The organism is Fictibacillus enclensis (assembly GCF_001457035.1).
Taxonomy (GTDB): domain Bacteria; phylum Bacillota; class Bacilli; order Bacillales; family Fictibacillaceae; genus Fictibacillus_C; species Fictibacillus_C enclensis.
In genome coordinates, this window is sequence record NZ_KQ758617.1 from 1,940,652 (window position 1) to 1,998,322 (window position 57,671).

Below are 57,671 nucleotides of genomic sequence, written 5' to 3' on the forward strand. Positions count from 1 at the left end.
TTTTGAGCTTCATCAAGAATGACAAAACATTCATCGAGCGTTCTTCCCCTCATATAGGCGAGCGGTGCAATTTCGATGGTGCCTCTTTCAATCAGTCGTTCTGTATGTTCCATTCCCAACAAATCATGAAGAGCATCATACAGCGGACGCAAATAGGGGTCGACCTTTTCTTTCAGGTCGCCAGGGAGGAAGCCAAGGCTTTCACCAGCTTCAACTGCCGGCCTTGTCAAAACAATCTTTTTGATTTTTCCTTCTTTCAAGGCAGCTACTGCCATAACCACAGCCAAGTAGGTTTTCCCTGTACCTGCAGGGCCAATCCCAAAGACCAGGTCGCCTTTTTTCATCGCTGTTACATAATGACGCTGACCGAGTGTTTTTACTCTGATTGGTTTGCCTTTTACGTTAGTTGTAATCTCCTGCTGATACAATTCAGTGATTTCATCGAGCATTTCCCGTTCCGCCAGCTGAACAGCATAAACAATGTCTCGTTCGGAAATATGAATTCCTTTTCGGATCAATCCCAGTAGCACGATCAGCACATCTTCCACCTTTTGAACGGCATCATCCGTTCCCGTAACCGATATGTCTTCGCCTCTTGTGACAATGGTGACTGAAAGCTTATCTTCGATAATATTCAGAAAAGCATCGTTCGGTCCGAAAAGCGCCAGGGCTTCTCCCTGATCTTCTAGTTGTAATCGCTGTAATTTAGTGGTTTCTGACAAACTACTCAGTCTCCTTGTTGGATAAGTATAGGTTGTTCAGATGCAATATTTTCAATTACCTGGTAGTGCATCGATAAATTTACTTTACCATTTGAAACGGACTGGCGCAAAATTTTTTCTCCCTTAATTTTCGCATCGTGGGACAGCAGTTTCCTTACTTCTTTTCTGGCCATTGCTTTCCCTGCCTGGATGGCTTGGGAACTTGTATACACACGGTGCACGCCATCCGTTTCCCTGATTTCCTTCTTTATATAAGAAATCGGCAGTGTCCATTTCCAAAATTTCAGCGGAGTTTCATTCTTGCTGACCTCTTGTGTTTTATATTCCTCGTCTTTCCAGCCCCAAATCGGAATTTTGAGACCAAACAGATTTATTTTATGCTGCGTTACCATGTTTCCCGTAAAGGTTTGAAATTCCGTTTTTAGCGGAACGGTCACGCTTGTCGTATACCATGTTTCCCCCCAGACTACTCCCTTGGCCGGGACAAGCTTGGTTTTCCCTTCCTTTCCAATATATCCGGATACGAGGAGACTGCCCTTATAGACAAACTGATGCGGGGAAACCACGGGTTGTCCTTTTTCAACGAACATATCATAGATCACCGCATCCTTTTTTGCCACCAGATGCTTTGGTGATGACGTTTCCTTTCGTTTAGGGATTTCCTTTTCTACAACCTGAAAATTATAGGTTGTCCCATTCAGACTGACTCCGATCCAGGTTACATTGTCCATGGCGTTGGTCAGCTGCTGCTGAAGCTGTCTGACATTGGGGAGAAGGAAGATAAACTTGCCTTTTTTTATCCCCAATTCTTTTGCCGCTTTGAGAAGCTGGTATTCTGTTTTAGGATTTGCTCCTGTCACATTAATATTCCAAACCATATTGGATAGCAGAAATAAAACCACAAAAAAACCTGCAAGTCCAAGCAAGAGGCCGTTCCTTTTCCACATCCTGACTGCCCAAAACGGCAAACCGTTCTTCTCTAACAGGCGAAACTTGCACCTTGTTTGTTTCATAAGCGGCCGTACTTCTTTCATGTTTTTGGTATAAAGGCAGGCGGATACTGACCCCTCTACTGTCCGTTCGATGTTCCAGATTGCGATCCCCCGGGCCAGGCATTCATTGATGAAACCTTCAATATCGTCGCCTCTCAATTCGATTTTCACATAACTGTTTATCGGCTCCAGCCAGTCCTTTTTCATAGCGGCCTCCCGTACTGGTTTTTAAGTGGATTTGTCATAATAGACCCCTTCAATGGTTCCTTCAAGCAATATTTCTTCGGGAAGAATGGTTTTAATAACAAAGTCCTGACCTTTGATCACAAGGTGTCCCTGCTTTAAACGAAGCTTTAGTTCTTCCCTTGAAAAGGCCATAACCCCTCTGTGATTTTCTATATAGATATGTAACTGGCCAATCATCGTAATGCGGGGTAAATCCATCATGGCATCAGCTGGGAGATCAAGTTTTTCCACTAACCATTTTGTTACTTGCTGCCTCCACTTTGCCATCAGCAACACCCCTCTCATCTCATTTTTATGAAAGGGTGAGATAAACTATCACCATAAATTAAAAAAAGGACCGCATAAGATGCAGTCCCCTTTGACACATGGTTCTTCTTCATTTTTTTCTGTGAAGCGGCTGATAAGCGCGTGGCTTGCCAAGAATCTCCGACCAAATAATTCCCTCCACGAGATTCTCCTTTTTTACCGTAAAAGATACAATTTCATTGCTTCGGTCCTTGTATCTGTCGTTTAAAGAGACACCGGACCGGGAAGTTGAAGATGACCGTGGCTTCATCTGGATGTTTTGATAACTTTCCAGCATCGTTGTTGCTGAAGAAACTTCTTCTAACTTTTCATTCTTTGCGGTCTTTTCCATTTTTGCTTTCTGGGCAGCTGCAGCATCCGAAGCTTCCACTGTTCTCCTTTGAACCCGCCGTTGTCGCTGATGATCATTCTGCTGCGACAGACCTTTTTTAATCAATCCATACAGCCCCACGACCACAAAAATGATAAATGGAAGCAAATCACCGATGGCATCGAAAAGATGATTGATAAGGGTATCCATTATTTCTTCCCTTTAGTGCCCGGCAAATCATCTTCTCCTAATGAAGGATTCGCCTGTTTTCCAATCGATTCTCTCATGTTTGTGTCTGCAATCACGTTGGTCAAATTGGCATAATCAAGCACACCCATATTTCCCGAACGAAGTGCTTCGGCCATGGCAAGTGGCACCTCGGCTTCGGCTTCCACCACTTTTGCACGCATTTCCTGAACCCTGGCGATCATTTCCTGTTCGTTGGCAACAGCCATGGCCCGGCGTTCTTCTGCCTTCGCCTGTGCAATATTTTTATCAGCCATCGCCTGGTCGGTTTGCAGTGCTGCCCCAATATTCTTGCCAATATCAATATCAGCAATATCAATTGACAGAATTTCAAACGCGGTTCCGGAATCCAGTCCTTTGGATAAAACGGTTTGCGAAATGGTGTCCGGATTTTCCAGAACCTTTTTATGATTCTCACTTGAACCAATCGTAGAAACAATACCTTCCCCTACACGGGCAATAATGGTTTCTTCTCCTGCTCCCCCGACCAGGCGTTCAATATTGGCTCTAACAGTTATTCTCGCTTTCGCTTTTACTTCAATGCCATCCAGTGCCACACCGGCAATAAACGGCGTTTCAATTACTTTGGGGTTAACACTCATCTGTACGGCTTCCAGGACGTCTCTTCCGGCTAAATCAATCGCTGCCGACCTTTCGAACGTCAAATCAATGTTCGCTCTGTGTGCGGCAATGAGAGCGTTTACCACACGGTCTACATTTCCTCCCGCCAGGTAATGGCTTTCGAGCTGATTGGTCGTAAGATTTAACCCGGCTTTTTGTGCCTTGATCAGCGGATTGATGACCCTTGAGGGGATAACCCGTCTTAACCTCATACCGATCAGTGTAAAAATCCCAACCCGTACTCCTGCAGCAAGTGCTGAAATCCAAAGAGCAACCGGTACAAATGTAAATAGAATTGCAAGCACAATAATAATAACGCCAATTAAAACAAGCGTTGCGATGGAACCTGAAAACATTTAATCTCCTCCTTTTTCTGATAAATCTTCTTTTACTTCTCTAACTACGATTCTAGATCCCTGTACTTTAACAATTTTTAACTTTTTCCCTTTTGGAATAAAGCTGCCTTCTGTTACAACATCCAGATATTCTCCATCGAGATCTGCTGTACCAGATGGTCTAAGAGGCGTGATAGATTCCGCAATCCTCCCTGTAAGATCCGCTCTCTGGTCATTTGAAATGTATCCCTTTTCCGTGCTCGTGCTGTCAAACAAGATCAGTTTTCTCAGTGGTCCCCGATAGCCAAAATATTTAAGGAAAAAGAAAGATCCTACTACAGTAACAATAAAAGCGATTCCTATCGAAATGGCTACAGTCGTTACCGATCCTGCTGCCATGACCAAGCTTGCAATCACTGCAACCACCCCCAACACTCCTATAATGCCTCCCGGAACAAAAATTTCCAGGAACAAAAACACAAGACCCAGCACAAAAAGCGCGACGGATTCCCACCCGGCAAGTCCTGCAATCATATGACCAAAGAAATAAAGACCCATTGAGAGAAGACCGATGGTGCCAGCAATACCGAAACCAGGTGTAAAAAGTTCAATGGCGAGCCCCAAAAATCCAACAGAAAAAAGGATGGCTACTGCAATTGGATTTGTAACCACACGAGCTACTTTTTCGGCCAGGCTTAAATTTACTTCCGTAATTTTTGCGTCGTCCAGCTTAAGATACGAAAGCAGTTCATGCCGGTCATTCACTATTTTTTCTGCATAGCCTACCTTAAGCGCCTGATTGGCTGTCAGGGTTAACAGTTTCCCTTTCTCAAGGCCCAGGTCCTTGATTTCTATGTTTTCATCTGCCATGGCCCTTGCATATTTAGGATCGCGGTTGTTGAGTTCTGCTGCCGCTTCCATTTCTGCAATCCAGGCGGATTCTGCTTTTTTCCCAGCAGTATTGCCCTGTGCATTGATTACAGCAGCAGAGCCCATTGTTGTTGACGGTTTCATAACAATTTCATTTGCATTCAATGCAATATACGCTCCGGCAGAAAAAGCATCTTTAATTATGTAAGCTGTAGTGGGTATTTGCGTAGATCTGATCAGCTGGGCAATCTTATTAGCTGAATCCACTCTTCCCCCTGGCGTGTTGATTTCAAAAATAATGTGGTCTGCACCTGCTTTTTCGGCATCGTCCAAACTTCTCTCAAGGAAGGCTTCAAGACCTCTTTCAATTTCCTGCTGTACCGGAATTACATATACCGTCTCGCCATTCCCTTCACCGGCCGCCGGCTTGATGACCGTCAGCAGCGGGAGCATCATTAGTCCAATGAAGAATATCATCCGGATTATTCTCAACGTTTCCCCCCCTTTTTAATCCCCCTTTATTCATACGACTGACCAACAAAAAAGTTTCAATATCTGGAAAGTTCCCTCTCCATTGTATAGTATGTATTTTGGAAAAACCAAGTGGATAATTAACGCAAAAAGACGCCTTAAGGCTAAGCCTCAAGGCGTCTGTTCGATTTAAGATAAATTTTGTTGAACGAGCTTGTTGACAAGAGAACCATCGGCTTTGCCTTTTACTTGAGGCATCACCACTCCCATCACCTTACCCATATCCGCTTTTGATGAAGCACCAACTTGTTCGATGGCTCCCAGGACAATCTCTTTCACTTCATCCTCGGATAATTGTTGTGGCATATAGTCCGTAATGATGGCAATTTCTTCTTTCAAAGGATCTGCCAAATCATTGCGTCCAGCTTTTTCAAATTCTTGGAGGGAGTCTTTTCTTTGTTTCATTTCACGTGCAAGAACAGTGAGCTCTTCTTCTTCATTCAGGTCGTGCCCGAGCTTGATTGATTCGTTTTGAAGGGATGCCTTCACCATGCGAATCACAGAAAGCTTTTGCTTGTTTTTGTCCTTCATCGCTTGTTTCATATCCTGGTTTAATCGATCAAGAAGACTCATAAACTTACACCTCTCTTAGAACTTGCGCTTTCTTGCTGCCTCAGCCTTCTTCTTACGTTTAACGCTTGGCTTTTCATAATGCTTGCGCTTTTTCACTTCTGCCAAAGTTCCATCTTTGGAAACGGATCTTTTAAAACGACGAAGAGCATCATCAATGGATTCGTTCTTACGAACACGGGTTTCTGCCATTTTCTTTCCCTCCCTCCAGACCATTTCAGTCACAATGAGTGATAGAAATGCGTCACATATCTTTTGCCATTATAATATATCAATTGATAATGGTCAACAAAAATCCGCTTTGTTTTAATAATCTGATTCTGAGCTTACGCCTTTAACAATGGCAATTCCTGCACTTGCCCCGATCCGGGTTGCCCCAGCTTCCACCATGGCAATCGTGGTTTTCCTGTCGCGTACTCCGCCTGAAGCTTTTACGCCAATATTCGGGCCGACCGTCTCTCGCATAAGGCGGATGTCTTCTACCGTTGCTCCTCCTGTGGAAAACCCGGTAGAGGTTTTCACAAATTGGATGCCAGCTTTAACTGCGATTTCACAGGCCTTTACTTTTTCTTCATCTGTAAGCAGGGACGTTTCAATAATGGCTTTGGTCAGTGCACGCCCCTTTGCAGCTTCAACGACAGCACGGACATCTCGTTCAACCAGATCGTACTCTTTCCCTTTTAAAGCACCGATATTGATTACCATGTCCACTTCAGTTGCCCCGTTTTCAATGGCATTTTTTGTTTCAAATGCCTTCACTTCAGGGGTGCTCGCACCAAGCGGAAAACCAATGACTGTACAAACAGCCACGTCTGTACCTTTCAGTTGCTCAAACGCAGTGTATACCCAAACCGGATTAACACAAACTGAAAAAAAATTGAATTCCTTTGCCTCGGCACACAATTTTAAAATATCTTCTTTTGTTGTTTCCGGTTTTAAAGCGGTATGGTCAATGAGTTTAGCAAGATCTGATGCAGCCATTTTTTATCATCCTTTCTACACTTCTTCTCTTCCTATGTATTTTACCAAAACCCGACATTAAAATACAAAACCCGGGTTTACACAAAAAAAAGAAAGCCCGGGTATCCGGACTTTCAGTGGTATCAGAAGTTTGCAATTTCTTTGGAAAGATGATCATCGATTACTTTTACAAACTGGCCGTCATTATACGGGTAACCCGCTTTCGAAATTTTCACAAGGACTTGTTTTCCGATCATCTCTTCGGTTGCAGGGAACCTGACTTTGAGATAGTTCGGTGTGTACCCAACATACAGGCCTGTTCCCTTTTCTTCCTTATATGCTTCTTCAGGAATTACCTCTACGACTTCATCTTCGTAATCTGAAGCATATTCTTTGGCGAGCTGATCTGAAAGCTCGATCAAGCGGTGAACTCGTTCGTTCTTCACCTCTTCAGGAACTTGTTCCTCCATCCGTGCGGCAGGTGTGCCGGTGCGCTTGGAATATGGGAAGACATGAAGCTCGGAAAATTTGTGGTCGCGGATGAAATTATAGGTTTCCATAAATTCTTCTTCCGTTTCCCCGGGAAATCCGACAATGACATCTGAAGTAATCGCCAAACCAGGAAGTGCATTTTTCAACTTGGTAATGCGCTCTGCAAAAAGTTCCATAGTATACTTTCTGCGCATTCTTTGAAGAACCGTGTTGGAACCGGACTGAAGCGGGATATGAAGATGGGGAACGACCTTATCGGATCGGTTCATGACCTCGATCACTTCGTCCGTAATCTGGCTCGCTTCAATGGAAGAAATGCGAAGCCTTTTCAATCCTTCCACTTTCTCATCCAATTCTGAAAGAAGCATGGCAAAGTTGTAATCTTTCAAATCTTCACCGTATCCCGCAGTGTGAATGCCAGTAAGCACGATCTCTTTATATCCGGCACTGACAAGCTGCTGCGCCTGATGGATGACTTCTTTTGAATCCCGTGAGCGCAAGAGCCCGCGTGCCCAGGGAATGATACAAAATGTACAGAAGTTGTTGCATCCTTCCTGAATTTTCAGGGATGCACGTGTACGGTCCGTAAATGATGGAACATCAAGTTCTTCATACACACGTGCTTTCATGATGTTGCCGACACCATTGATAGGAAGCCGTTCTTCTTTAAACTGCTCAATAAACCCAAGCATCTTCCCACGATCCTGGGTTCCGACCACAATGTCCACACCCGGGATCGCCATGATTTCCGCAGGAGAGGTCTGGGCGTAGCAGCCCGTCACACAAATGACCGCATCCGGGTTTTTACGGATCGCCCGGCGGATCACCTGACGGCTTTTTTTATCGCCTGTATTGGTTACAGTACATGTATTAATTACATAAACGTCAGCTGTCTGCTCGAACTCTTTACGTTCATAACCTTCACTATGGAACAGCTGCCAAATCGCTTCTGTTTCGTAATGGTTTACTTTACAGCCTAATGTATGAAAAGCCACTGATGGCATTTCAATCACCTCATTAATTCAAAATGATAGGAAACAGCGCTAAGGAGATAAGAACTTGCTGTTTCTGTACGCAGTATTCGGGGGCCAAGTCCACAGGAAACAAAACCAGCTTCCTTTAATTCAGATACTTCCTGCCCGCTAAATCCGCCTTCCGGGCCGATGGCGCAAAGAAGCGTCGAACCGGGAGACATGGAATACAGGACTTCAGCCAGCCGCTTTGTCTCTCCCTCTTTCGCTTCTTCTTCATAAGCCACAATTTTATAATCAAAATCAGTTGCTTGTTTCAAAAGAGTTGTAAAGGAAACAGGCGAAAACACGTCAGGAATGACGCTGCGGTGTGACTGCTCAGCCGCCTCTTTTGCAATTTTTGCAAGCCTCAGGATTTTTTTCTGACCTTTTTTTTCATCCCATTTTACAATACACCGTGATGAAGAAAAAGGCAAAAATCCCTTTGCCCCTAGCTCGGTTCCTTTTTGTACAATCGTTTCCAGCTTATCTCCTTTAGGAATTCCCTGGGCAATGGTGACCTGTATAGGAGATTCCTTTTGTTCCTGTATCTCTTCGATCACAGAGGCATGGACAGAATCCCGGTCTACCGCCGTGATTTCACAGAGCACCGTCCGGCCCTGACTATCGGAGCAAATAATATGATCGCCGTTTTCCATTCTCATTACTTTTGCAATATGATTTGCATCATCGCCCGTGATTGTCACGTTGGTTTCGCTCATATCGTTTCCTGAAACAAAGTACCTTTGCATGTTAGACCTCTTTCGAGTCCGAAAGATTGCGCGCAATGATTGCTACCCAGTCTTCCATCTCCAGCACTTCTACAATGGTAAACCCGTTTTGTTTCAGCTCTTCTTTTACTTCGTTCTTTTTTCCTTGAATAATGCCTGAAGTAATAAACAGGCCATCTTGTTTAAGCACCCTTGCGGCATCTGGAACAAAACGCAGGATAATATCAGCAAGCAGATTGCCCACAATTAGATCGGCAGGACCTTCAATACCGTTTAACAAGTTATTCTGCTTTACAGTGATTTTTTCCGCTGCTTTATTCAGTTTCACATTAATATTGGCGCTTGAAACTGCTACTTCGTCCAAGTCAAATGCCTGAACATGCTTCGCTCCCAGGTGGGCCGCAGCGATACTTAAAACACCGGAGCCGGTTCCTACATCAATGACCTCATCCCCTGGGTTCAGGTATTTCTCGATGGCTTGCAGGCACATGACCGTTGTTGGATGGGTCCCGGTGCCAAAAGCCATTCCCGGATCCAGTTCAATGATTACTTCATCAGAGCTCACCGGCTGATAATCTTCCCATGTCGGTGTAATGGTTATCTTTTCGGAAATTTTTACCGGCTTGTAGTATTTCTTCCAGGCGGTTGCCCACTCTTCTTCATTTACCTCACTGATGGTTACATGGTTATGGCCGAGATCGATATCATAGGTCATTAAATTATTAATGGCTTCTTTGACCTCATCTACTGTTTCACCGAGAAAACTTGTTACCGGCAAATACGCTTTTATCAGTACGCCTTCTTCAGGATAATCATTAGGATCGAGTTGATAGATTTCCCCAAAAACGGATGTTCTCTCTTTTATTAAATCTTCCGGATCTTCTATCACCACGCCGCTGGCACCTGCTTCGTGTAGAATGTTTGAGATTGGTTCAACCGCTTCCTGGGTAGTATGAATGCTAATTTCTGACCATTTCAATTCTATCAACTCCATTCCTATGATCCATTACTCGCCCTTAAAGGCTCTTTTTACTTTGTCAAAAAAGGATTCTTCATGCTCATCCGGCACATCTCCGCCGATTTCGGCAAAATCCCTCAGCAATTGCTTCTGTTTGTCGGAAAGCTTGGTAGGTGTCAGCACTTTCACTTGGATGTGCTGATCTCCCTGACCGCGTCCCCTGACATTTTGAACTCCTTTTCCGCGCAGACGGAAATGAGTTCCGGTCTGTGTTCCAGCCGGTATTTTCAATTTGATTCGCCCGTGCAATGTAGGAACTTCAATTTCATCTCCCAAGGCAGCCTGAGCAAAGGTAATAGGCATTTCACAATAAATGTCGTCTCCGTCTCTCTCGAAAAATTCGTGAGGAAGAACTCTGAAAACCACATAAAGGTCTCCTGGAGGACCTCCGTTTACGCCTGGTTCACCGTGCCCGGAAAGGCGGATTTGCTGGCCGTTATCCACGCCTGCAGGAATTTTCACATTGATTTTCTTTGTGGTAGTTACTTTCCCTTTACCATGGCACGTACCGCATTTTTCTTTGATAATCTTGCCTGTTCCGCTGCAGTACTGACATACTCGTTTGTTGACGATGCGTCCAAACGGTGTATTTTGCTCGACGTTCAGCTGGCCTGCACCTTTACAGTGTGAGCATGTTTCCGGTTTCGTGCCAGGCTTCGCGCCTGATCCGTGACATGTTTCACATGTTTCTTCCTTAGGAAGCTCAATTTCGGTTTCTTTACCGAAAACCGCTTCCTCAAACTTGAGGTTCATGTTGTACTGTAAATCTGATCCCTGTCTCGGGGCATTAGGGTTTCTTCTTCCCCCGCCGCCGAAAAACATATCAAATATGTCTCCGAAGCCGCCAAAGTCAGCTCCTGCACCTCCAAAACCGCCAAATCCCTGATTAGGATCCGTATGGCCAAATTGGTCGTACTGTGCTTTTTTTTGAGGATCTTTTAACGTATCATACGCTTCCCGCACCTCTTTAAACTTCTCGGCAGCATCCGGTTCCTTGTTTACATCAGGATGGTACTGCTTAGTCAGTTTGCGGTAGGCTTTTTTTATTTCTTCGGTGGATGCATTCTTATCCAAACCGAGTACTTCATAGTAATCTCGTTTACTCATAGAAACCCACTCCCGAATCTTCACATAAAAATTATCTTACCATTGTTGCTTTTCTTTTTTCAACAAAGATCGTTAAATATGTGAATTGTTTTTAACATCTGCAAGTGAAATGCATCAAAACGGAAAAAAGTCAAAGCCAAGATGATCGCCTGACTTTGACTTTTTCCTTACCAAATCACGTTATTATTTCTTTTCGTCGTCGTTCATTTCTTCGTATTCCGCATCTACCACGTTGTCATCGGCTTTCTTCTCGCCCTGCTCTTGGCCTTGAGCTGCCTGTTGTGCTTGTGCAGCTTGTTCATAAAGCTTAACGGATAGCTGTTGAACAACTTCGCTCAACGCGTCTTTTTTCGTTTTAATCGCTTCGATATCCTGGCCTTCAAGCGCTGTTTTAAGCTCTTCTTTTGCTTCGTTTGCTTTGGTTACTTCGGCTTCATCAACCTTGCCTTCAAGATCCTTAAGCGTCTTGTCTGTTGCAAAAATTAGCTGGTCAGCTTCATTACGAAGGTCAATCTCTTCACGTCTCTTCTTGTCAGCTTCTGCATTTTCTTCCGCATCACGTACCATTTTTTCAATCTCTTCTTCTGAAAGACCTGAAGAAGACTTGATGGTGATGGACTGTTCCTTGTTTGTTCCAAGGTCCTTCGCACGCACGTTTACGATACCATTCGCATCAATATCGAAGGATACTTCGATTTGAGGAACACCGCGTGGAGCTGGAGGAATGTCTGACAATTGAAAACGGCCCAGTGTTTTATTGTTTGCAGCCATTTCGCGCTCACCCTGCAAAACATGAATGTCAACAGAAGGCTGGTTGTCAGCAGCTGTAGAGAATACCTGAGATTTTGTAGTCGGAATCGCAGTGTTTCGGTCAATCAGCTTTGTGAATACACCCCCAAGTGTTTCAATTCCAAGAGATAGAGGAGTTACGTCAACAAGAACAACGTCTTTAACGTCACCAGTAATTACTCCACCCTGGATTGCTGCACCAAGAGCTACTACTTCATCAGGGTTAACCCCTTTAAATGGATCTTTTCCTGTGAACTTTTTGATCGCTTCCTGAACAGCTGGAATACGAGTAGATCCCCCAACAAGAATAACCTTGTCAATGTCGCTTGGTGAGAATCCTGCGTCGTTCAATGCCTGGCGAGTCGGCCCCATAGTACGCTCCACAAGGTCAGAAGAAAGCTCTTCAAATTTCGCACGGCTCATGGATACTTCCAAGTGCTTAGGACCAGTTGCATCAGCGGTGATGAAAGGTAGTGAAATTTGAGTTTGAGTGACACCAGAAAGATCTTTTTTCGCTTTCTCTGCAGCATCTTTCAAACGCTGAAGCGCCATCTTATCTTGAGAAAGGTCGATGCCGTTTTCTTTTTTGAACTCAGATACAAGATGATCAATGATTACTTGGTCAAAGTCGTCACCGCCCAGCTTGTTGTCACCTGAAGTTGCAAGAACATCAAAGTTACCATCACCGATTTCAAGGATGGATACGTCAAAAGTACCGCCACCAAGGTCAAATACGAGGATTTTTTGATCGTTCTCTTCTTCAAGACCATATGCAAGTGCAGCAGCAGTCGGCTCGTTAATGATACGTTCTACTTGCAGTCCTGCGATTTGCCCAGCATCTTTGGTTGCCTGGCGCTGTGCATCGTTGAAATAAGCAGGAACAGTGATTACTGCACGTTCTACTTTTTCTCCAAGATAGCTCTCTGCATCACTTTTCAATTTTTGAAGGATGATCGCAGAAATTTCCTGAGGTGTATATGCTTTGCCCTCTGCTTCCACTTTATGATCAGAACCCATATGGCGTTTGATAGAAATGATGGTATTCGGGTTGGTAACCGCCTGGCGTTTTGCCACTTCCCCAACTGAACGCTCTCCATCTTTAAAGGCTACAACCGAAGGAGTTGTGCGATTGCCTTCAGGATTCGGAATAACCGTCGCTTCTCCGCCTTCCATTACAGCAACACAAGAGTTTGTTGTACCTAAGTCAATTCCAATAATTTTGCTCATGTAACATACCCTCCACTTTTATATGTAATATTAAGTGCCTTAATATTACTGATTTACTTTTACCATTGCCGGCCGAATGACTCGGTCCTTTAATTTGTATCCCTTTTGCAGGGTTTCAACGATCACGTTGGACTCATATTCTTCATCCTGGACTTGCATGACCGCCTGGTGAAGATTCGGGTCAAATGCTGCTCCCTCGGTTTCAATAACTTCCAGTCCTTCGCTCTTCACCGCCTCAAGAAGCTGGCGATACACCATTTCCACTCCTTGCAGAACAGAAGCGGCTTGAGCATCTTCCACCTTAACATCCATGGCTCTTTCGAAGTTATCAAGAGCAGGCAACAGCTGTGTAATCAGACTTTGAGATTTATATTTTAACTGAGCCGCCTGGTCTTCCCGTGTACGGCGTTTGAAATTTTCAAAATCGGCCTGTACACGAAGCAGCCGGTTCTCAGTATCAGCCAGGCTGGCTTCCAGTTGAGCAATTCTGCTGTCTTCCACAACAGGTTCAGATGATTCAGCCGCTTGATCTTCATCACCCTGCGCGTTTGGAACTTCATGTTGTTCAGCCTCAGCAGCTTCCTCTTGCAAAGTATCATTCATTTCCTCAAATTCAGCAGTATCTTTATGATTGTTTTCCATGTTGTCACCTCCCTAACCTGATACGGTGTTCGTTAAGATTTAATATCTCGCATTAAACAGATTCGTAAATTCTTTACTGATGGTATCAAGCAGACCGATAACCCGTTTGTACTCCATTCGGGTCGGCCCGATTAATGAAATTGTGCCGATATGCTTTCCGTGAAAAGAGTAGGATGCTTTAATCAGACTGCAATTCCGGACCGCTTCCACCTGGTTTTCCTGTCCAATCGTTACCGTTATCCCTTCATTATTCGCAGATAACAGCTGTTCGATGACCGTCTTCTCTTCCAGTGCATCAAGCAGAATACGGACTTTTTCCACATCCCTGAATTCTGGCTGATACAGCATCTTTGTTTTTCCACCAAAGAATATTTTATCCCTGTTGCTCCACTTAAAGATATCATCGATAAACAATGACGCTTGCTGGTGATTATTAATATGCTTTCTGAACACAAGATTAAGCTCATCTCGTATTTTTTGGTGGAGCTCCGCGAGCGGAACACCCGTCAATTTTTCATTCAAAATATTGACGAGTGTTTCAATTTCTTCGGGCGCTATGCCACCCGGCAAGGAGACATGCCGGTTTTCCACATGGCCCGTGCTTGTGACGAAGATCGCGACGGCCTGCTGTCCACCCAACGGAATCAGCTGAATGTGCTTTAATGTCGTTTCCAGAGCCTCAGGTCCCAGGATAATGGAAGTGTAATTGGTAAGTTCGGATAGAATTTTGGCGGATTGCTCAAAAATCCGTTCCGTTTCTGCCAATTTCTCATTGAATAAATCCTGTATGTTAAAAATGTCAGCTGTTGAAAGAATGGTTGGGCTCAACAGATGATCCACATAGAAACGGTACCCTTTTTCAGAAGGCACCCGTCCGGAAGAGGTGTGCGTTTTTTCAAGATACCCCATGTCCTCCAGATCAGCTAATTCATTTCGAATGGTAGCAGAACTGAAATGAACGTCTTCTCTTTTAGAAATCGTCCGGGATCCAACAGGTTCAACGTGCTGGATGTAATCATCGATCAGCACCTGAAGTATAAAAAGCTGCCTTTCAGATAACATCCTTTTCACCTCCGTGGCTGTTAGCACTCCAAAAGAGTGAGTGCTAAATCTAATATTAAATTACCAAATGCCACTAAAGATTGTCAACGATTAAACTACTCCGATAAATTCCTGAAACACTTCATTGCCCAAAAACGTTCCATTCCTGGTTAATGCAAGCATGTCCCCCGATCGTTTGACCAACCCACGCTCCAGCAGTTTATCGATTTGACTTCCGAACACATCAAACATCGACAGCCCGTAGCGTTCCATAAATCGCTGATCAGAAACACCTTTCATTTTCCTGAGTCCCATAAAAAGTTCCTCTTCCATTTTCTCGGAAGATGACAGAACATCTTTATGTATATAAGGAAAACCCGTCTCATCAATGAGCGACATATACTTTTTCAGCGGTCCTGCATTAGCATTTCGTGTTCCGTGCACATAACTGTGAGCCCCCGCACCAATACCATAATATTCGTTATTATCCCAGTATTGCAGATTGTGCCGGCTTTCATAACCACGTTTCGCAAAGTTTGAGATTTCGTATTGAACATAACCATGCTTATCCATCTCTTCCATGAGCACCTCATACATCCGCGCCTCTTCTTCCTGTTCAGGCAGCAGAAGTTCCCCTTTGGCAGCACGATTATAAAAAACGGTTTTCCGTTCAAGCTGCAGGGAATAGGCAGAAAAATGAGGCACCTCAAGCGAAAATGCGATATCAAGCGTTTCCTTCAGCATCTCAACCGTCTGGCGTGGAAGACCGAACATAATATCGAGTGATATGTTATCAAGCCCCAGCCCTTTGGCCTCCGAAACCGTTCGTACAACATCCTGCTGGTTATGAGTCCGTCCGAGCTCCTTCAATAAATTATCCTGAAATGCCTGTACACCAATGCTCAATCGGTTAACACCCGCATCTCTCATGATTTCAAGTTTTCTTAGATCCGTCTGTTCCGGGTTGGATTCCACCGTGAATTCCTGCCGGTCCGAAGACGAGAAGTACTGATTAACCATGTTTAAAAACCGTTCAAATTGCTCATAATCCAGAGCAGTCGGAGTCCCTCCTCCAACAAAAAGTGTCTTCATGCTGGAGAACGGTGACTGTTTTAGCGTGTTTTTCATTTCCTTTTCCATATAGTCCAGGTACTCGTTGACAGGCTGGCCCTTCAGGAAAACTTTATTAAAATCACAGTAATGACAGATGTTCACACAGAATGGAATATGAAAATAAGCCGCATCCGGCATACGATCACTGCTTTCGTTTCTAAAATTTGTGAAGACCGCAAAAAATCTGCGGTCTTCTCTTGGTGCCTATTTTATTCGGCTAAATCAATCATTGTCCATGCGCAGGACCGCCATAAACGCTTCCTGAGGGACTTCAACACGCCCGATCGTCTTCATCCGCTTTTTACCTTCTTTTTGCTTTTCAAGAAGCTTCCGCTTACGAGAGATGTCACCGCCGTAACATTTCGCCAGTACATTTTTACGCAATGCTTTAATGTTCGATCTGGCAATGATCTTCTGACCGATGGAAGCTTGAATAGGAACCTCAAACTGCTGGCGCGGAATAAGCTCTTTCAATTTTTCGACGACGACTTTCCCCCGCTCATACGCGAAATCTTTATGAACGATAACCGATAGTGCGTCAATCTTTTCCCCGTTAAGCAAAATATCCATCTTTACCAGTTTGGAAGGCTTGTAACCGATCAATTCATAATCGAGTGAAGCATAGCCCTTTGTGCTTGACTTCAATTGGTCAAAGAAATCATAAACAATTTCAGAAAGAGGGATTTCATACAGCACATTGACCCGATTGTTTTCAAGATAGTCCATGGTCTGGAAAATCCCGCGTTTTTTTTGACAAATTTCCATGATCGTTCCAACATAATCATTCGGTGTCATAATCGTCGCTTTTACATACGGCTCTTCCACCGTCTGAATGAGTTGGGCTTCAGGCATGTTGGCCGGGTTATCCACGATGACCTGTTCACCATCGGTCATCGCCACATTGTAAATAACACTTGGAGCAGTGGCGATCAGATCGATGTTAAACTCTCGCTCGATTCGCTCCTGAATGATTTCCATATGAAGCAGGCCAAGGAAACCGCAGCGATAACCGAAGCCAAGCGCCTGGGAAGTCTCTGGTTCATATTGCAGTGCTGAATCGTTCAACACAAGTCGTTCCAATGCTTCGCGCAAATCATTATATTTGGCATTGTCCACCGGGTACAGACCGCAATAAACCATCGGGTTCATTTTTCGGTAACCCGGAAGCGGTTCTGCCGCCGGTTTGACCGCGCTTGTAATGGTGTCACCCACCTGGGTATCCCCAACATTTTTAATCGCCGCGGCTAAATAGCCAACATCGCCGACCGTTAAAAAGTCTTTGTTGACCGCTTTAGGGGTAAAGACTCCAAGCTCCACGACCTCAAATTCCTTTTGGGTGGCCATCATACGGATCTTATCCCCCACTTTTACCGTTCCTTCTGTCACCCGAATATATGTGACAACTCCGCGGTATGGATCGTAAAGGGAGTCAAAAATAAGGGCTTGAAGCGGGGCATCGGGATCGCCTGCCGGTGCCGGAACTTTCTCAACAACCTGCTCGAGAATTTCTTCAATACCAATTCCGGCTTTAGCAGAAGCGAGGACAGCTTCAGACGCATCAAGACCGATTACTTCTTCTACCTCATTCCTTACCCGCTCCGGCTCTGCACTTGGCAGATCGATCTTATTGATGACCGGAAGAATTTCCAGGTCGTTTTCAAGCGCCAGGTAAACGTTGGCAAGCGTTTGTGCTTCAATCCCTTGAGCAGCATCAACAATAAGCAGGGCTCCTTCACAGGCAGCCAGGCTCCTGGATACTTCATAGGTAAAGTCAACATGTCCCGGGGTATCGATCAAATGAAAAATGTATGTCTCCCCGTCTTTTGCTTTGTAATTCAATTGCACAGCATTCAGTTTTATCGTAATTCCACGCTCACGTTCAAGGTCCATGGAATCAAGAAGCTGTTCTTTCATCTCCCTTTGGGTAAGAGCGCCGGTTTTCTCTAAAATCCGGTCTGCCAGCGTGGACTTTCCATGGTCAATATGAGCAATGATGGAAAAATTCCGAATCCTCGATTGCCTCTCCAGTTTTTGTTCTCGGTTCATTCATTTCACTCCTACATTTTTGCGCAAAGTACACTAGTTTAGATTATAGCAATACAAGCACTGTTGTTCAATGCTGAACCCACCTAATTGCGAAAGCGCTTATAAAGCAAAAACAGTTATTTTTCCGCGAGAAAAATAACTGTCAGCTCAGGGAACCAAAAATTTGTGAAAGAATGGCTGAAATCAGACTCAATATTCCTTGGAATAAGGAAGAAACAAGGCCGGACACTTTCTCTCCCATTGAAGAAAAAAAGTTAAACGCTTTTGATTCTTCCAGCTGCTTTTGCTTTGTTTTTAAGTCATGAACATCGACCTGGGTGCCAAGTACTTCAGCCTCCCCAGCACCTTTGCCTGTTTCAAGCGTCAAGGTTTCACCATTCTCCTTATTTCCCTTTAATGCGCTCATTCCATCAGAAGCCTGCTGCATTCCAAGAAGAACGCCGAAAAAAAGGACAGCAGTAATTAAAAAACACTTGATCATAAATTTCGTCACAGGACCCACTCCGTTCACCTTCAATTTAATACATTCGTATGTGAAAGCTTGTCCTATTATGTGTTAATGCGTATAAGAAGAGCTGTTCGATTGGTCCACCTGTCTGTGAAGCGAGGTATTCAGTCCCACTGCGATCACGTTGGCCATGTCCTCCACAAACGTATCCACTTCCTTCGGAGTTACCATTAAATTATGACCGATCGGTGACAGCACTTCTCTTATCAATGCCCTCTTTTCATCTTCCTCCAATGTGCCCACCATTCCAAGAAACGACTGTCTTTGCTCTTGCGCCGGAAGATCATCCTCATTCAGTACCTTTTTTTCTCCAAATGTCATCCATGAAGGAGCCAGAGATTTAGAAGGCTTATCCTTCTCTTTAATTTCCCGTCCAAAATGTTTCAAAATATAGTCAATCGTATCACTTGCAATGGTAACTGCATCTACAACCGTTGGAACGCCAATTGCAATCACGGGGATACCAAGCGTCTCCTTGCTGAGTTCCTTTCGTTTGTTGCCTACCCCTGAGCCCGGATGGATTCCACTGTCAGAAACCTGAATGGTGGTGTTTACCCGTTCAAGCGAGCGTGAGGCAAGAGCATCTATGGCAATGACAAAATCAGGATTGACTTTTTTGATCACACCTTCAATAATATTGCTTGTCTCTATACCGGTGATTCCCATCACTCCTGGAGAAATGGCGCACACCGGCCGAAACCCTTCCTCCACGTTCTCAGGAGATATATCAAATAAATGTTTGGTGATCAGCAGATTTTCCAATACGTTTGGACCCAGTGAATCAGGTGTGACGTTCCAGTTGCCCAGACCGACAACCAAAGCAGTATCCGTCTCCTGGATGCCCAGCTCGTTCATAAAATTTCTGAAATCGCGGGCAAATACTTCCTGAACCCGCTCCTGCAGAGCGGAATCCTTTTCTCGGATGCCCTGCATTTCAAACGTTAAATATGTACCTGGCTTTTTGCCTGTAGCCTCTGCTCCACGTTCATCAATTTCCACCCGGGTCAGTTTTATCCCGTCATGATCCTGTTCTTTAATGATGATTCCTTCTATTGTGCTTTCTTTCTCCTTCATCTTTTCATCATTGACCAGCATTTCATGCGCTTCAATCGCTAAATCGGTCCGGACATTGTACTTGTTCAAATCGAGATCTTTGCTGTTCATTTAGGCACCGTCCTGTCATGGGATATATTGTCTCTATTTTTGCCCGCAAAAACCCTTTTCATTCTTGTATTGCAATTGAAGAATGAAACTGATAGAATACTTTGTGTCCTATTTTTTTGCAACCCAAGTTGCAATGTTAGGGAGGTGAATGGATTGGCTAATATTAAATCTGCTATTAAACGTGTAAAAACGAACGATAAGAACCGTGCTCACAATGCATCTTTAAAGTCTGCTATGCGTACAGCTGTGAAAAATTTCGAAACGAAGGTCGCTAACAACGATGCTGAAGGTGCGAAAGAAGCTTTTGTAGCTGCTACTAAAAAAGTTGATAAAGCGGCAACTAAAGGACTTATCCATAAAAACGCAGCATCACGTCAAAAGTCTCGTCTTGCTAAAGCGTTGAACGGAATTAACGCGTAATACGGGAACAGACATGAAACGACCTTATGGGTCGTTTTTATTTTTGGAGCAGAATCTAAATAAAAACGAGGAAGAATCCCTTTTACGGGTCTTCCTCGTTTTATTTGGCCATTTTTAGCATGATAAGCTCCAAAATCAGCTGCTTGTCCATTTTACCGGTTTTCATTTCATAATCGGCTTCTGCAATCCGGTCCAGAAGGGTAAACAGTTCTTGTTCGTCAAACATCCTTGCCTGTCTGGAAGCGAGTTTGACCGCATAGGGATGCAGCTTAAGCGCCCCGGCAATTTGCTTTTCTCCGTATCCTTTGGCAAACAGCTCTTTCACACCAAAGATAATCCGGAATTGACGAGCCATTAAAGAAAGAATTTTAATGGGCTCCTCATTTTGTTTCATTAAATCATAAAATGTTCTGAGAGCCTCATCAATTTTCTTATGAACGATATCATCAATCAGGGAAAAGATATTGTCTTCAAGCGTGCGGGGAACCAGCTGATCAATGACTTCAATGGAAATGTTGTTCCCCTCACCTACAAACAATGCAAGCTTATCCATTTCCTGCACGAGAGCCATCAGCTCATTACCGACTTTTGAACTCAAATATTGGGCAGCGTCTGCATCTATAAAAACGCCTTGCTGCATGGCACGGTCCTTGATCCATTCAATCGCAGAATCCCCGCTTAGCGGGGAGGCGGCAAGAACCTCGCCGTTTTTCTTCAATGTTTTGACAATCTTTTTCCGTTCATCCAGCTTTTCAGCTGGCACCACAAAAACAAGTATTGTAAAATCAGCAGGATCCTGTATGTACCGTTCGACGGTGGATAAATCATGCTCCACCTTGCTTTTGTATTTTGCTCCCGTAAGAAAAAGGGCATTTTTTATGACAACCACACGCCTGTCTCCCATGAACGGGAGTGTCTCTGCATCCTCCATTACCGCCTGTACCGGCGTTTCCTGATAGTCGTATACTGAATAATTGAAATCCTTGTCTTCATCGTTCAATGCGTAACTCACAATAGATGAAATGGCTTTCTCTATAATATAAGATTCTGTACCGTACAAAATATAATAGGGAGCAAATTGATTCTGTTTTAATTTCTTTTGTAATGCTGTAATTGACAAACCCTTCACCTCAAACTTTCTCTATTCTTATCGTAAGACGGAACGCATTTTTTTTCAATAGTGGAACCTCATTGCATGTAATGCTGAAAGAAGAAGCAGCATATGCTGCTTCTTCATTTATATTAAACACCGGTTACCAGGAACCCGGGACTCCCGGCAGCCAGCGAGTAAACCCTGAGATGCCCTTTAATGTTATGATATCCTATGCGGCTCAGCAATATTGGTGACAACAGTTAGCAAAACAGGCAAAGAATACAGGATTTGCTGTGCAATTCTGAATCCTTTATGGATTTTTTTTTAGGGATAGCTTATACTTATATCGATATGGGAGGGTTGCGGAAATGAATCAGTTCGAAAAAGACGTTCAAAGCAAACGGAATGATTTAATCGATTCAGGCATGGGCTTTGTTTGGTCCTTTGGTTTTTTCACGTTAATCTTTGCACTGGGAGTTATCATCAAATTAATCGCATCTTAATACATAAAAAGAAGCCCCCAGTGAGGCTTCTTTTTATTTTTTGGAGGCGGTTACACTATGCCGGATTTTCCAGCCTCCACCTATAACCGTAATTTCTACATCACCCTGTTCATCCGTTCGGATTGTTTTAACCCCCCGGTCAAGAAATCGTTTCATCACTTCAGGATGGGGATGCCCGTACCGGTTATTTTTTCCGGCTGAAATCAAGGCATAGGACGGTTTTACTTGATCAATAAACGCAGCAGACGAGGAAGTCTTGCTGCCATGATGGCCAGCCTTAAGAAAGGTCGCCTCAGTCGCCTCCCCCTCTCTCAGAATCCGCTGCTCTCCCCCCTCCTCCAGATCTCCGGTAAATAAAAAGGAAGTGGCATTTATTTGTGCCCTGATAACAATGGAGCGTGCATTGCTTTCCGTTTCGTCTCCATAGGGAGACAGCACCTCAAACACCCCGCCTCCCCCCGCCGACCAGCTTTTACCCCGCTGTGTAACGGTGATTGGCACGTGTCTTTTTGCCGCCTCATATAATACCCGTGTTTCCAGCGGTTCTTTGATCGTTCCTTTCGGAAACAGCACTTCTTTCACCTTTAGACCTGATAGAAGGGTTTGTGCCCCGCCGATATGATCCATGTCACCATGTGTGAGAATAAGTTTATCAATTTCCCTTATTCCCCTCGCTTTTAAAGCCGGAAGCACTACCTCCTTTGTGACATCATACTCCTTCTTTCGTTTCTTCCACGCTTCCGTTGGAAAATGGATGGTGCCTCCTGTATCAATCAAATAGACTCCCTTACGAAATGGGAGCTCAATCAATGTACTGTCCCCTTGTCCCACATTTAAATAAGTCACTCTTGCCTTATTATCGATAAGATGAATATTCCAATGCAGGATCCCGGCAGAAAACAGACAGAGGAGCGGCGGGATCAACATCCGGGTCAGACCACCTTTTTCCAAACAAATCAAAAAGTATAAAATCCCCGCGTAATAAACAGGGAACATAATGAACGGCGGTTTACCAAACGTCATGGCATAGGTACCAAGATCCAAGCCAAGAAGCGTGTGGTTTGTAAATTTCAGGACAAGCACTGCCGGATAAAAAAGAAGATTAGCTAAAGAAACCGAAACAAATGAAAAAAGAACACCAAGGCTGGCACTGGGAAGAGCAATGATAGATAATAACGGGATGAAGAGGAGATTTAGCGGCAAAGACCAAAGGGAAACTTCATAAAACGAGGTAATAATCAGCGGGTAGGACACCAACTGGCAAATCAAACTGGACATGAAGATTTGAACCCAGTAGGAAGTATAGCGGATGAAAATAAAACGGGAAGAAACCATCAGCGCAAACACATTCAAAAAAGAAAGCTGAAAACCAAGCTGAAAGGCATAATAGGGGTTGATGAGAAGCATAACCAGGCAAACGCAAGAGATGATGGCTAAAGGATGCACTTCCGTTCTATATAGCTGCAACAGCACGATACACATTCCCATCATGCCGGCACGCACAATGGATGCTTCACCACCTGTCAAAAATATATACAAAGGCAGTATGGCAGCAATACATACAGCCGCCTGTTCTCGGGTCACACCCGCCCTTAGAAGCAGAACGAAGAGCATCCCGGAAAGAATGGCGACGTTCAATCCTGATACAGCAAGCAAATGGGATAGGCCGAGACGCTGATACGCCTCATTGATTTTATCGGGAATATGGTCCCTATATCCGAAGATCAGCGCATTCAACAAACTTGAGATTTCCTCGGGGTAGGTACGCTCAATGAATTGAATTTCTTTCGATCGAAAAGAGATCAGATGGTCAAAAAACGAGCGATCCTGTGATTTGCACTGGGATGGCAGCAGAGCTTTACCGGTGACCAGCCAATGAATCCCTTGTTTTCTTAGATACTCGGAATAATTCATTCCGGCAAAATTCTCTTGCCCTGGCGGAAGTTCCAGCTTCCCCTGAAACTGGCAGACCATCCCCGCTTTTAGCTGACCCCGTAGGGATTTTTGATGTTCCTGTGAAGAAATTTTTTGCCGCACAATGACCGTTTCTTCCTTCAGTTTGAGCCTAAAGCTCAGCAAATCCCCGTCAATGTCAGGGATGCTTTCGATCTTTCCGAGGAATACTCCTTCATCGCCCTTCAGATCCGTTATATTTCGTCCATCGGCCAATTGATAATAAAAATAAAAAAATACAAAGACAAGCAAACAAAGGGAAACCGTTTTTCCATCCACCCTCGGTAAAAAATAAAAAAGAGCGATTATGAGAATCGCCCAGATGCAATGTTCATTCGATGAATAGATTGCCGCTATCGCACATAGTGCATAAAGATAGCCTGCCTTCATCTTTATTTCAGATGCAGTGGGGCAGGATAGAGCTGCTCAGCCTTCTGTCTGAGCCTTTCGACTTTATCCTGACTGTCTGCAGCCCCTTGTTCCATGGCTCGTAAAAGTTCAAACGTCAGCTCCATTTGATCCTCATAATGTGGGTTCATCTTGTTCTCATTAAACGGAACCTGCTTCACAACAAGGCCAGCTTCCCTGAATTGTTCAATGGCATAGGGATGGTTTTTGTAATCCTGTGCGTAATACAAGGTTTTAATTCCACTTTGTATAATGGTTCGGCAACAGTGAAGACAAGGAAAGTGTGTTACATACATTTCTGCACCTTCTACGGGAACCCCGAACTTTGCACACTGCAGGATAGCATTCATCTCTGCATGAATGGTGCGTACACAATGTCCGTCAATAACATAGCATCCTTCATCTATACAGTGGACACCCCCTGAGATAGAACCGTTGTATCCTCCCGCTATAATTCTTTTATCTCTCACAATCGTCGCTCCCACTGCCAGCCTTGTGCATGTGCTTCTGTAGGCAAGCAAATGGCTTTGCGCCATAAAATATTCATCCCAGGAAATACGCTCCATTTTTTCTCTCCCCCAATCGAATCTTGTCTTTAGTGTAGGCATTCTCCAAGTGGATAGTCAATGAAAAATCCTAATCGACAGTAACTTGGGCTCTCATATTTTCAAGCGATTTCTCTCCAATGCCAGGCACGTTCAACAGATCGTCAACCGTTTTAAAGCCACCATTCTCTTCCCTGAATGTGATGATGGCTTTCGCTTTTGAGGGCCCGATGCCGGTTATGGTCTGCAGTTCCTGATCATTGGCTGTGTTAATATTCACTGCAGCCTGTCCGCTGTCAGTCTCCTGTCCTGCTCCATTTCCCAAGGTATCACCCCTAGCTGGCACTGTTGCTTCTTCACCTTTTTCAAGAATATAGAGCAGCATCTCATCTTTTACCTTACCTGAAAGGTTTACACTGCGCTGTTCAGCGCTTTTGGTGAATCCTCCGGCTTTTTCCACTGCATCAATCACCCGGTCTCCTTCCTTCATTTCGTATACACCCGGGCGGACCACAGCTCCTTTTATATCGAGCATAATTTTTGCCGGTTGCAAATTCGCCGGCTTTTGGCTCTCTTTCACAGGACTCTGGGCAGCATTCAATTCTTTCGCTGTTAATTCCTGTGGCAGCTCCTCTATGGCTGTTTCCTCCGTAGGTACCTTTTGTTCATACACGTACACTGCCCCTATCCCCACTACAAGAACAGCAGGCAGTATATAACGTAGCTTACGAAACCAAACTTCATATTTTTTTAGCATACCGTGTCTCCTTTCATTTTTTCATAAAACAGGCCGCGTATGCATATGTATCAAGGTAGGATGGATCAAGGAGAGGAGGAGTAAACAGTGAAGCTAGGGTTTATTGGAACGGGAAATATGGGAAGCATCCTGGTGTCTTCCTTTATTGAATCGGCTGCTATACAACCGTCACGCATTATGGTGACCAACCGGACACTGTCCAAGGCCGAAGCGCTGCAGGCTGCCCATCCCAAACTACGGGTGGCAGCTGCCGCAGAAGATGTGATTCGTTTTGCAGATATTCTGTTCATTTGTGTAAAACCGCACCAATTTTTTGACCTTCTTTGTGAAAATAAAAAACACATTTCAAAACATAAACTTGTCGTCTCGATTACAAGTCCCATCTCTTGTGAACAGATAGAAAATTTACTTGACTGTAACGTAGCCCGGGCGATCCCAAGCATTACAAACCGGGCACTTTCCGGCACTTCCCTTATTACGTTTGGCTCGAGATGCCACACTGAATATCAGGAAAAATTGTTATCGCTCATGTCTTTCATATCAAAGCCTGTGATTATCGGCGAAAATGTCACCCGCATTTCATCCGACATCGCCAGCTGCGGTCCAGCCTTCATCGGTTACCTTGTGCAATGCTTTGTGGACAGTGCTGTAAAAAAGACGGACCTTACCAAAAATGAGGCTACTCTTCTTGCCAGTGAAATGATTATCGGCATGGGCAAACTGTTGGAAAAAGAGGTTTTTTCTCTTCCATCGCTGATTGAAAAAGTGTGTGTAAAAGGTGGCATAACAGGAGAAGGAATCAAGATATTGAATGAGGATGCAGGAGAAGTATTTGATCGTGTGATCGAACGGACGCATGAAAAATACCATGAGGAATGTGAAAAGATCAGTGAGCAATTCGAGGTAAAAGAAGAACTAAAATAAGATTTCTCTCATTATCCCCGAAATCCTTCCTTAAAAGAAAAAAATAAGCCATCGGTTATGATGGCTTATTTTGATTTTATACAAATAAAAAAGATTCTCTCGGCTTCGGATTCAAGTTTATTCTCTGAAAAGTCCCCAGTAATTTTCAATACCGTGAAGCCCGCTTCTTCAAGAAGTTGCTCATAAGCCTTCACTGACAATGTTCTTTGCATATGTACTTCATCAAATCGGGAATATCGCGAGTCCTCTTCCCGTACAAAAAAGCTTAGTTCATGTTCTACACTGTCTGGATATTCGCCTTCATAGCACTGCCAGATGTAGGAAACCTCTTCCGCATTTTCAGCGAATGTATTCCCTGAGAAAATGTTATGAATTTTATAAAGGCTGTGTACATCAAACAAAAATAGCCCGTTTTCCTTCAGATGCCGATATATTGACTGAAAGGCTGCAGCTACCTTCTCTTCTGTCAAAAGATAGTTCAGTGAATCACAAAAAATGACAGCAGCATCGAACTCCGCCAAGCCGTCGATCTCGGTCATATCCTGTTGCAGAAATTGAACAGAAGCATGCTGGGTCAACGACTTTTCGTGAGCCACAGCAAGCATATCGCCGGACAGGTCGATTCCGGTTACATCATAACCCTTTAACGAAAGCGGTATGGAAATCGAGCCTGTCCCGCAGCCAACATCAAGAACACTCGATATGTCAGCTCCAACAGAGACAATCGCCTGTTCAAAAAAAGAGATCCACTGCTCATAAGGAGCGTCTTCCATTAATTGATCATAATAATACGCAAAATGTTGATAGCTCATGCCTGCTCCTTTTATTTATGAAAGGATTTGATTCAGGTCAACAGATGGGGCATCTCCCCATAATTTTTCCAGGTTGTAATAGGATCGTTCATCACGGTGAAAAACGTGGACGACCATATCCCCCATATCAACAAGAACCCATCTTGCCTGATCAAAACCTTCCATCCTTCGAATATTGATTTCCTTCTCTGCGGCTACATCCTTAAGCTCCCGGGCAATGGCCTGAACCTGTTTCTCAGAATTCCCATGGCATATTAGAAAATAATCTGCGACAAGAGAAATCCCCTTCATATCGAGCATTATAATGTCTTCAGCCCGCTTGTCATCCACCGCTTTCACTACGAGTTCAATCAGTTCCTGTTCATTCAAAATTACATTCCTCCGTTTCCTTTATTTTTTTTCAGCTGCGCCAAAAGACTGTTATACGTATTGATCGTTTCCGGATAGACCAGCTGATTCTGCTTCATCAGAAAAGTTACTGTATTTTTCAGCGCTTGAAGGCACGCTGTGTCCAGATCTTCGTTTGCCAGCTGCCGAACCTCTTCCACCCCGGGAAACTTTCTTCCAGGTTCGATATAATCGGCCAGAAAAATAATTTTTTCAAGCTTCCCCATCCCTACACGGCCGGTCGTATGATAGGCGATTGCAGCCAAAATGTCACGATCATTAATTCCTGCTTCCTTTTCTACCAGGTAGGCGCCGACTGGCGCATGAAGGAGCTCTCCTCCATAATGAAGCAGACTTTCCGGCATGGCTTGCTTTCTTACAATTTCCTTCATCTCTTCCTTTGACCGGAACTTGGCATAATCATGAAAGATAGCGGCCAGTTCTGTCTTAACTTGATCCTCTTCATATCGGTCTGCAAGTTCAAGAGCGGTTTGCACAACGCCAAGCGTATGCTGATAGCGGTGCTCTGTTAATTGTTCTTTAACTATTTCAAGGGCTTTTTCGCGATCCATAAAGTCCCTTCACCTCGATTTGTTTTCTGACACGTTCCGGAATGAGATACGTGGTGTTTTCCCCTTGAGACACTCTTTCCCGGATAAGGGTAGAGGAAACATCAAATAACGGCACTTCAAGCATGGCGGCCTGATATGGATTATGTTCGGCGTTAAGCGGATGACCGCTACGATTGATGGCGATAAAGGTTACCATACGGCTCAATTCATCAATCTCATGCCAGGTGTCGAGTGAATCGAGCATATCTCCACCAATGATAAAAAAGTACTCATAATCCGGATTCTTTTTTTGAAGTTCTTTGATCGTATCTATAGTATATGAAGGCCCTTCCCTTTCAAACTCGATCAAAGAGAGGGAAAATTTAGCATTATCCTGGATTGCCGCTTTAACCAGCTCAATCCTGTCATGATCTGAGACACCAGATGCCAATTGTTTATGCGGAGGATGATTGGCTGGCATCCAAATCACCTCATCAAGTGAAAAAGCACTCAGCGCTTCCTGAGCAATGAGTAAATGCCCATTGTGAGGAGGATGAAAAGACCCTCCAAATATCCCTATTTTCGCCATTGTATCATTCCTTTAAGGAAGTACGATCTCTTTGTTTTCTTTGGACTCTTTATAAAGAATAATGACATTCCCGATCACTTGAACGAGCTCAGCCTTCGTGCCTTTGGCAACGGCTTCCGCCACTTCCTCGCGCGGTTCTTCACAGTTTTGAAGAATGCTGATTTTAATCAGCTCTCTGGCTTCCAGCGCTTCCTGGATTTGTTTGATCATATTGCTGTTGACTCCGCCCTTTCCTACCTGAAAAATAGGCTGAATCGGATTTGCTTTGGAACGCAAAAAGCGTTTTTGTTTACCTGTTAACATAACTTCCTCCCAATTCTTCAATCACAATCTTCTCCATCAATGATGCGTCCGGCGCAACACCTGTCCATTTTTCAAACGACAGCGCGCCCTGAAAAACCAGCATGGCCACTCCATTATCAATAATGGCCCCTCGTTTTTCGCTCTCTTTTAATAAAGCGGTCTTAAAAGGATTATAAATAATATCCGAAACCACGGTTCCCGCTTTTAGATGATTCACACGTAAAGGCAAACGGTCCTCTTTCATGCCGATCGATGTGGTATTAATGACAATGTTGAAGTCAGTGAGCCTTTCTTCGGCTTCCTGAAGGGAGATGACCTGGTCCTGGTCTCTCAAACACTCGCTAAAAATGTCTTGTGCCTTTTCCATCGTCCGGTTCGTGATCGCAATGGTCTTCGGTCCTTCTTTGCCCATTGCATAGCTGATGGCCCGGGACGCTCCTCCTGCTCCAATGATGAGAACCTTTGCCTCTTCCATTGGAAAGCTGACATGGCGCATCAAACCTTTTACAAAACCGGCGCCGTCTGTATTGTACCCGGTCAATTTTCCGTTTTCATTGACTACCGTATTGACTGCTCCAATTTTCAAGGCATCTTCTGCAATTTCATCAAGATACGGCATAATGGCCTGCTTATGCGGAATCGTTACATTCCACCCGGCAAAGCCTTTTTCACGCATGTCCCCGACAGCTTCTGCCAGCTGGTCCGGATGTACCTCATATTTATCATAAACATAGGAAAGCCCTGCTTTTTCAAAAGCACCATTCTGCATCTGTGGAGACATGGAATGGCTGACAGGATATCCAATTAAACCAACTTTTTTTCTCATCCTTCCCTCTCCCCTCAGTTAAATGAGCGACGGCCTTAACGTTACAGCAACGCCTTCTGGTGCATGGGCTGCAATCCTGACCCCCGGTTCTTTAACCGTAACCCAGCCAAGGCCCGATATCACCACATCTGTATCCTTTTCCTTAATGGTAAACTCATGCCTTTTTAGCGGAGGCAGGTTATCCGGTTCAGAAGGCGGTGACAAAAGATCACCGAGGTGATTTTGATACAGCTCATCTGCATTTTCAAGCTTCGTCCGGTGGATATTTAAGTCATTGGACACGTGGCAGACAAAAGACCTTCTTCCTCCACTGATATAATCGAAACGTGCGAGTCCTCCCAAAAACAGAGTCTGAGCCTCATTCAACTGGAAGACCATCGGCTTGATTTCTTTTTTAGGCATAATGAACTTCAGCTCATCCTTGCTGACAAAGTGAGCCATTTGGTGATGGTTGATAATACCTGGCGTATCAAAAAGAGCACTTTCTTCATCCAAAGGAATATCGATCAAGTTCAACGTGGTTCCCGGAAAATGGGATGTTGTAATGATGTCTTCCTGCTCCGTGCCAAGCTGTTTGATTAGCCCATTAATGAACGTTGATTTCCCCACGTTCGTACAGCCTACTACATAGACATCTCTGCCGCCGCGCAGCTCATCAATCCGTTCAGCCACATCTAAAAGACCCGTTCCTTTTGCAGCGGATACAAGATGGACTTCCTCTGCCTTTACACCCAGCTCCCTGGCCATGGAAGACATCCACTGTGTCAGTCTGTTTTTGTTAACGGATTTAGGAAGCAAATCCACCTTATTCCCAATCAGCATAAGTTTGTTTCTGCCGATGTAGCGGTGGATGCCCGGCAGCCAAGAACCGTTAAAATCAAAAATATCAACGACTTTAACAACCAATGCATCCGTATCTCCGATGCCGGATAAAATTTTGCGGTAATCATCATCCGTAAGGCTGACATCCTGGATTTCATTATAATGCTTTAAACGAAAACAACGCTGGCAAATGACAACATCCCTCTTTAAACTCGAGGGTGGTGCATAGCCGAGCTCCTCCTTGTTTTCTGTCTGTATGGGCGCTCCGCATCCGATACATTTAATCTGTTCCTTCAATCTTATTCCTCCCAGTTGAGCATGCCTTTCCTTTTCATCCAAGACAATAACATTCTTTCGATTTTTCTGTTTACTCTTGTCCATAATCCGTCCGTGCTGGCCACAGGCACAACCATAATGGTGTGCAGTTTAAGGCGGTTTCCTCCCAGTACATCCGTTAACAATTGATCGCCGATTACCACGATCTCATCGCGCTTCAGGTTCATGTCGCGGATTGCCCGCTTAAACGCTCGGGACATCGGTTTTCTTGCGCTATAAATAAATGGTATTTGTACAGGGTCAGAAAAACTGCTTACTCGCTGCTGCGTATTGTTGGAAACTATCGTTATTAAAATTCCCTTCTCCTTAAATGAACTAAACCATTTTATCAGTTCTGGAGTCGCTTCCGGACGATCCCACTCAACAAGGGTATTATCCAGGTCAGTGATAATTCCTTTTACATTCCGTTTCACTAACATTTCAGGCGTTATATCAAAAATGCTCTGGACATGTTCATCCGGCAAAAATTGTTTTAACATGCTGGACACCTCTATACTATTTCATTCAGTTACACTTTTACATTGTACCAGTTATTCGCCATGGAACAACTTTTTTATTGTTTTCAGACAGCTGCCAGCCTCTGAAAAAGAAGGCTTGTACAGAAAAGTTTTCGACAAATTGTTCGCATCCGACAATGTGGATAACTTTATCAACATTTTTCCCTGCGAAATGAGCAGAATTTTCTGTCTTATAAACAACCTACCCACAGGTTATCCACCAAACATTGTGGATATTCGAACGATTGTTCTGTTTTCTTTTTCATGGTAAGCTGAATTTAGAAAGTATCAGAACTTATAGTTTATGCCGAACTGAACCATTTCATAACCCATTCATCGTGAAAAAATGCATCCTAGGGCATTTTAAAAAACAGGAGGTGAACATGCCACCCGATGGCAGCTCACTTATGGAAAATTTATCGGACGAACTTTTGATTGAATCTTATTTTAAAGCAAAAGAACTGCGACTGAGCTCTGACTTTATCTCTTTAATCCAACAAGAAATTGAACGAAGATCCCTTGAGAAGAGATTGAACGTTTATTTCCTGAAAGCCCATCACTAGATGAGGCTTTTTTTTATGTTGATTATAGAACCCTCCCTTGAAGGAAAAACTAACCGTATTTTCAACTCTCATCATTCATGTTTTTTCAGATTTTTATATTAAATAGGAAGAAACAAAAACATTCAGTATTTTCAACGGTTTTAAGTTGATTGTCCCTGTTTTTTCTGCTTACAATGAAATGGCATTGGTTAAAAAATCACGTACATAATCATGACTTTAGAAGGAGGAACGGATTTGTTTTTGTACTACATTGCTTTGCCTTTTATCGCGGCCCTTTTGCTTTCTCTTTTTTCCCGCCCGCATTCAAAGACGTTCCATCCCGGATGGTTGGTGGCAATTATCCCTTTCGTTCTGTTTATTTTGTTTTTGACACACAGTAGCGGAATTTCAGAAGGACAGCCTTTAGCTTCATTGACGAACTGGATTCCATCGATGGGTATACAGCTTTCCTTTTACCTGGATGGGCTTAGCCTTCTTTTCACGTTGCTCATAACAGGCATTGGCTTTTTGGTTGTTTTGTATTCGATTTTTTATTTGAGCAAAAAAGAAAATTTGATTAACTTTTATATTTACTTGCTGCTTTTCATGGGATCCATGCTGGGGCTTGTGATGTCTGATAATCTATTTGTTCTGTATACGTTCTGGGAATTTACCAGCATATCTTCTTTTTTGCTGATCGGTTTCTGGTCACACCGTGCGCGATCCGTATATGGCGCTCTAAAATCCATGATGATCACAGTGTTTGGCGGGCTTTCCATGCTCGGCGGTTTTCTACTATTGTGGATTGCAACTGACACTACCAGCATCAGGGAAATCATCAGCCAAAAAGAAGAGTTAATGGCAAGTCCTCTATTTACAGCCATCTTGCTGCTCGTTTTAGTCGGTGCCTTTACCAAGTCGGCTCAGTTTCCTTTCCACACTTGGCTTCCGGATGCCATGGAAGCTCCGACCCCTGTTAGTGCTTATCTTCACTCCGCCACCATGGTAAAAGCGGGGATCTACCTGGTTGCCAGATTATCATTATTGTTCACCGGCAGTGATCTGTTTTTCCTTTGCGTATCAGGCTTTGGTCTGGTCACCCTATGTTGGGGTTCGTTCATGGCCGTCCGGCAAACGGATCTCAAAGGCATACTGGCTTTCTCCACCATCAGCCAGCTTGGAATGATCATGGCCATGCTCGGATTTGGTTCAGAGGCTGCCATTTTTGCGGCGGTTTTTCATATTTTTAATCACGCCACCTTTAAGGGCTGCCTGTTCATGGTTGCCGGGATTGTGGACCATGAAACAGGGACTAGAGATATTCGGAAACTCGGCGGTTTGATGACCTTTATGCCGATAACCGCAACTCTTGCATTCTTTGGAACGTTTTCCATGGCAGGGTTCCCTCTACCTATCTTTAATGGGTTTTTAAGTAAAGAAATGTTTTTTGATGCATCGCTGCAAACAGCGGCTCCATCCGGTCTTGCCAAACAGGCAGCACCTCTCTTTCCCTATCTCGCTGTTTTGGGCAGCATTTTTACGTTTGTCTATTCCATGCATTTATTCTTTGGAACCTTCAGAGGGAAAGTCCAATTGGACCGGCTAGAGAAAAAACCGCATGAAGCCCCGTTCGGCATGCTGATTCCGCCGTTCTTGCTCGTTTGTTTCATTGTCGTAATCGGCGTTCTTCCCAACCTGATCAATGAACGCCTTTTGGCACCCGCAGCTGGTTCAATAGCCGGAAATCCAATCCATATACATGTGGCGTTTTGGCATGGCATTAAACTTCCGCTCATTATGTCTCTGATCGTAGTCGCTGCAGGCGCCTTGTTATCTCTTTTCAAGCGTTACTGGGAGAGTATTTACCTGTATCTTCCCGGAAAACTTTCCGCTGACAAAGCATATCAGGCACTTCTTAACAGTTTGCTGCGGGGAGCAAAAAAGACTACATCTTCTTACATGACAGGTTCATTAAGTCTATATTTAGCAATCATTGTATTGTTTCTGGTATGCGTGACCGCAGGGATGATGGCTGCCACCGGTGGATTTGCCTTCAGTATGGCGGATCTTTCACCTGTAAAATGGGCGGAAGCTATTACGGGCTTTGCCATGTTGCTAGCAGCAGTGGCCACCATTTTTATGAAACGCCGCATCGCTGCCGTAATTGTAATCGGCGTGGTCGGTTATGGATTGGCGCTGTTGTTTGTCCTGTTCCGTGCTCCTGACCTTGCGTTAACTCAGCTCATTATTGAAACAGTAACCGTTGTTCTCTTTTTACTCTGTTTTTCCCACCTGCCTGTGATGAAACCAAACTCTAAACCGCTGCGTTCCAAGGTGGCGGATGTCCTGATTTCGTTAGCAGCAGGTACACTCATTACATTAGTCGCTATCTCATCACACAGCTCGAAATGGTTTCAGCCCATCTCTGACTACTTTGTCAAAACCTCCTACTCGCTTGGCGGTGGCAAGAACATCGTGAACGTTATTCTTGTTGATTTCAGGGGGCTGGACACCATGTTTGAGATAACGGTTCTCGGCTTGGCTGCACTAGGGATCTATGGAATGATTAAAATACGATTACGAAAAAAAGGAGGAATGGAGCAATAATGGAAATTTTGATGTGTATCTTGGGAGGCGCCCTTTTTGCAGCAGGGATTTACCTCCTGCTGCAGCGCCAATTGCTCCGCATCATCCTGGGGACGGCTTTGGTTTCCCACGGAGCCCATCTATTGATATTAACAATGGGAAAATTAAACCGAGGCGCACCTCCTGTATTAAATGAAGGAATCCAGCACTATACAGATCCACTTCCTCAAGCGCTCATCCTGACCTCCATTGTTATCAGTTTTGGAGTGACCAGCTTTTTACTTGTTTTGGCTTATCGTGCTTACCAGAAAAACAACACAGATATGATGGACCAATTGCGAGGTACTGAAGATGAGTAATCTGGTCATCCTTCCTATTCTGATTCCTTTGTTTTTTGGTACAATGTTTATTTTTTTTCATAATAAATTAGCAACTGTCCGGCTATTGTCTTTTTTTGTCCTCTTGATCAATACAGCTACTGCGGTATTCATCGTTTACGAGGTTTTTTCGAAAGGCGCATTGATCCTTGAGACCGGCGGGTGGAAAGCCCCCTATGGCATTATTCTTATTGCCGACAAGTTGTCTTCTTTGCTGATTTTAACCACCAACATCATCGCGTTGGCGGCTTGCTGGTATGCAGGAGCGACACTCGATGAAGAACGTGAAAAACACTATTTCTACACGCTGTTTCTGATTCTCATTGCGGGGGTCAGCGGTGCCTTTCTGACAGGTGACCTTTTTAACCTGTTCGTCTTTTTTGAAGTGCTGCTGATGGCTTCCTATGGATTAATTGTGCTTGGTGCCACAAAAATCCAGTTGAGAGAATCCATTAAATACGTACTGCTTAACCTTTTTTCATCCATGTTGTTTGTTACAACCGTAGCGTTTTTGTATTCGGTTACAGGAACCGTGAATATGGCCCAGCTGGCCGAGCGTGTAGGCGATGTACAGCAAAAAGGAGTTCTAACGGCCATCGCCATTTTGTTGTTTGTCGTATTTGGCACGAAAGGAGCCCTTTTCCCGCTTTACTTTTGGCTCCCAAAATCGTACACTGCACCGCCACCTGTCATCTCCGCTCTGTTTGGGGCTTTGTTGACGAAGGTTGGAATTTACTCCATCTTACGGGTCTTTTCCTTAATCTTCATTTACAAATTGGAAACAACTCATACCTTCTTCGTCATACTGGCAGGTTTCACTCTGGTTTTCGGTGTGATAGGAGCTTTGTCCACCCATAATGTAAAACTGATTATTGCATACAACATTATTCCTGCCATCGGTTTTATGATACTTGGAATCGGTACGTTTTCATCAGAATCACTGGCGGGTACTATTTACTACCTGGTTCATGACATGATTATAAAAGCGGCCCTGTTCTTCCTGGCAGGCATTCTCGTTTATATTGCCGGAACAAGCGATTTGCGGCAGATGGGTGGGTATATACAAAAATATCCGCTGGTCGGCTGGATGTTTTTCCTTTCGGCTCTCGTTCTTGCCGGAATCCCTCCGTTTAGCGGATTTATCGGTAAACTCTTACTGTTAAAAGGAGCTTTTGCAGAAAAACACTATATGATCGCTGCCATCGGTCTTGGCTGCAGCCTGTTGATCCTGCTGTCCATCATTCGAATCTTTATCATGGCGTTTTGGGGTGAACAAAAAGAGGTTAAAAGGATAAAACTGAAGCCAGGAATGGTGATTCCTCCTCTTGCGCTTCTTTGCTTCTCCATTTTTCTAGGCATAGGAGCAGAATGGATCTATCCGCATATACAATCGATTGCCGATGGTCTTGCCAATCCGTCGGAATATATAAATGAAGTTTTAAAAGCGAGGTGAGTGATTAATGGCCGTTCAATTGTTGATCAATATTTTTATTGGGGTTATCTGGATGTTCCTGTCTGAAAACTATTCGTTTGGCAGTTATGTCAGCGGGTTTATCGTCGGGATTGGCTTGATTTATCTGCTGAACCGCTATATCCCCGACGAATTTTATTTCCTGAAGGTTTGGGCCATCATTAAACTCATCTTCTTGTTTATAAAAGAATTGATCCTAGCAAATTTTGATGTTCTAAAATGGATTTATAAACCAAAAATGAATTTCCGGCCGGGGATTATTGCCCTCCCCATCGATTTGAAGACCAACTGGGAGATCAATTTGCTGGCGAATTTGATTACTCTGACACCCGGCACCCTGTCGGTGGATATTTCGAGAGATCAGCGCTTCATTTATATCCATGCTATCGATCTGCCCGACACAAATGAAACAATTCATTCCATCAAAGAAACCTTTGAAAAAGCAATTATCGAGGTGACAAGATGAGCAGCTGGTTCGAAAATGTGGTTACTGTCTGTCTTATTGTGAACTGCCTTTCTGTTCTTTTACTGGTCTATCGGGTGGTTTGGGGGCCTTCTAGTGCAGACAGAGCGGTTGCCATTGATACAATCGGGGTAAATCTTATCGCCATTACCGCTCTCGTTTCCATTCGTCTGAATACCATTGACCTGCATGATGTCATATTGCTAATTGGCATCCTCACCTTTATAGCAACCGTGGCCATTGCGAAATTTTTGGATAGGGGTGTGCTCATTGACAGAGATCGTAATTAGTATTTTTCTTATCCTTGGTACCTTTGTTGTGTTTTCGGGAACGCTGGGCGTACTCCGGTTCCCCGATGTGTATTCCAGGCTTCATGCCGCAACCAAGAGTGCCACATTGGGTGTTTCCGGTATATTGATTGGCTCCTTCCTTTTCTTTCTGTTTGTTCAGGACTTGGTCAGCGGTAAGCTTCTTCTTGGAATTGTATTTGTTCTGCTGACAGCGCCTGTAGGGGGTCACATGATTTCCAGGGCCGCCTATCGAAGTGGTGTTCCATTATCCGAAAAAACGATACAGGATGAGTTGAACAGCGAGAGGGATTACTATTAATGAAACCGGACAGGAAGGTATTGGGAAATATACCCTTTCCAAATTTACAAAATTAACATATAATGATAAGAATCTAATATATTTCATTAATAGTGAATGATTGATTACACAAGTATCTTTCCTGTCTTACGGACATAAGGTACGGAGAGTGAAGTGATGTTATGTTCATGACGGCAAGAGAACGGGTTGATTCCACAGTAAAAAAAGTAAAAGGCCAAACGGCCAATATTTTAACATTGATCAACCTCTCACTCGGTGCTCTCGCTTTATTGTTTATCTTTAAAGAAGATTTGAAAACTGGCTTTATTTTAATTTTTTTAGCTGGTCTTTTTGACCGTTTTGATGGTATGGTTGCCCGGAAATTAAACATAGAATCAGAGTTTGGCAAACAGCTAGATTCCCTTTGTGATTTAATTTCATTTGGCATCGCACCCGCGTTTTTAATGTATCAAGCTTCTCTTTTTGAATTTGGTGTTCCCGGCATTATTTTTACGATTTTATTTATCGTCTGCGGTGCCATACGACTGGCGCGTTTCAATATCACGGAATTCACCGGATCATTTGTCGGAGTCCCGATTACGGTGGCAGGCTGTCTGATTGCCATGTGCTACCTTTTGATTCCGTTCATTCCCGGCTATTTCTTTATGTTTATTATGATCGCCTTTTCCTTTCTGATGATCAGTACGATCTCAATACAAAAAAGATAAAGCCAATAAGGGCAAACAAAAAAACAGCTTTACAGCTGTTTTTTTTGTTTTCTTATAAGGTTAATCTTGAGTCAGTTCCAAAAATTCCTTCACGTCTTTGATTGCCACTTCAATCCCTTTTTTCCAGAACTCAGGCTTTGTTACATCTTCATTCAAATGCTTCATTGCAAGCTCTTCGACCGTCATGCTCGCAGTGTCTCTGAGCAACGCAATGTACTTTTCTTCAAAGCTCGTTCCTTCCTGTTTGGCAATCGCATAAATGCTGGCACTGAATAAATAGCCAAACGTGTAGGGAAAGTTGTAAAACGGAACATCTGTAATATAGAAATGAAGCTTTGATGCCCAGAAATACGGGTGGTAGCTTCCCAATGAATCACAAAATGCTTCTTTTTGTGCTTCGACCATGAACTCTTTCAAGCGTTCAACAGGAACCAGGCCTTGTTTGCGCTCTTCATAGAACCTTGTTTCGAATAAAAAGCGTGCGTGGATGTTCATAAAGAACGCAACCGAGCGCTGAGCTTTGTCTTCGAGGAGGGCGATTTTTTCCTCCTTGCTTTTTGCGTTTTTCACGGCGGCATCAGATACCACCATCTCCGCAAACGTAGAAGCCGTTTCAGCCACATTCATCGCGTAATCTGTCGCCAGAAATGGCATGTCGTCCATCACGTACGAATGAAAGGCATGGCCAAGTTCATGAGCCAATGTGGAAACATTGCTTGGAGTACCGGAGTACGTCATGAAGATCCGCGTTTCATTTTTCACCGGAAATCCTGTGCAGAATCCGCCAGGTCGTTTTCCGGAGCGGTCTTCTGCTTCAATCCACTGCTTTTCAAAAGCATGTTTGGAAAACTCCGACATCTTGGGACTAAAGGATTGGAATTGTTCTACAATAAAGCTGGCACCTTCGTCATAGCTCATTGTACTGTCAACATTGGTAAGAGGAGCATCCACATCAGCCCAGCTCAGCTTCTCCACACCCAACAGTGAAGCTTTTCGGTTCAAATACGTCACGAACAGCTCCTTGTTTTCCTCGATCGCCTGCCACATCGCCTTTAATGTCTCCTCTGACATTCGGTTAATATCGAGAGGCTCTTTCAGGACATTGTCCCATTTACGATGTTTATAAACACTGTTCCGGAATCCAGCAATATGGTTTAAAGCTTCTGCACAAAAATCTGCCTGCTCATCCCATGCTTCTGTATACTTGGCAAAAACACTTTCTCTTTCCTCTCTGTCCGGACTTGTCATGCGGTTTTCGGCCTGCCCGACAGAAAGGGTTTCCTTGTTTCCGTCCTTTTCCACTTCTATGCCAATTTTTCCGACGACTGTGTCATACAGAGTGGACCAACTGTGATAACCGTCGACTGCCAAATCATTCATCAACGCTTCTTGTTCATAAGAAAGCTTTTGTGAAGCAAGATTTCGTCTTTCAGACAATGGAAAAGCAATGGCAGCAAAATAAGGTTTTTGAATCACACGATTCCACTCTTCATCCGGAATGTCCGCCATCTTGTTATCCAAAAGAACCAATATTGTAGAATAAACAGCATTTAATGATTCCAATTTTCCGCGAAGATTCAGGGCCTGCTTGTCATTGACATCCTGCGCCGTCAAACATCCGACAAAAGATACACATTCATTGATAAGCGCAGCGTTTTGCTGAACGCCTTCAACAACCTCCTGAAGGGCTTCCTCCGAAAATTGAAAGCTCTCGACTTTTTGATTAAGATCAGCCAGTTGTTTTTCAATGCGTCCGATAGCGGCAAGTAGTTCCTCCGAGCGGCTTCCGCCCTTAAATATTGATTCCAGATCCCAGCTTTGACGCAAACCTTGCAATAGCATCTAAAATCCCCCTTATGTATAAAATATTCGATCTATTTCCATTATAGTGAAATTTTTATTAAAAATCGACCCTTTAGTTTATTTTAAATAAAAACTCTCTTCCTTCATTTAGGAAGAGAGCCAAGAAGCTATTCTGCGATGCAAAGATACATGAAATAAACGAGAGTAATGATCATTATGGCAAATAGCAAAACTTCCTGCATACGCCCGAGCCTCCCTTATGTAGATTGTTCTTTACATCTATTCCCCTTAATTACGAGATCAATCCCTTTATTGGTATTATTCGATCGAAAACATTATGTCCTTTCTTTCAAGTCTTTTTGATACAAGAAGCTTCCTACGAAAATACTATGGAAAGGGAAAAAGAAAAAAGCTTGTGTTTTAATTCGAATTTGTTGCATTTTCCTGTATCGTCGCATATATTATAGTCAATTCTCAAAAAGTTGAATGCAGGAAACTTTTTAACCTTAAGGACACCCTGTGACTTATTTTGCAAAAGAAGGTGAGCAACATTGAATAGTAAAGCATTGGAAGCTGCAATGCCCAGAAAAGGTAAACTTCGCAGAGCCATTCCTTTTCTCGGCCCCGCGTTTCTTGTGAGTGTGGGCTATATCGATCCCGGAAACTGGGCCACCAATATCGAAGGCGGTTCTGCTTTTGGCTACACGCTATTGTGGGTTTTACTGCTCAGTAACCTGATGGCCATTCTGTTGCAGACAACAGCTGCAAAACTCGGGGTAGCCACAGGAAAGTCATTATCAGAAAACTGCCGGCAGCATTTTAAAAAGCCGGTCGCTGTTTTTTTGTGGATTACAGCAGAGCTGGCTGCCATGGCAACCGACCTCGCCGAATTCCTCGGAGCAGCACTCGGGATCTATTTATTGCTGGGGATTCCCTTGTTTCCGGCTGCATTGATCGGAGCTGCTGTTACATTTGGTATCCTTTTGCTTCATAAATACGGCTTCCGTTTTATTGAACAATTGATTCTGGGCTTTGTAATTATAGTGGCGGCTGTTTATATTGTTGAATTGTTTTATGCTAAACCGGACCTTGGGCAGGTCGGCTATCATCTGGTCGTCCCCCATCTTAACTCGGCAAGCATCCTTGTAGCCATCGGAATGCTCGGTGCAACCGTTATGCCGCATAATATTTTTCTTCATTCTTCCGTTGTGAAAAACAGGCTGAAAAAGAACCAGCCAAAGCATAATCACCGGGTGTATAAGTATGCCATCGTAGATTCACTGCTTGCGTTAAACGTGGCATGGTTCATTAACTCAGCCATGATCGTCGTAGCGGCAGCAGTCTTTTACAAGAATGGCTTGAAGGTTACATCCATTGAAGATGCCTATTCTACCCTGACACCGCTTCTCGGTGGTTTTGCCAGTCTTGCCTTTGCCATTGCCTTGCTTTCCGCCGGTCTTTCATCCTCTGTAACCGGAACCATGGCAGGACAATATATACTGGAAGGCTTTTTAAACATTAAGATACCGATTTGGGTGCGAAGACTCGTTACCATGATCCCAGCATTAATCATTATTGGAGCAGGAATCAATACGTGGAAAGCGCTCGTGGTCAGCCAGGTCGTTCTAAGTATGCAGCTTCCGTTTACGATTATTCCATTGATCATGTTTACCCGCAGTAAAAAGATCATGGGAAGCTACGCCAACAAGCGGTGGACCAACATCCTGCTGATTTTGGTAGCAGCCATCATTATTATTTTGAATGGCCTCCTTATTTATCAGACATTTGGAGGCGAATTTTAAAAAACAACAAGCCGGGCTTATGCCCCGACTTGTTGTTTTTTTTATCCTATCAATTTACTCACAATGACCACTATAATTCCAGCTAAAGCAAGAATGTAATTCATGATCAGGTTATTTTCTTCTGGTGGTTCTGATTGATTAAAAAGCTGATCAAAGGCTTGTTTCCGAAGCAATGTATCATACCTGTACATCGTGCGGTTCCTTCCCTATTGTAATCGCTTTCATTTATACTATATTAAACAATTATCTTTAAAATTCTTTGATTTCCTTCCTCTAACAAGAATATCCTATGTTTTACATAAAATTGGTTTTAAGAAATTAACCCTGTTTCAATTTACGTTTTATAGAAAATTACCGTGGTATAAACATTAATAACAACTTTCGTACTGCAATGAAAGGAGTTTATTATGGCGGAAAGACTTGCCCCAGACACGAAAATACAGGGTACCGAGTTTAATATATCCGACTTTTGGTCTTGGGGGTTTTCAGATGTTCTAACGAATTCATTAAGAGGTGTTTTTGCAGAATTTCTTGTGGGAAGCACATTAGATGTATTACACCGACCTCGTATTGAATGGGACGCCTATGATTTAATGTACAAAGACAAAAAAATCGAAGTAAAATCTGCTGCCTATATACAATCCTGGCATGAGGGCCAATATTCCAAAATTAGCTTTGGGATTGAAGCAAAACGAGCTTATAACTACGAAACACGAACCTACACAACAGAACCTATCCGAAATGCAGATCTTTATGTATTTTGTTTACTTTATGAAAAGGATGCCAATCTGATTGATGTTCTTAATACCGAGCAGTGGCACTTTTATATAGTCCAAACCACTGTCTTAAACACCCTATTCCCACTGCAAAAAAGGATTTCATTAAGTACTTTAGAAAAAGTCACTCAACCGGTTGCTTTTACAGAAATAAAAGAGACAATAGATCTTGCGATAAACCAATAAGTTGTTAACCATTACACTCACAAAAATAAAAGGGTACTCCCTATTTAAGGAATACCCTTTTGAATTTTAATAATTTGGCCGATCTTTCTGGCTCTGCTTCCGGCTTCGGTAAAACTCGTGGAACAGCTTCATCAGTGCCCGCTTTTCAATCCTTGAGACATAACTCCGCGAAATGCCCAGCATTTTTGCGATTTCCCGCTGGGTCTTTTCTTTTTGCATATCCAGGCCAAATCGTCCGACAATGACTTCTTTCTCCCGGTCATCAAGCACATGAATATAATCATATATTTTCTTTTTTTGCATTTTCAGCTGAATGGTATCCACCACGTCCTCTGTTTCCGCTTTCAGCACATCAATGAGCGTGATTTCGTTCCCTTCCTTATCGGTCCCAATCGGATCATGAAGAGATACATCTTTTTTCGTTTTTTTCAGAGCCCTCAGATGCATGAGGATTTCATTTTCAATACAACGTGCCGCATACGTCGCAAGCTTCGTGCCTTTCCCTCTCGAATAGCTCTCGATCGCCTTGATCAGTCCGATGGTCCCGATGGAAATCAGGTCTTCCGTATCTTCCCCTGTATTCTCAAATTTCTTGACGATATGTGCAACCAAACGCAAGTTGTGTTCGATCAGTTTGCTTCTGGCCTCCTGGTCTCCCTCGGCCATCCGTTTTAAGTATTCTTTCTCCTCGTTTTCGTTGAGGGGCTGCGGAAACGCATTGTTTTTCACATACGAGACAAACAGCATAACTTCTTTGAAAAAGTACCCTAATACAACAAGCAACCCGGACATTCAGACACCTCCCGGCTGTTATTTCTTACTCTTATCTGTATGCCGGGTTGGGCTTGTTAGGTGTCTGTACCATATGGAAGTCCTTTACGTATATCAACGAAAGGAGAGGTTTTTCCTGTTATGACTCCTTTCGTTTAATCACTTTCAAGAAATGTATGAATAAAAAAAGAACATCCTCAAAATGGATGTTCTTACAATGGCACTTAGTTACCAAAACTAAGCGTCCCAAAAGTCCTTAATTTTAGCGTTGCTCTCAACACCTTTTACTTCGCGTAAAACCTTCCTCATCACGTTTGTATTTGGTTTGTATGAAAAATCATTAATTAATTTATATGAAAGTGTAGGACTTATTCCACACGAGTGCTCTAACCAGGCATTATCTAATTGCTGATGTGTTAGCCAATTTCCTAACCTGCTCTTCGAATTTTGTTCCATCTCCTTCACATCCTTAAATGATATAAACGTACATATCGATTCCCCATTCCCCCTTTAACCTAGATGTAAACCTATATTTTATAAATTGCACAAACTGCTAGTCAGAAAAATTTATTGAACCTTAATAAAAAATCATATACACTGATTAAAATTCGGGCATTTAGTCCTAAGAAATTTTCAAATAGGAAACGGGGTATTACCTTGCCTACCCAAATTTTGTCTATTGCTCAAATAACTCACTACTTGATATTTTTAAAAAATTTTTTGAAATAAGTTACATAACGCATACATTCACTCTCAAAGAAGAGAAAAAATTTTCAATAAAATATGATCACTTAAAAAAGGTGTATCAGTTTTATTCCTTTTATGATAAACGCGAGTGGGAATCAGCTTCCATTGAGGAGGATACCCTTACACAATTGATTAATAAAAACTTAAAAGGAGGAAAGCAGCCGTTTGCCTTCCTCCTAATTATTTACTTACTTTCTAACTTCCATAAAGGCCTGGTGCAGGTTTCCTTTCACATTAAATTTATCAATGTCTAAACCTAAAGTAACCATAATTTGAGCCACTTCTTTCAAGTTACGCTGTTCACCATATATCCCTCTCCTTGAAATACTAGATCTTTAATTCAAAGTGTACTAATAACATAGCAAAGCTCCATGAGCAGGTATTTAAGCTTCTAGTAATTAAATTAATTAGTTTTCCGTTTAACTGAAGTTTTGGTTACTCTTTATCAGTCAGTTTGAATTCTTTAACTCTATGCTGCGGGATGTAGCTAATCATGTAAACCAAGCAAGACGTTTCAAAGTTGCCTGTCACTAATGAAGCAGTTCAAAAAAGTAAGATGTGCCACTATATGCATTGTTACGCCTAAATCTTTTATCAAACACCTGGTAAATTCGCAATAAAAGTATTATATGAATATACGACACTTTAAATCAATTGATTTCTTTATTAATACTCCAGTGTTAAATTTTTTCTCATATAAAGAACCGCCCATCTAAGATAAGCGATTCCTTATGCCTGGTATTTTACTTATTATTCATCTGCCAGTTCAACCGTATACAAATACAATAATGGATCAGTGTTAATCCAGGAGCTTTCAAACACGAAGACCACCTTATAATTCTCATAATCAGTGTAAGTGACATAGTGCATTCCTTCATTTTCCTGTTCACTTACTGGTTCACCTATCAATGTCTTTAACTCTGATAAATGAATGGTTTGCAACTGGGGGTCAAAATCCTCAATGGCGGTAATCGTTTTTCTACCGGTTGAATTGTCATAGAGGAATCGAACATTATGACTCCAATAATTGGCTGCAGCGGTACTTAAATCTTCAGGTGGACCCCAGGATTTTTTGACTTTCTTCAATGAATCACCCACAGAAAAAGGGACACTGTTTATCGACTGTTGAGATTCATAAGCTAAGCCCATGATTTCGCGAATCAAGATATCCGGTGTAGACTGCTGAGATGCTGCGGCGGCAGAAGTATAAGCAGGTCCACTAAGCATGAAGAGTGAAAGTGTTAAAAAAACAATTAAACTTCGAATGAAACGAATTTTTTGTTTCAAAATAATACACTCCTTCTAGAGGTTTTTGAAAATGGTAAAACAATACGAAAAAAGATGATTGTGCAATTGCCAAGCCCCATCCATCACTCCTGTCGTACAGTTAACCCTTTTCAAATTCTTAGTCGTAATAACATTAAAAAAGGTCACAAAGAAATACTAATTTAGATAAAGCAATCAAACTACCGTGTGATGGCAATTTGCGCTACAGATACCTGATCTGCAATTTCAAGCAATGACTCTACAAGGGCTTTGTTCTTTCAAGATTTCCGCTGGTTATCCTCCACAACTAACACTCTATCTTATGACCATGTACCACTCATCACCCTCTGGAAAAAACACCGTAAGCAGCCGTCAGCGAAATGCCTAATTTCAGTAGAGAAGGCAAGTTATTTTAAAAAGCGACTATCTTATTTGCAACCAACTAATTGGATGTACAGTATGCGCGCTGAATGGGAAGTGTTCTGTTTGAAGAGATTTCTGTGTTTAATTTGCGCACTTACTTTTTTTGGAAAATTCTTTGGTTAGTTAACCATTTCCAAAATTTTGTACTCTGTAAGTCAAACTTATGGCTTACTTCATCAAAACTCCAAAGAATTTTCTTTATTTATAAATATGAAATATGATAGTGGCTGGACTTTTTCTGTGGGGTTGGCAATAATCAATATCGCTAATCGATTAAAAACTCTCTCAAAAATGAGAGGATTTTTGTTCTGTGATTAAGTGCAGTAATACCCGCACAAAAATTGTAAGTTCAACAAAAATACACCCGTTTATAAAAACGCAAGCATACACACAAACATTTACACACTCTTTAATCACAATTTTAATAACAGAATGTTCAGCTAATAACCGATTTGAAAATTATAGATTTGCTGGGGTCCTACCAACAAAACGCGAAAACATACGCTAAGAGAGTAACATTAGGAAAATACGGTTTACAACGGTAAGGAAATTCAAATAAAAAAAAGCCTAATTTCTCGCTTTTAACATCGAGAAATTAGGCTTTAATTACTTCATTAAAGCTCCGGATTGAAGATTGGTTATTAAAGAAAATTGCCCGATTGATGAAGAGCGTTCTTAATCAAATCTGTCCTTCATTTCAATTAGATTATGTTTCATATTCTTATAAAATGGTAAAAGCATTGTTGATAATAATCGCTAATTACGTCAATATGGACTGCTGAAATAGTCCATTCTTATTCAATTCTTGCGCTCGTTGAATGAGTAACTGAGACATGTTTCATTTTGAAAACAGAATTAATTTTGAACTAGCACTAGGTCTAGCCAGGATTTCGCCTCATTGTACAAAATTTGATTGTTTTGCGGCGTGTAGTAGGCAAGAATTGCAACTGCCTGTGATACGACCCATCCGCGGGCCCTTGCTAATGTAGCGTCATCCGTACGAATAGCATCAAGGAACACATCGCGCGCCTCTGGCGAGTGCAACTTCCACGCGACCATCACATCACACGCAGGGTCACCTATGCCCATCGTCTCCCAATCAATCACACCGCTAATACGCTTATCACGTACGAGCCAGTTACGTACATCTAGATCGCCGTGATGCCAAACAGGAGGACCGTTCCATGGTGGCGCAGAAAGAGCCGACTCCCACACATTAGACACCGCGGGATCGCCATTAAATCGTGCTAGCCAATATCGGAAGTCCTTGTCCAGTTGGGCCAAAGGAATGCCGCGTCCTAACGGCCCTCCCGTTGAATCGACTTGTTGCAGTGCTAGGACAAACCTTGCGAGATCGCGTGCTGCCTGAATCTCGTCAATCGCTTCAATCGGCACTATTTCACCCCTCAGCCATGAATGTATCTCCCAAAACCATGGGTATTCGTTATTGGGGCGCCCCTGAGCGATAGGTATAGGGATTTCAAGTGGAACTGATGATGCGAGTTTTGGTAGCCATAAGAACTCGCGCCCTCCTGGTGTTTTCGGTCCTTCCCTTCTCGCCAGCCGAATACAATATTCGTCGCCAAGTCGGAAAACGGCATTTACCGTTCCAACTGGCTCTACCTTTCGAAGGGGCAACTCTGCCCAGTGGGGGAACTGATCGACAAGCAAACGACGCACAAGTCCCTCTTCAATTTCCAATTCGTCAGCATGCATCTTCTCGGTCATCGTATGACCCCTCCTTATACCTCTGACATAAACTTTTATTGGTGAAAATTATAATAATGCTCCATAAACCATAAGTCATAAAGCCACATTTTTTCGTAATATGATGCAGTCACACCTTTTAACTGCTCTTAATTTATTCAATTGTAACACAACTCTAATAACTTAATCCCTTTGATTTCTTCAACAATTTGGCCCGATTGTTGAACAAAATTAAAAAAACCATTTACATCATTAGTTCATGGGTAAAATCGCCATAAACAACCGTTTTTGGTTAATAACAGAGAACTTCTCTAAAACCTCAAAAACTACTTAAAATACATAACCAAAAATATAACCAAAATCTAAATACCAATATATCTATTACAAACCCCTTAGCTTTTTAAAAAGCTGAATGTATTGCCACCACCTATATATACTGCAGAAAATTGTCTTAAATCTTCAGCACTTTTGTTATCTAGCTCGCTTTCGGTCCACATTGTTATACCTTGAACTCCAAGTGGGTTAAAAACACTGTTTATCCAAATAAAGCAAGAATCATAGGGTATGGAGTTCGTATCCATTGCAATAGGGATGTATAACAATGGTTTTTTCTTGTTAATTAAACTTTCAAATACTTTATCAATTGGTAGGGTTTGTTCAGCATCCCCACCTCCAGCAAGAATCAATTTACCCATAAAAATACGCTCCTTATAGGAGTTATCCTTGTTTAATATTTAATATTTCTGCCATATAGTTTCATAAGAAAAGGAGCTGCTGATCATTCCTAGTAATGAAGTAAAGCACCAGTTTGTTTAGTCGCCCTCGGAGGTGGTAGTATCCGAGCTGAAGTTTCTCTTCTTTGAAAAAAGCGTAAATATCCCCATCAAAATCAACTAACCTTTCCTTTAGCTCAATAAGAAAAGCTGCCTGAGATGGCAGCTAAGATCTTAAAGGAATTCACCAGTTATCTTAATAAAAATTAGAGCCTAATTTTAGGATTCTTATGTATTTAGGATATAAATACAGCTATAGTAATGACATTAGAATCTCATTTTCCACACAACGTGCCACATAAGTCTCAAGCTTCATGCCCTCCCCTTTTGAATAGCTCTCAATCTTACTGTCCTAAACACATTAGTCCCACAGTAAAGTACATTAGAAAAAGTCACTCAACCGGTGGCCTTTACTGAAAGAAAAAAGGCAATAGATCTTGCGATAAATCAATAAGTTGTTAACCATTACACTTACAAAAATAAAAAGGTACTCCCGATTCAAGGAATACCCTTTTGAATTTTAATAATTTGGGCGATCTTTCTGGCTCTGCTGCCGGCTCCGGTAAAACTCGTGAAATAATTTCATCAATGCCCGCTTTTCAATTCTTGATACATAGCTCCGCGAAATACCAAGCATTTTCGCGATTTCCCGCTGCGTCTTTTCTTTTTCCATATCCAGGCCAAAGCGGCCGACAATGACTTCTTTCTCCCGGTCATCTAGCACATGGATATAATCATAAATTTTCTTTTTTTGCATTTTCAGCTGGATAACATCCACCACATCTTCTGTTTCCGCTTTTAGTACATCAATGAGAGTAATTTCATTTCCTTCCTTATCGGTCCCAATCGGATCATGAAGAGATACATCTTTTTTTGTTTTTTTCAGTGCCCTCAAATGCATAAGGATCTCATTTTCCACACAACGGGCCGCATACGTCGCAAGCTTTGTGCCTTTCCCTCTTGAATAGCTCTCAATCGCCTTGATCAGCCCAATCGTCCCAATGGAAATCAAGTCTTCCGTATCTTCCCCTGTATTATCAAATTTCTTGACGATATGTGCAACCAAACGCAAGTTGTGTTCGATTAGTTTACTCCTGGCCTCCTGGTCTCCCTCGGCCATCCTACTTAAGTATTCTTTCTCCTCATCCTCGGAGAGGGGCTGCGGAAACGCATTGTTTTTAACATACGAGACAAACAGCATAACTTCTTTGAAAAAGTACCCTAATACAACAAGCAACCCGGACATTCAGACACCTCCCGGCGGTTATTTCTTACTCTTATCTGTATGCCGGGTTGGGCTTGTTAGGTGTCTGTACAAATGGAATGAAACACACTCTAAAATATCTAATTTTTCTCATCGATTTTTCCATTATTTTTTAAATCCCTCTTCCACTAGCTGACCAATAAATCCATAAGAAAAAGCTGTCTTAAAGACAGCTCCGATCTTCAGCTAACGCACCCGTTAGTTGAACAAGATTTTGACAAGTGCATAAGTCTTATTTTTCAGACTTCTTTTTAAAAACAAAGAAAATCAATAAACAAATGACCAAATATACTAATGCTTGACCAGTGAATTTTCACTAAGAAAATTGTGAATGCCATTGGTACGAAGTATGGAACCAATAACAACGGAAAGAATTGCAGCGATAAATATAGAAATAAAGACTCTTTTACCCATAAAATTTCACTCACTTTTGGTATTTTATCTTAAATGTTTTAAAACATAGGTCGTAAAAGGTATTCAAATTCCTCCGCCTAGATGACTAATAAACAACCATTCAAAACAGACATTGCACCCAATAAATCCATTATCTCACCCTATACTTTTCACTCTGTAATGCAAAGAAAAGCCAAATTAGAACCATAAAAGTTACTACATATTCTGTATCTCTTTCTATTGGATGCCCAAGAATCAAAGCAATTATATCTGTACATATGTTCGATAAAAATGAAAGAATAATCGTAAGAAAAATTGTATGAAGAAACAATTTAATAAATTTAATCCTTGAACTTTTAAGAAAAGCCATAAAAACCCCTTTTTCTAGTTGTGAGCAATCATATTTTACTATACCCAAATGTTTTTACATATGGAAATTGAATCCTTTTTTTCATATACATTGTTGAACTAACCTGCCCTGTTAGCACAATAGAAAAAAGCCGCCAAAAATGGCAGCTGGTTCTTCAACTCTTGCACCCATTAATTGAATAAGAGAGGGCGTAGCCCTCCCTTTCCAATGTTTTTACTTAGCTTTCTGAACGGTAACTTTTACAGTTTTAGTGTTCTTGGCAGCATCAGTAGATGTAACGGTTAACACTCTACCTTTCTTCTGTTTCTTAATGGTGATCTTGAATTTACCATCAGAACCGGCTTTCTTGCTGCCTAGCTTTGTGCTGCCATACTTCACGACAACACTTGCACTCTTTTCTGTCTTACCGCTAACTGATTTATCATTGTCATCCACTTTATTTACAGTTAATGAAGGAGCAGTCTTGTCGATAACTTTCTTCACAGTCACCTTACTTTTGTTCTTGGCCGCATCCGTCGCTGTTACAGATAATGAAGTTCCCGCTTTCTGTTTAGCAATCTTAACGGTGAATTTACCATTTTTGTCAGCTGTCGCTTTTCCAATGGATTTCTTATTAACACTTATTTCAACGGTCGATTTAGCCTCTGCCTTACCCTTAACAACCGTATCATTATCATCGACTGTATTCACCGTCGGAGCTTTCGGTGCTGTTTTGTCATAAGGCGTGAAACGGTAGCTTAGCATGTACTCATCACCACTACCGAAATTCGCTAAATCAAGTGCAACGAGATAATAGTGGCCAGCTTTCTTCACATCATACCCTTGACCAATAATTCCTTTATCTGTTACCTCGCGGTAATCGATAGGCAGGAAGTTCTTTTTGGTATCGATCATGCCATATCCAAGGTCCATGAGGGAATAGGGGTAATCAACCGGAAGTGCTGCTGCAGAAAGGTACCCGGGTGTTTTAATATCAAATCCAAAGATATCGACATCATAATCGTAAAAGGAACCAACCACATACTCTCCAGAGTTTAATAAATCAGCAAATGATAGGTCGTTATTTGGTTCATTTTCATAATATATATCCCCTGCTTTTAACATTTTCATAGCTTGGGATTTTGCTTTAGTGGTAAAAAGCGGATGACTGAAGCGTTCTGTGTGGTGGCCGCTATTTTGTACAGCCACTTTTAGTTCCTGTTTTGTATCACTATATGTAGGAGCAGATGCTGCATGTGCTGACGATACCCCTAATGTACTTGCCAAAAGTGCTGATGATAAAACTAAGCCTGCAATTTTCTTTTTCAAGTCGATAACCTCCAAAATTTTCTAATGTTTATATATTCCATTTTATAGTACTTTTTTCCTTTATTAAATATGATAAAACTATAAAAATAAAAAACCACTAGGGCGGAATACCCAAGTGGCGTTGTTTTGTATTAAACATATTCATTGTTTTAAGATGGAGGGGTCATCAACAAATACATCCATGTTTTCCCAGTACACATCTCCTCGTTTTTCTTCATATCCAGCTATTGTTTTCGAAAGTTTTCCTCAACATTCTGGCCCTAAAATTAAAAAAGCGCTGTTCCTTGTTACAGGAAAGCGCCCGATTGTTTTTACAATGTATTGAGCTCTTGTTTTCCATTATCCAGGGTTTTTTTTCGCCTTTTTAAATTATCGATTTTGTTTACTAACACTTGTTACTTTCCACCCTTTTTGATCCACCCATTCAAGATTCACAACGTACATCCAACTATCTTCGCCGTCAGGGCTCACTTTTCCAACTGATTTTTGAGGTCCCCCGCCATTTTCAATACGCCAGATGTTCATGTTGACCCCTAGACCTGTTGCCATTTGAATCGCTTTTACTTTTTCGTTCCAATCCACTGAATCCTTAACATAACTCGAAGTATGTGGTCCAGTCTGACTCGTTCCAATGGGTTTCGACGACCCAGGTCCTGTCACTTTCTCCTCATCTTGAGAATTATGCTTCTCGCGCTCTTCCTTGGCTTCTTTTGCTTTCTGCTCTTCTCTGTCTTTTTCTACTTTTTGTTTTTTTGTAGCTTGTTCTTCGGAGTCTTTCTGAATTCTTTTAGCTTCTTGCTGCTCTTTAGTTTTTTTATTTTCCCTCAATTTTTTATCTTGGTTTTTTAATTCGATCTCTTTATCTTTACTGATCGTTGTGTCATTATTTTGTTGGTTCCTTTGTTCACTTTCACTTTTGGTTAGGTTGTGTCGGTTATCGGTTGAGGCCTGATTGCTGTCTCCCCACATTATTTTTCCTGCTGCAATAAATATTAGGACCAATACGACACAAATTAGGCCGTTCAGAGTAATATGCATCTTTTTTCTCTTTTGGCGTTGAACTCTTGATCTCATCTTATCTCCCTTCAGTTCTATCACTTCATCACAATGGTTTTACAAAAGTTTCGATCTCTTCTTTACACGATGCTATTCTTTTTTTTACAACGAAATGATGTTGTTTAAATAATATTCGACAGGTTTTTTTTAAACATAAGGGGGAAAATGAAGAGGTAAAATATTCTTTACATTGAGCGATCTTTTTTTATCTTTGATTGGGACCATCTAGTGTTAGACCATACTGTCTAAAGAGTATTTTCCAATTCTTACCTTCCGCTCCCCGAAGAGAAACAACCACAGTAAGCCTTTGCATGTACTCTATGAAAATCTAAAAAAGGAGGAAGGGTAAAAACGCTTCCTCAGGCTGTCGAGAGTTTCTCCTCTCCCATTTTTCCACAGAAAAAGTATAGCGTTCCCCATTGTTTCATATTTTTCAACCCCCCGCGCTTATTTTAGTTTAAACTTTTTACTTCGTTAGTTCCCATAGACATTCTCCTCTTATTAATACTTAGAGGTTAAGATATATATCAAATTTACTTATTATACCAATTTATCTCAAGTTCCTTCTTTAACTAACCTGCCCCGTTAATCAAGCGGATATTTTTCAAGTTCTTTCAGGTAAATTTCCAGACGCTCTTTTAGTTGTTCTTTTGTACCGTAACGAATAATTTGTTCACGGCTTAAAGATTCTTTATTTAATAACTGATAATGTGTATATGCCATAGTTACGAGCTTCAAGAACACTTCAACGTTCAAATCTTTACTTTTCTGCTTAGAGCCATTGGTATACCCTTCAATAAATCCTTCAGCATTAGCTCTTAACTGATGGATATGAAGATAATAATTACTTTTTCTATATCTTAGGGTGTTATGTACTGTATAGAAAAAGGTCTGATAATTGAATATGTAATTGGCAGCTAGAGAAGTCCCTGTATATAGAAGTGGATAAGGGTCTATAATCCTAGCACCGTTCTTTGAAAAAATGATATTCTCTGGAGATGTATCCTGATTTGTCAGGATAATTTTTTCGCGGTCTATCGAACGAACAGAAATTAAATCCTTCGCAGTCTTTATCACTTTTTTCTTATTAAATTCGTAAGGGCTTGAGAGTAAAACATCTAATTCATCTTGATATTCTTTAGTTTCTTCAAGGATGAACTCTCTCAAGTCCATTTCTAGTTCACCTTTTATTTCACCTTTTTCTCCAATTTTCAAATATCCTAAGCCTTTATAAGGGGGATCAAGATTTTCAAGTGCAAGAAAGAACTCTCCTAACTCCGTCCCATAACGTTTTGATTGTGTCGTTGTTTGGTCGCCAAGGCCTATGGATTTCCCTACATAAGATTCAATCGTATAGGTCAATTCTTCATTGACAAAGTACTCGAAATGCTCAGGGCAAATTCCTTTTTTTGCTCTGTTGGCTTGCTTGTAAAACGCTTTTGTAGCAGCGTAATCCGCTATAAACTCTTCACGATTGAAGACTACCTTTTTATCGTAGGCAATTTTTTTCGGAATACGGAGTACGAGTTGCTCCTTGTCTATCAAATAGGCAAAATGCCAAGCCCCTTCTCCTAACTTTTTAATCCCAGATTCACTTGATATCTCTTCTAGTCCTTCATTTTTCAAAGCATTATTAATGATTTCCAGCTCTGTCAAAGTTTCTGTTGTAAGGAATTTCATCTTTTGTAGACTCCTTTTTATTTCTATGAACATCATTTCCTAGTGTAAAAGTAGGTAGAAATTATTATAGATATGCCCCTGTTAATACAATAACCTTATTTTCTATCGGTGCCTTTAATAACATCGTTTAATTGTAATGGAGAATCGTACCTTGGTGGAAATATAATTGCCATCTACCATCGATAAGTTTCCATATGGAACTGCGAAGTGTATTTCGATTTATAGTTTTATCAACTACAAAATAAGTGGATAAAAACACCTCTGATGATAACGTTTTCAACGCACTGTCCATCATTGTTCTGTTATTTGATGACATTTTCTGATACCCCCGTTTGGTTCAACTCCTGCACCCGTTAGCTTAATAAGAACCTACAAAATACCAATTTTTATCTAACTTTTTTATTTGTTTAAAATCTCCATCAAAATCACTTTGATTTGGCTTTTTATCATTGGGTATACGAACCCAGAGAAATTATCTAACATTCCACGGTATGTGAAGAACAAAACCAGGTCATCGTTTTTTTCAATAACAATTTCTCCAACACCTTTAGATAGTTGTTCATTTTTTTTTAGGTAATAGGATAAGTGATGAATCGTATGAAACATTTGGTTTCAGAGTACCTTTTTCCACCATTTCCACTACTTCTTCTCTTTCTGATTTATTCATTTTGAAGTCCTAATCTAACATAACTTGAGTAAAAGGAAAGAACAGCCACAGTAAGATAGTTAATAACTGGATTGTGAACGGCTTCCAATCCTTCTTTTTAAATAAATTGATAATGGTCTTCACTGTAATGAAAATAAAAAATCCAAATATCACTAACCAAATGGGAAGCATTAAAAATTCGGTTATTATATCATTAAATACCATTGAAAAAATGCAATTAAAATAACCAATATGCTACTTGCTAACGCTAAGAATAAAAGTCGATTATGCTTCAAGTTTTTCACTCTCTTATAGGATGATTTGCTTCATTTTATAAGTATAATTACGAGAATACCAATGGTATTTTGTGACAAATCTTCTTCCACTAAACTGCCCCGTTAGTTGAATAACAAATTCTCTTTTTCACACATTTTTAATTTGTTTTTCAGGTGATTTTCATTCTTCCTATGTAAGGTTGATGTTGTACTCATTATTGCCTTAAAAAAGGAGGAAACACGATTGGATACGATTATTGAAACAAGAGAACCCTCTCTTGGCCGCAAGATGCTGAATAAAGTCCCCGAGGTGACCATTTTCTTTTGGATTATAAAAATTATGGCCACAACCGTTGGGGAAACAGCAGCCGACTTTCTCACATTCAAGCTGCACTGGGGACTCACGAATACAACCTTTGTCATGAGCGCTCTATTAATCATCACCCTTATTTTTCAATTTAAGGCGAGAAAATATATTCCTGGCGTCTATTGGCTTGCTGTCGTGTTGATCAGCGTAGTCGGAACGCTGATTACCGACAATCTCACTGACCATTTTGGAGTGCCGCTCGTTACATCAACGATTGTCTTTTCCATCATCTTGGCGATTACATTCGCCGCCTGGTATAAGAGTGAAAAGACGCTCTCCATTCACTCCATCTTTACAACGAGACGAGAGACATTTTACTGGCTCGCTATTTTATTTACCTTTGCACTCGGTACAGCAGCAGGAGATCTTGTTTCTGAAGATATTGGATTAGGCTATTGGAAATCAGGCATCCTTTTCGCGGTTGTCATAGCTTTAGTAACTCTTGCCTTTTTCAAGTTTAATATGAATGCTGTTCTTTCCTTTTGGATTGCCTATATTTTAACACGTCCACTTGGAGCATCCATCGGAGATTTTCTTTCCCAGTCCCGTCATGCAGGAGGGCTTGGTCTCGGAACGACTGGAACAAGTATGATTTTCTTGGCAATTATATTAGCTCTCGTAATATATTTAACAAAGACCCGGAGAGACGAGATCCCGGTAGAAGAATAACACAAAAAGAAAGCGTTCCTTGATTCGGAGCGCTTTCTTTTTGTGACAGCTTTCTATATTTCTTCATAGTCACCTTTGAAAAGTATTTCATAGTACTTTGACTCTTCAATCTTGCCTTTTCTCCATCACAGTAGTCATAAGCTATACCATTAACAAATTTTCCCGTGCCTTCGCATTCAGGACATGTTACATATTCATCCTTGCCGCCAAATGAAAGAGAACCAGTGGGTAAGAGCGAAAGGACTTTTTTTAGAATTGCTACAGTTTGTTTACACTGTAGCATTCATTTATATTTAATGTTCTTCTCAGTAAATTTTAATGTTTAGGCGCCTTCAGTCTTTTTGAATAAAACAGGAATTCTTAATTCCACTTCAGTCCCTTTCCCTTCTTTACTTTGTATAAAAATATCGCCTCGATGGAGTTTCATGATTGTTTTCGCAATGGATAATCCAAGGCCAGTGCCGCCTGTTTCTCTAGACCTTGCTTTATCTACCCTGTAAAACCTTTCAAAGATGTTGTCAAGGTCTTCTTCCGGTATCCCAACTCCGCTATCTTTTACCCTAATGAAGGCGTCCCCCTCATCTTCGCCAACTGTAACTTCGATTTTCGATTTGCTGTACTTGCTCGCATTATCAAGAACGATAATGATAACCTGTTTCATCTTCAGCTCGTCGGCTTCAACAATAACAGGTTTATTTTCCTTGTGAAGAAGGATTTCACGTTTATACACACTTTGAAGCTGCATCACCAAGTTTTCGCATACTTGTGTCAGGTTCACCTTGCCCACATCAATGGAGGTTTCATTTTCAGAAGATGCCAAATCAAGCAGTGTCTCGGTCATCTTTTGCATCCGCATCGCTTCCTGATGAATGGCTTCAATTGCGTCCCTGGAATGTTTGACGTTATTAACACCTCGCCGCAGTAATAAGTCGGCATAGCTGCCGATGACCGTGATCGGGGTTTTCAACTCATGGGAGGCATCAGAAGCAAATTGTTTCTGTCTATTGATGTTTTCCTGTAAACGGCTGATCATGCGATTAAAAGTGTTGGCAAGTGTATAAAGTTCATCTTTCGAGCGGTTCTGAATGAATATTGTTTTTGGGACTCCGCTTTGCTCGATATCCTCCATCGTTCTGATTATTCTTGAGATGGGTTTCATAATCACGCTGGAAAGCAGTGTGCCCCCAGCCAATGAGAGGAGAAGCGTAATTCCTGAACATGCTGCCAAGATGGATAAAAGCTTGTCCTTCATCACTTCTAGACCCGTTACCCTTTGCGCGATTTCCATCGAATAGGAAACATTATGATTGA

The 57,671-nt window shown here is 42.1% G+C and carries 57 protein-coding genes and 1 pseudogene (2 of these 58 cut by a window edge); 14 read left to right on the forward strand and 44 right to left on the reverse strand.

The window, feature by feature from the left end; translation table 11 throughout:
* From AS030_RS10040 to gpr, 20 genes are all read right to left on the reverse strand, one after another.
* Positions 1-722, reverse strand: the 5' portion of a protein-coding gene (locus AS030_RS10040; RefSeq protein WP_061971169.1) for a PhoH family protein. Its footprint begins 247 nt before the window's first position; only the first 722 of its 969 coding nucleotides appear in the window; its start codon is at positions 720-722; its stop codon lies beyond the left edge, outside the window.
* 5 nt (positions 723-727) lie between these two features.
* Complete coding sequence (gene yqfD, locus AS030_RS10045; RefSeq protein WP_061971171.1) at positions 728-1,921, reverse strand: sporulation protein YqfD; 1,194 nt, start codon at positions 1,919-1,921, stop codon at positions 728-730.
* A 21-nt stretch (positions 1,922-1,942) separates the two neighbouring features.
* Positions 1,943-2,230, reverse strand: coding sequence for a sporulation protein YqfC (yqfC, locus tag AS030_RS10050; protein WP_061971698.1), 288 nt, complete (start codon positions 2,228-2,230; stop codon positions 1,943-1,945).
* A 106-nt stretch (positions 2,231-2,336) separates the two neighbouring features.
* Positions 2,337-2,786, reverse strand: a complete 450-nt coding sequence (locus AS030_RS10055; RefSeq protein ID WP_061971174.1) for a hypothetical protein — start codon at positions 2,784-2,786, stop codon at positions 2,337-2,339.
* The gene (gene floA, locus AS030_RS10060; RefSeq protein ID WP_061971176.1) at positions 2,786-3,799 is read right to left on the reverse strand and encodes a flotillin-like protein FloA; all 1,014 of its coding nucleotides are present in this window, start codon (positions 3,797-3,799) and stop codon (positions 2,786-2,788) included. The genes AS030_RS10055 and floA overlap by 1 nt, the downstream gene beginning before the upstream one ends.
* Positions 3,800-5,140, reverse strand: a complete 1,341-nt coding sequence (locus AS030_RS10065; RefSeq protein WP_141687048.1) for an NfeD family protein — start codon at positions 5,138-5,140, stop codon at positions 3,800-3,802.
* A gap of 168 nt (positions 5,141-5,308) precedes the next feature.
* Positions 5,309-5,752 (reverse strand): GatB/YqeY domain-containing protein, encoded by a 444-nt coding sequence (locus AS030_RS10070; protein ID WP_061971179.1) that lies wholly within the window; start codon positions 5,750-5,752, stop codon positions 5,309-5,311.
* 15 nt (positions 5,753-5,767) lie between these two features.
* Entirely contained in the window at positions 5,768-5,941 is a 174-nt protein-coding gene (gene rpsU / locus AS030_RS10075; RefSeq protein ID WP_007202240.1) for a 30S ribosomal protein S21, read from the reverse strand.
* Positions 5,942-6,055: 114 nt separating this feature from the next.
* The gene (deoC, locus tag AS030_RS10080; protein ID WP_061971182.1) at positions 6,056-6,730 is read right to left on the reverse strand and encodes a deoxyribose-phosphate aldolase; all 675 of its coding nucleotides are present in this window, start codon (positions 6,728-6,730) and stop codon (positions 6,056-6,058) included.
* Between the two features lie 122 nt (positions 6,731-6,852).
* Positions 6,853-8,205 carry a tRNA (N(6)-L-threonylcarbamoyladenosine(37)-C(2))-methylthiotransferase MtaB gene (gene mtaB, locus AS030_RS10085; protein WP_061971183.1) on the reverse strand — a complete coding sequence of 451 codons (1,353 nt, stop codon included), beginning with the start codon at positions 8,203-8,205 and terminating at the stop codon, positions 6,853-6,855.
* A 5-nt stretch (positions 8,206-8,210) separates the two neighbouring features.
* Positions 8,211-8,963 (reverse strand): 16S rRNA (uracil(1498)-N(3))-methyltransferase, encoded by a 753-nt coding sequence (locus AS030_RS10090; protein ID WP_061971186.1) that lies wholly within the window; start codon positions 8,961-8,963, stop codon positions 8,211-8,213.
* 1 nt (position 8,964) lies between these two features.
* Positions 8,965-9,921, reverse strand: a complete 957-nt coding sequence (gene prmA / locus AS030_RS10095; RefSeq protein WP_061971188.1) for a 50S ribosomal protein L11 methyltransferase — start codon at positions 9,919-9,921, stop codon at positions 8,965-8,967.
* Positions 9,922-9,948: 27 nt separating this feature from the next.
* Entirely contained in the window at positions 9,949-11,067 is a 1,119-nt protein-coding gene (gene dnaJ, locus AS030_RS10100) for a molecular chaperone DnaJ (protein ID WP_061971191.1), read from the reverse strand.
* Between the two features lie 183 nt (positions 11,068-11,250).
* Positions 11,251-13,083 carry a molecular chaperone DnaK gene (gene dnaK / locus AS030_RS10105; protein ID WP_061971193.1) on the reverse strand — a complete coding sequence of 611 codons (1,833 nt, stop codon included), beginning with the start codon at positions 13,081-13,083 and terminating at the stop codon, positions 11,251-11,253.
* A 45-nt stretch (positions 13,084-13,128) separates the two neighbouring features.
* Positions 13,129-13,725, reverse strand: a complete 597-nt coding sequence (grpE, locus tag AS030_RS10110; protein WP_061971196.1) for a nucleotide exchange factor GrpE — start codon at positions 13,723-13,725, stop codon at positions 13,129-13,131.
* Positions 13,726-13,764: 39 nt separating this feature from the next.
* Positions 13,765-14,787 carry a heat-inducible transcriptional repressor HrcA gene (gene hrcA / locus AS030_RS10115; RefSeq protein ID WP_061971198.1) on the reverse strand — a complete coding sequence of 341 codons (1,023 nt, stop codon included), beginning with the start codon at positions 14,785-14,787 and terminating at the stop codon, positions 13,765-13,767.
* A 90-nt stretch (positions 14,788-14,877) separates the two neighbouring features.
* A complete protein-coding gene (hemW, locus tag AS030_RS10120) occupies positions 14,878-16,017 on the reverse strand; it encodes a radical SAM family heme chaperone HemW (RefSeq protein WP_061971201.1) in 1,140 nt (379 codons plus the stop codon).
* Positions 16,018-16,101: 84 nt separating this feature from the next.
* The gene (lepA, locus tag AS030_RS10125; protein ID WP_061971203.1) at positions 16,102-17,925 is read right to left on the reverse strand and encodes a translation elongation factor 4; all 1,824 of its coding nucleotides are present in this window, start codon (positions 17,923-17,925) and stop codon (positions 16,102-16,104) included.
* Positions 17,926-18,067: 142 nt separating this feature from the next.
* Positions 18,068-18,418 carry a DUF3679 domain-containing protein gene (locus tag AS030_RS10130; RefSeq protein ID WP_240482247.1) on the reverse strand — a complete coding sequence of 117 codons (351 nt, stop codon included), beginning with the start codon at positions 18,416-18,418 and terminating at the stop codon, positions 18,068-18,070.
* Positions 18,419-18,481: 63 nt separating this feature from the next.
* Complete coding sequence (gene gpr / locus AS030_RS10135; RefSeq protein ID WP_061971208.1) at positions 18,482-19,597, reverse strand: GPR endopeptidase; 1,116 nt, start codon at positions 19,595-19,597, stop codon at positions 18,482-18,484.
* A 153-nt stretch (positions 19,598-19,750) separates the two neighbouring features.
* Here gpr and rpsT point away from each other — a divergent pair, with 153 nt between their 5' ends.
* Positions 19,751-20,017: a 30S ribosomal protein S20 gene (gene rpsT, locus AS030_RS10140; protein WP_061971210.1), complete on the forward strand. Its 267-nt coding sequence runs from the start codon at positions 19,751-19,753 to the stop codon at positions 20,015-20,017.
* Between the two features lie 100 nt (positions 20,018-20,117).
* Here rpsT and holA read toward each other — a convergent pair whose 3' ends face one another.
* On the reverse strand, positions 20,118-21,137 hold the full coding sequence (gene holA / locus AS030_RS10145) for a DNA polymerase III subunit delta (RefSeq protein ID WP_061971213.1): 1,020 nt from the start codon (positions 21,135-21,137) through the stop codon (positions 20,118-20,120).
* A 341-nt stretch (positions 21,138-21,478) separates the two neighbouring features.
* Here holA and AS030_RS23000 point away from each other — a divergent pair, with 341 nt between their 5' ends.
* Complete coding sequence (locus AS030_RS23000; protein WP_074440502.1) at positions 21,479-21,613, forward strand: YqzM family protein; 135 nt, start codon at positions 21,479-21,481, stop codon at positions 21,611-21,613.
* A 33-nt stretch (positions 21,614-21,646) separates the two neighbouring features.
* Here the strand turns inward: AS030_RS23000 and AS030_RS10150 are convergent, their stop codons facing one another.
* The 3 genes from AS030_RS10150 to AS030_RS10160 form a co-directional block, all read right to left on the reverse strand.
* The gene (locus AS030_RS10150; protein WP_061971215.1) at positions 21,647-23,956 is read right to left on the reverse strand and encodes a DNA internalization-related competence protein ComEC/Rec2; all 2,310 of its coding nucleotides are present in this window, start codon (positions 23,954-23,956) and stop codon (positions 21,647-21,649) included.
* A 2-nt stretch (positions 23,957-23,958) separates the two neighbouring features.
* On the reverse strand, positions 23,959-24,540 hold the full coding sequence (locus AS030_RS10155) for a ComE operon protein 2 (protein WP_061971218.1): 582 nt from the start codon (positions 24,538-24,540) through the stop codon (positions 23,959-23,961).
* 70 nt (positions 24,541-24,610) lie between these two features.
* Positions 24,611-25,276, reverse strand: a complete 666-nt coding sequence (locus AS030_RS10160) for a helix-hairpin-helix domain-containing protein (protein ID WP_061971220.1) — start codon at positions 25,274-25,276, stop codon at positions 24,611-24,613.
* Positions 25,277-25,363: 87 nt separating this feature from the next.
* On the opposite strand from AS030_RS10160, the gene comER reads away from it, so the two are divergent.
* The gene (gene comER, locus AS030_RS10165) at positions 25,364-26,200 is read left to right on the forward strand and encodes a late competence protein ComER (protein ID WP_061971222.1); all 837 of its coding nucleotides are present in this window, start codon (positions 25,364-25,366) and stop codon (positions 26,198-26,200) included.
* 65 nt (positions 26,201-26,265) lie between these two features.
* On the opposite strand, the gene AS030_RS10170 is transcribed toward comER, so the two are convergent.
* Genes AS030_RS10170 through AS030_RS10205 form a run of 8 tightly spaced genes read right to left on the reverse strand, consistent with a single transcriptional unit; the run spans position 26,266 to position 31,305 of the window.
* Positions 26,266-27,012, reverse strand: coding sequence for a class I SAM-dependent DNA methyltransferase (locus AS030_RS10170; RefSeq protein ID WP_061971224.1), 747 nt, complete (start codon positions 27,010-27,012; stop codon positions 26,266-26,268).
* A gap of 15 nt (positions 27,013-27,027) precedes the next feature.
* Positions 27,028-27,381, reverse strand: a complete 354-nt coding sequence (rsfS, locus tag AS030_RS10175) for a ribosome silencing factor (RefSeq protein ID WP_061971226.1) — start codon at positions 27,379-27,381, stop codon at positions 27,028-27,030.
* Between the two features lie 2 nt (positions 27,382-27,383).
* On the reverse strand, positions 27,384-27,971 hold the full coding sequence (yqeK, locus tag AS030_RS10180) for a bis(5'-nucleosyl)-tetraphosphatase (symmetrical) YqeK (RefSeq protein ID WP_061971229.1): 588 nt from the start codon (positions 27,969-27,971) through the stop codon (positions 27,384-27,386).
* On the reverse strand, positions 27,949-28,539 hold the full coding sequence (locus tag AS030_RS10185) for a nicotinate-nucleotide adenylyltransferase (protein WP_061971231.1): 591 nt from the start codon (positions 28,537-28,539) through the stop codon (positions 27,949-27,951). Before AS030_RS10185 ends, yqeK begins: the two co-directional genes overlap by 23 nt.
* A 12-nt stretch (positions 28,540-28,551) precedes the next feature.
* Positions 28,552-28,842, reverse strand: coding sequence for a ribosome assembly RNA-binding protein YhbY (yhbY, locus tag AS030_RS10190; RefSeq protein WP_061971234.1), 291 nt, complete (start codon positions 28,840-28,842; stop codon positions 28,552-28,554).
* Complete coding sequence (gene aroE / locus AS030_RS10195) at positions 28,829-29,668, reverse strand: shikimate dehydrogenase (protein WP_061971236.1); 840 nt, start codon at positions 29,666-29,668, stop codon at positions 28,829-28,831. The genes yhbY and aroE overlap by 14 nt, the downstream gene beginning before the upstream one ends.
* Before the next feature lie 18 nt (positions 29,669-29,686).
* Positions 29,687-30,787, reverse strand: coding sequence for a ribosome biogenesis GTPase YqeH (gene yqeH / locus AS030_RS10200; RefSeq protein WP_061971239.1), 1,101 nt, complete (start codon positions 30,785-30,787; stop codon positions 29,687-29,689).
* 2 nt (positions 30,788-30,789) lie between these two features.
* Entirely contained in the window at positions 30,790-31,305 is a 516-nt protein-coding gene (locus AS030_RS10205; protein ID WP_061971241.1) for a YqeG family HAD IIIA-type phosphatase, read from the reverse strand.
* A gap of 425 nt (positions 31,306-31,730) precedes the next feature.
* Here AS030_RS10205 and sda point away from each other — a divergent pair, with 425 nt between their 5' ends.
* The 8 genes from sda (at position 31,731) to pssA (ending at position 38,078) form a co-directional block, all read left to right on the forward strand.
* Positions 31,731-31,886 (forward strand): sporulation histidine kinase inhibitor Sda, encoded by a 156-nt coding sequence (gene sda, locus AS030_RS10210; protein WP_061971704.1) that lies wholly within the window; start codon positions 31,731-31,733, stop codon positions 31,884-31,886.
* A 234-nt stretch (positions 31,887-32,120) separates the two neighbouring features.
* On the forward strand, positions 32,121-34,472 hold the full coding sequence (locus AS030_RS10215; RefSeq protein ID WP_240482248.1) for a Na+/H+ antiporter subunit A: 2,352 nt from the start codon (positions 32,121-32,123) through the stop codon (positions 34,470-34,472).
* Positions 34,472-34,810 (forward strand): Na(+)/H(+) antiporter subunit C, encoded by a 339-nt coding sequence (locus AS030_RS10220; RefSeq protein WP_061971246.1) that lies wholly within the window; start codon positions 34,472-34,474, stop codon positions 34,808-34,810. The genes AS030_RS10215 and AS030_RS10220 overlap by 1 nt, the downstream gene beginning before the upstream one ends.
* Complete coding sequence (locus AS030_RS10225; protein WP_061971249.1) at positions 34,803-36,281, forward strand: Na+/H+ antiporter subunit D; 1,479 nt, start codon at positions 34,803-34,805, stop codon at positions 36,279-36,281. Before AS030_RS10220 ends, AS030_RS10225 begins: the two co-directional genes overlap by 8 nt.
* 7 nt (positions 36,282-36,288) lie before the next feature.
* Positions 36,289-36,765, forward strand: coding sequence for a Na+/H+ antiporter subunit E (locus AS030_RS10230; protein ID WP_061971251.1), 477 nt, complete (start codon positions 36,289-36,291; stop codon positions 36,763-36,765).
* On the forward strand, positions 36,762-37,052 hold the full coding sequence (locus AS030_RS10235; RefSeq protein ID WP_061971253.1) for a Na(+)/H(+) antiporter subunit F1: 291 nt from the start codon (positions 36,762-36,764) through the stop codon (positions 37,050-37,052). The genes AS030_RS10230 and AS030_RS10235 overlap by 4 nt, the downstream gene beginning before the upstream one ends.
* A complete protein-coding gene (gene mnhG / locus AS030_RS10240; protein ID WP_061971256.1) occupies positions 37,033-37,371 on the forward strand; it encodes a monovalent cation/H(+) antiporter subunit G in 339 nt (112 codons plus the stop codon). Before AS030_RS10235 ends, mnhG begins: the two co-directional genes overlap by 20 nt.
* Positions 37,372-37,538: 167 nt before the next feature.
* The gene (pssA, locus tag AS030_RS10245) at positions 37,539-38,078 is read left to right on the forward strand and encodes a CDP-diacylglycerol--serine O-phosphatidyltransferase (protein WP_061971705.1); all 540 of its coding nucleotides are present in this window, start codon (positions 37,539-37,541) and stop codon (positions 38,076-38,078) included.
* A gap of 60 nt (positions 38,079-38,138) precedes the next feature.
* Here pssA and AS030_RS10250 read toward each other — a convergent pair whose 3' ends face one another.
* On the reverse strand, positions 38,139-39,920 hold the full coding sequence (locus AS030_RS10250) for a M3 family oligoendopeptidase (RefSeq protein WP_061971259.1): 1,782 nt from the start codon (positions 39,918-39,920) through the stop codon (positions 38,139-38,141).
* A 539-nt stretch (positions 39,921-40,459) separates the two neighbouring features.
* On the opposite strand from AS030_RS10250, the gene AS030_RS10255 reads away from it, so the two are divergent.
* Complete coding sequence (locus tag AS030_RS10255; RefSeq protein WP_061971707.1) at positions 40,460-41,683, forward strand: Nramp family divalent metal transporter; 1,224 nt, start codon at positions 40,460-40,462, stop codon at positions 41,681-41,683.
* Positions 41,684-41,724: 41 nt separating this feature from the next.
* On the opposite strand, the gene AS030_RS23565 is transcribed toward AS030_RS10255, so the two are convergent.
* Positions 41,725-41,874, reverse strand: coding sequence for a hypothetical protein (locus tag AS030_RS23565; RefSeq protein WP_156412566.1), 150 nt, complete (start codon positions 41,872-41,874; stop codon positions 41,725-41,727).
* A gap of 216 nt (positions 41,875-42,090) precedes the next feature.
* On the opposite strand from AS030_RS23565, the gene AS030_RS10260 reads away from it, so the two are divergent.
* The gene (locus AS030_RS10260) at positions 42,091-42,645 is read left to right on the forward strand and encodes a hypothetical protein (RefSeq protein WP_061971261.1); all 555 of its coding nucleotides are present in this window, start codon (positions 42,091-42,093) and stop codon (positions 42,643-42,645) included.
* A 66-nt stretch (positions 42,646-42,711) separates the two neighbouring features.
* Here the strand turns inward: AS030_RS10260 and sigK (AS030_RS10265) are convergent, their stop codons facing one another.
* From sigK (AS030_RS10265) to AS030_RS24805, 9 genes and pseudogenes are all read right to left on the reverse strand, one after another.
* Positions 42,712-43,437 carry an RNA polymerase sporulation sigma factor SigK gene (sigK, locus tag AS030_RS10265; protein ID WP_061971263.1) on the reverse strand — a complete coding sequence of 242 codons (726 nt, stop codon included), beginning with the start codon at positions 43,435-43,437 and terminating at the stop codon, positions 42,712-42,714.
* A gap of 1,476 nt (positions 43,438-44,913) precedes the next feature.
* On the reverse strand, positions 44,914-45,450 hold the full coding sequence (locus AS030_RS10275; protein WP_061971267.1) for a DUF4309 domain-containing protein: 537 nt from the start codon (positions 45,448-45,450) through the stop codon (positions 44,914-44,916).
* A gap of 1,257 nt (positions 45,451-46,707) precedes the next feature.
* On the reverse strand, positions 46,708-47,580 hold the full coding sequence (locus AS030_RS10280; protein ID WP_061971269.1) for an aminoglycoside phosphotransferase family protein: 873 nt from the start codon (positions 47,578-47,580) through the stop codon (positions 46,708-46,710).
* 371 nt (positions 47,581-47,951) lie between these two features.
* Positions 47,952-48,254: a Type 1 glutamine amidotransferase-like domain-containing protein gene (locus tag AS030_RS10285; protein WP_061971271.1), complete on the reverse strand. Its 303-nt coding sequence runs from the start codon at positions 48,252-48,254 to the stop codon at positions 47,952-47,954.
* Positions 48,255-48,852: 598 nt separating this feature from the next.
* A complete protein-coding gene (sigK, locus tag AS030_RS10290) occupies positions 48,853-49,578 on the reverse strand; it encodes an RNA polymerase sporulation sigma factor SigK (protein ID WP_061971273.1) in 726 nt (241 codons plus the stop codon).
* Between the two features lie 994 nt (positions 49,579-50,572).
* Positions 50,573-51,667, reverse strand: coding sequence for an Ig-like domain-containing protein (locus AS030_RS10300; protein ID WP_061971277.1), 1,095 nt, complete (start codon positions 51,665-51,667; stop codon positions 50,573-50,575).
* Between the two features lie 369 nt (positions 51,668-52,036).
* On the reverse strand, positions 52,037-52,741 hold the full coding sequence (locus AS030_RS10305; protein ID WP_061971279.1) for a YrrS family protein: 705 nt from the start codon (positions 52,739-52,741) through the stop codon (positions 52,037-52,039).
* A 567-nt stretch (positions 52,742-53,308) separates the two neighbouring features.
* A complete protein-coding gene (locus AS030_RS10310) occupies positions 53,309-54,403 on the reverse strand; it encodes a hypothetical protein (RefSeq protein WP_061971281.1) in 1,095 nt (364 codons plus the stop codon).
* 127 nt (positions 54,404-54,530) lie between these two features.
* Positions 54,531-54,656, reverse strand: a pseudogene (locus tag AS030_RS24805) (nuclear transport factor 2 family protein); the annotation flags it as partial.
* A 957-nt stretch (positions 54,657-55,613) separates the two neighbouring features.
* Here AS030_RS24805 and AS030_RS10320 point away from each other — a divergent pair.
* Entirely contained in the window at positions 55,614-56,360 is a 747-nt protein-coding gene (locus AS030_RS10320) for a COG4705 family protein (protein WP_082635785.1), read from the forward strand.
* A 322-nt stretch (positions 56,361-56,682) separates the two neighbouring features.
* Here the strand turns inward: AS030_RS10320 and AS030_RS10325 are convergent, their stop codons facing one another.
* Positions 56,683-57,671, reverse strand: partial view of a HAMP domain-containing sensor histidine kinase gene (locus tag AS030_RS10325; protein ID WP_061971286.1) — the 3' portion only. It continues 379 nt past the right edge of the window; the window shows 989 of its 1,368 coding nt (coding positions 380-1,368); its start codon lies off the right edge, out of view — the gene reads right to left on this strand; its stop codon occupies positions 56,683-56,685.

What these genes read in the sequence shown, in the direction of transcription:
- AS030_RS10155 (WP_061971218.1), bottom strand. Translation starts at nt 24,540, where the DNA reads ATGGAGCGTATTTCCTGGGATGAATATTTTATGGCGCAAAGCCATTTG.
- deoC (WP_061971182.1), bottom strand. Translation starts at nt 6,730, where the DNA reads ATGGCTGCATCAGATCTTGCTAAACTCATTGACCATACCGCTTTAAAA.
- rpsU (WP_007202240.1), bottom strand. Translation starts at nt 5,941, where the DNA reads ATGGCAGAAACCCGTGTTCGTAAGAACGAATCCATTGATGATGCTCTT.
- AS030_RS10185 (WP_061971231.1), bottom strand. Translation starts at nt 28,539, where the DNA reads ATGGCGAAAATAGGGATATTTGGAGGGTCTTTTCATCCTCCTCACAAT.
- hrcA (WP_061971198.1), bottom strand. Translation starts at nt 14,787, where the DNA reads ATGTTATCTGAAAGGCAGCTTTTTATACTTCAGGTGCTGATCGATGAT.
- AS030_RS10320 (WP_082635785.1), top strand. Translation starts at nt 55,614, where the DNA reads ATGCTGAATAAAGTCCCCGAGGTGACCATTTTCTTTTGGATTATAAAA.
- AS030_RS10055 (WP_061971174.1), bottom strand. Translation starts at nt 2,786, where the DNA reads ATGGATACCCTTATCAATCATCTTTTCGATGCCATCGGTGATTTGCTT.
- AS030_RS10305 (WP_061971279.1), bottom strand. Translation starts at nt 52,741, where the DNA reads ATGAGATCAAGAGTTCAACGCCAAAAGAGAAAAAAGATGCATATTACT.
- AS030_RS10235 (WP_061971253.1), top strand. Translation starts at nt 36,762, where the DNA reads ATGAGCAGCTGGTTCGAAAATGTGGTTACTGTCTGTCTTATTGTGAAC.
- AS030_RS10250 (WP_061971259.1), bottom strand. Translation starts at nt 39,920, where the DNA reads ATGCTATTGCAAGGTTTGCGTCAAAGCTGGGATCTGGAATCAATATTT.
- AS030_RS10310 (WP_061971281.1), bottom strand. Translation starts at nt 54,403, where the DNA reads ATGAAATTCCTTACAACAGAAACTTTGACAGAGCTGGAAATCATTAAT.
- AS030_RS10225 (WP_061971249.1), top strand. Translation starts at nt 34,803, where the DNA reads ATGAGTAATCTGGTCATCCTTCCTATTCTGATTCCTTTGTTTTTTGGT.
- AS030_RS23000 (WP_074440502.1), top strand. Translation starts at nt 21,479, where the DNA reads ATGAATCAGTTCGAAAAAGACGTTCAAAGCAAACGGAATGATTTAATC.
- floA (WP_061971176.1), bottom strand. Translation starts at nt 3,799, where the DNA reads ATGTTTTCAGGTTCCATCGCAACGCTTGTTTTAATTGGCGTTATTATT.
- AS030_RS23565 (WP_156412566.1), bottom strand. Translation starts at nt 41,874, where the DNA reads ATGTACAGGTATGATACATTGCTTCGGAAACAAGCCTTTGATCAGCTT.
- AS030_RS10285 (WP_061971271.1), bottom strand. Translation starts at nt 48,254, where the DNA reads ATGGGTAAATTGATTCTTGCTGGAGGTGGGGATGCTGAACAAACCCTA.
- AS030_RS10260 (WP_061971261.1), top strand. Translation starts at nt 42,091, where the DNA reads ATGGCGGAAAGACTTGCCCCAGACACGAAAATACAGGGTACCGAGTTT.
- grpE (WP_061971196.1), bottom strand. Translation starts at nt 13,725, where the DNA reads ATGGAAAACAATCATAAAGATACTGCTGAATTTGAGGAAATGAATGAT.
- AS030_RS10205 (WP_061971241.1), bottom strand. Translation starts at nt 31,305, where the DNA reads ATGTTAAAACAATTTTTGCCGGATGAACATGTCCAGAGCATTTTTGAT.
- sigK (WP_061971273.1), bottom strand. Translation starts at nt 49,578, where the DNA reads ATGTCCGGGTTGCTTGTTGTATTAGGGTACTTTTTCAAAGAAGTTATG.
- lepA (WP_061971203.1), bottom strand. Translation starts at nt 17,925, where the DNA reads ATGAACCGAGAACAAAAACTGGAGAGGCAATCGAGGATTCGGAATTTT.
- yqeK (WP_061971229.1), bottom strand. Translation starts at nt 27,971, where the DNA reads ATGGATCGCGAAAAAGCCCTTGAAATAGTTAAAGAACAATTAACAGAG.
- AS030_RS10090 (WP_061971186.1), bottom strand. Translation starts at nt 8,963, where the DNA reads ATGCAAAGGTACTTTGTTTCAGGAAACGATATGAGCGAAACCAACGTG.
- mtaB (WP_061971183.1), bottom strand. Translation starts at nt 8,205, where the DNA reads ATGCCATCAGTGGCTTTTCATACATTAGGCTGTAAAGTAAACCATTAC.
- yhbY (WP_061971234.1), bottom strand. Translation starts at nt 28,842, where the DNA reads ATGTTAACAGGTAAACAAAAACGCTTTTTGCGTTCCAAAGCAAATCCG.
- AS030_RS10160 (WP_061971220.1), bottom strand. Translation starts at nt 25,276, where the DNA reads ATGCTAAAAAAATATGAAGTTTGGTTTCGTAAGCTACGTTATATACTG.
- AS030_RS10170 (WP_061971224.1), bottom strand. Translation starts at nt 27,012, where the DNA reads ATGAGCTATCAACATTTTGCGTATTATTATGATCAATTAATGGAAGAC.
- aroE (WP_061971236.1), bottom strand. Translation starts at nt 29,668, where the DNA reads ATGAGAAAAAAAGTTGGTTTAATTGGATATCCTGTCAGCCATTCCATG.
- AS030_RS10150 (WP_061971215.1), bottom strand. Translation starts at nt 23,956, where the DNA reads ATGAAGGCAGGCTATCTTTATGCACTATGTGCGATAGCGGCAATCTAT.
- AS030_RS10220 (WP_061971246.1), top strand. Translation starts at nt 34,472, where the DNA reads ATGGAAATTTTGATGTGTATCTTGGGAGGCGCCCTTTTTGCAGCAGGG.
- pssA (WP_061971705.1), top strand. Translation starts at nt 37,539, where the DNA reads ATGACGGCAAGAGAACGGGTTGATTCCACAGTAAAAAAAGTAAAAGGC.
- sigK (WP_061971263.1), bottom strand. Translation starts at nt 43,437, where the DNA reads ATGTCCGGGTTGCTTGTTGTATTAGGGTACTTTTTCAAAGAAGTTATG.
- AS030_RS10070 (WP_061971179.1), bottom strand. Translation starts at nt 5,752, where the DNA reads ATGAGTCTTCTTGATCGATTAAACCAGGATATGAAACAAGCGATGAAG.
- yqfD (WP_061971171.1), bottom strand. Translation starts at nt 1,921, where the DNA reads ATGAAAAAGGACTGGCTGGAGCCGATAAACAGTTATGTGAAAATCGAA.
- AS030_RS10280 (WP_061971269.1), bottom strand. Translation starts at nt 47,580, where the DNA reads ATGACCGAGAAGATGCATGCTGACGAATTGGAAATTGAAGAGGGACTT.
- AS030_RS10230 (WP_061971251.1), top strand. Translation starts at nt 36,289, where the DNA reads ATGGCCGTTCAATTGTTGATCAATATTTTTATTGGGGTTATCTGGATG.
- hemW (WP_061971201.1), bottom strand. Translation starts at nt 16,017, where the DNA reads ATGCCGGATGCGGCTTATTTTCATATTCCATTCTGTGTGAACATCTGT.
- sda (WP_061971704.1), top strand. Translation starts at nt 31,731, where the DNA reads ATGGAAAATTTATCGGACGAACTTTTGATTGAATCTTATTTTAAAGCA.
- gpr (WP_061971208.1), bottom strand. Translation starts at nt 19,597, where the DNA reads ATGAACAGCAAAGATCTCGATTTGAACAAGTACAATGTCCGGACCGAT.
- AS030_RS10255 (WP_061971707.1), top strand. Translation starts at nt 40,460, where the DNA reads ATGCCCAGAAAAGGTAAACTTCGCAGAGCCATTCCTTTTCTCGGCCCC.
- dnaJ (WP_061971191.1), bottom strand. Translation starts at nt 11,067, where the DNA reads ATGAGTAAACGAGATTACTATGAAGTACTCGGTTTGGATAAGAATGCA.
- dnaK (WP_061971193.1), bottom strand. Translation starts at nt 13,083, where the DNA reads ATGAGCAAAATTATTGGAATTGACTTAGGTACAACAAACTCTTGTGTT.